The 57,671-nt window shown below is 54.4% G+C and carries 47 protein-coding genes, 1 tRNA gene and 4 pseudogenes (1 of these 52 running past the window's edge); 24 read left to right on the plus strand and 28 right to left on the minus strand.

What is annotated here, in order from left to right; translation table 11 throughout:
- The first annotated feature begins 104 nt into the window (after positions 1 to 104).
- The 8 genes from PH7735_RS03790 to PH7735_RS03825 all read left to right on the plus strand — a co-directional run bounded on the left by PH7735_RS03790 (position 105) and on the right by PH7735_RS03825 (position 8,047).
- Positions 105 to 1,160 (plus strand): Hint domain-containing protein, encoded by a 1,056-nt coding sequence (locus tag PH7735_RS03790; RefSeq protein WP_058309968.1) that lies wholly within the window; start codon positions 105 to 107, stop codon positions 1,158 to 1,160.
- Between the two features lie 240 nt (positions 1,161 to 1,400).
- Positions 1,401 to 3,083, plus strand: coding sequence for a 30S ribosomal protein S1 (gene rpsA, locus PH7735_RS03795; protein WP_058309969.1), 1,683 nt, complete (start codon positions 1,401 to 1,403; stop codon positions 3,081 to 3,083).
- 380 nt (positions 3,084 to 3,463) lie between these two features.
- The gene (ihfB, locus tag PH7735_RS03800; protein WP_058309970.1) at positions 3,464 to 3,745 is read left to right on the plus strand and encodes an integration host factor subunit beta; all 282 of its coding nucleotides are present in this window, start codon (positions 3,464 to 3,466) and stop codon (positions 3,743 to 3,745) included.
- A gap of 3 nt (positions 3,746 to 3,748) precedes the next feature.
- The gene (locus PH7735_RS03805; protein ID WP_058309971.1) at positions 3,749 to 4,099 is read left to right on the plus strand and encodes a lipopolysaccharide assembly protein LapA domain-containing protein; all 351 of its coding nucleotides are present in this window, start codon (positions 3,749 to 3,751) and stop codon (positions 4,097 to 4,099) included.
- 84 nt (positions 4,100 to 4,183) lie between these two features.
- Positions 4,184 to 4,852 (plus strand): phosphoribosylanthranilate isomerase, encoded by a 669-nt coding sequence (locus PH7735_RS03810; protein WP_058309972.1) that lies wholly within the window; start codon positions 4,184 to 4,186, stop codon positions 4,850 to 4,852.
- 140 nt (positions 4,853 to 4,992) lie between these two features.
- Positions 4,993 to 6,246 carry a tryptophan synthase subunit beta gene (trpB, locus tag PH7735_RS03815; protein WP_058309973.1) on the plus strand — a complete coding sequence of 418 codons (1,254 nt, stop codon included), beginning with the start codon at positions 4,993 to 4,995 and terminating at the stop codon, positions 6,244 to 6,246.
- Positions 6,247 to 6,305: 59 nt separating this feature from the next.
- Positions 6,306 to 6,605, plus strand: coding sequence for a hypothetical protein (locus PH7735_RS03820; protein ID WP_058309974.1), 300 nt, complete (start codon positions 6,306 to 6,308; stop codon positions 6,603 to 6,605).
- 77 nt (positions 6,606 to 6,682) lie between these two features.
- Positions 6,683 to 8,047, plus strand: coding sequence for an FAD-dependent oxidoreductase (locus tag PH7735_RS03825; RefSeq protein WP_058309975.1), 1,365 nt, complete (start codon positions 6,683 to 6,685; stop codon positions 8,045 to 8,047).
- A gap of 10 nt (positions 8,048 to 8,057) precedes the next feature.
- Here PH7735_RS03825 and PH7735_RS03830 read toward each other — a convergent pair whose 3' ends face one another.
- The 9 genes from PH7735_RS03830 to PH7735_RS03870 all read right to left on the minus strand — a co-directional run bounded on the left by PH7735_RS03830 (position 8,058) and on the right by PH7735_RS03870 (position 15,841).
- Positions 8,058 to 8,426 (minus strand): DUF2237 family protein, encoded by a 369-nt coding sequence (locus PH7735_RS03830; protein ID WP_058311136.1) that lies wholly within the window; start codon positions 8,424 to 8,426, stop codon positions 8,058 to 8,060.
- 64 nt (positions 8,427 to 8,490) lie between these two features.
- Entirely contained in the window at positions 8,491 to 9,657 is a 1,167-nt protein-coding gene (locus tag PH7735_RS03835) for a serine hydrolase domain-containing protein (RefSeq protein WP_058309976.1), read from the minus strand.
- A gap of 59 nt (positions 9,658 to 9,716) precedes the next feature.
- Entirely contained in the window at positions 9,717 to 10,760 is a 1,044-nt protein-coding gene (locus PH7735_RS03840; RefSeq protein ID WP_058309977.1) for a DUF2332 domain-containing protein, read from the minus strand.
- Positions 10,757 to 11,509 (minus strand): aminoacyl-tRNA hydrolase, encoded by a 753-nt coding sequence (gene pth, locus PH7735_RS03845; protein ID WP_058309978.1) that lies wholly within the window; start codon positions 11,507 to 11,509, stop codon positions 10,757 to 10,759. Before pth ends, PH7735_RS03840 begins: the two co-directional genes overlap by 4 nt.
- A gap of 131 nt (positions 11,510 to 11,640) precedes the next feature.
- The gene (locus tag PH7735_RS03850) at positions 11,641 to 12,276 is read right to left on the minus strand and encodes a 50S ribosomal protein L25/general stress protein Ctc (RefSeq protein ID WP_058309979.1); all 636 of its coding nucleotides are present in this window, start codon (positions 12,274 to 12,276) and stop codon (positions 11,641 to 11,643) included.
- A 180-nt stretch (positions 12,277 to 12,456) separates the two neighbouring features.
- Positions 12,457 to 13,623: an alpha-hydroxy acid oxidase gene (locus PH7735_RS03855; protein WP_058309980.1), complete on the minus strand. Its 1,167-nt coding sequence runs from the start codon at positions 13,621 to 13,623 to the stop codon at positions 12,457 to 12,459.
- Positions 13,624 to 13,753: 130 nt separating this feature from the next.
- The gene (locus PH7735_RS03860) at positions 13,754 to 14,455 is read right to left on the minus strand and encodes a hypothetical protein (protein ID WP_058309981.1); all 702 of its coding nucleotides are present in this window, start codon (positions 14,453 to 14,455) and stop codon (positions 13,754 to 13,756) included.
- 7 nt (positions 14,456 to 14,462) lie between these two features.
- The gene (trpA, locus tag PH7735_RS03865) at positions 14,463 to 15,254 is read right to left on the minus strand and encodes a tryptophan synthase subunit alpha (protein WP_058309982.1); all 792 of its coding nucleotides are present in this window, start codon (positions 15,252 to 15,254) and stop codon (positions 14,463 to 14,465) included.
- A gap of 101 nt (positions 15,255 to 15,355) precedes the next feature.
- Positions 15,356 to 15,841 (minus strand): acyloxyacyl hydrolase, encoded by a 486-nt coding sequence (locus tag PH7735_RS03870; RefSeq protein WP_058309983.1) that lies wholly within the window; start codon positions 15,839 to 15,841, stop codon positions 15,356 to 15,358.
- A 158-nt stretch (positions 15,842 to 15,999) separates the two neighbouring features.
- Here PH7735_RS03870 and ychF point away from each other — a divergent pair, with 158 nt between their 5' ends.
- The gene (ychF, locus tag PH7735_RS03875) at positions 16,000 to 17,097 is read left to right on the plus strand and encodes a redox-regulated ATPase YchF (RefSeq protein WP_058309984.1); all 1,098 of its coding nucleotides are present in this window, start codon (positions 16,000 to 16,002) and stop codon (positions 17,095 to 17,097) included.
- A gap of 34 nt (positions 17,098 to 17,131) precedes the next feature.
- Here ychF and PH7735_RS03880 read toward each other — a convergent pair whose 3' ends face one another.
- From PH7735_RS03880 to PH7735_RS03895, 4 genes are all read right to left on the minus strand, one after another.
- Positions 17,132 to 17,806, minus strand: a complete 675-nt coding sequence (locus PH7735_RS03880; RefSeq protein WP_058309985.1) for a TetR/AcrR family transcriptional regulator — start codon at positions 17,804 to 17,806, stop codon at positions 17,132 to 17,134.
- 1 nt (position 17,807) lies between these two features.
- Complete coding sequence (locus PH7735_RS03885) at positions 17,808 to 19,367, minus strand: trimethylamine methyltransferase family protein (protein ID WP_058309986.1); 1,560 nt, start codon at positions 19,365 to 19,367, stop codon at positions 17,808 to 17,810.
- Positions 19,367 to 21,778 (minus strand): GcvT family protein, encoded by a 2,412-nt coding sequence (locus PH7735_RS03890; RefSeq protein ID WP_058309987.1) that lies wholly within the window; start codon positions 21,776 to 21,778, stop codon positions 19,367 to 19,369. Before PH7735_RS03890 ends, PH7735_RS03885 begins: the two co-directional genes overlap by 1 nt.
- A gap of 270 nt (positions 21,779 to 22,048) precedes the next feature.
- Positions 22,049 to 23,308 (minus strand): aminotransferase class V-fold PLP-dependent enzyme, encoded by a 1,260-nt coding sequence (locus PH7735_RS03895; RefSeq protein WP_058309988.1) that lies wholly within the window; start codon positions 23,306 to 23,308, stop codon positions 22,049 to 22,051.
- 374 nt (positions 23,309 to 23,682) lie between these two features.
- Here PH7735_RS03895 and PH7735_RS03900 point away from each other — a divergent pair.
- Positions 23,683 to 23,772: transfer RNA gene (locus PH7735_RS03900), tRNA-Ser, on the plus strand.
- A 384-nt stretch (positions 23,773 to 24,156) separates the two neighbouring features.
- Positions 24,157 to 24,591, plus strand: coding sequence for a hypothetical protein (locus PH7735_RS03905; RefSeq protein ID WP_145865253.1), 435 nt, complete (start codon positions 24,157 to 24,159; stop codon positions 24,589 to 24,591).
- A 236-nt stretch (positions 24,592 to 24,827) separates the two neighbouring features.
- Here the strand turns inward: PH7735_RS03905 and PH7735_RS03910 are convergent, their stop codons facing one another.
- Together PH7735_RS03910 and PH7735_RS03915 are read right to left on the minus strand one after the other, a co-directional pair.
- Complete coding sequence (locus PH7735_RS03910; protein ID WP_058309990.1) at positions 24,828 to 25,889, minus strand: lysozyme inhibitor LprI family protein; 1,062 nt, start codon at positions 25,887 to 25,889, stop codon at positions 24,828 to 24,830.
- A 58-nt stretch (positions 25,890 to 25,947) separates the two neighbouring features.
- Positions 25,948 to 27,210 carry a hypothetical protein gene (locus PH7735_RS03915; protein ID WP_145865254.1) on the minus strand — a complete coding sequence of 421 codons (1,263 nt, stop codon included), beginning with the start codon at positions 27,208 to 27,210 and terminating at the stop codon, positions 25,948 to 25,950.
- 673 nt (positions 27,211 to 27,883) lie between these two features.
- On the opposite strand from PH7735_RS03915, the gene PH7735_RS03925 reads away from it, so the two are divergent.
- Positions 27,884 to 31,285 carry a calcium-binding protein gene (locus tag PH7735_RS03925; protein WP_058309993.1) on the plus strand — a complete coding sequence of 1,134 codons (3,402 nt, stop codon included), beginning with the start codon at positions 27,884 to 27,886 and terminating at the stop codon, positions 31,283 to 31,285.
- A gap of 358 nt (positions 31,286 to 31,643) precedes the next feature.
- Here PH7735_RS03925 and PH7735_RS03930 read toward each other — a convergent pair whose 3' ends face one another.
- Positions 31,644 to 32,132 carry a hypothetical protein gene (locus PH7735_RS03930; RefSeq protein ID WP_058309994.1) on the minus strand — a complete coding sequence of 163 codons (489 nt, stop codon included), beginning with the start codon at positions 32,130 to 32,132 and terminating at the stop codon, positions 31,644 to 31,646.
- Between the two features lie 287 nt (positions 32,133 to 32,419).
- On the opposite strand from PH7735_RS03930, the gene PH7735_RS03935 reads away from it, so the two are divergent.
- Positions 32,420 to 32,986: a hypothetical protein gene (locus PH7735_RS03935; protein WP_058309995.1), complete on the plus strand. Its 567-nt coding sequence runs from the start codon at positions 32,420 to 32,422 to the stop codon at positions 32,984 to 32,986.
- Between the two features lie 262 nt (positions 32,987 to 33,248).
- Here PH7735_RS03935 and PH7735_RS03940 read toward each other — a convergent pair whose 3' ends face one another.
- The 6 genes from PH7735_RS03940 to PH7735_RS03965 all read right to left on the minus strand — a co-directional run bounded on the left by PH7735_RS03940 (position 33,249) and on the right by PH7735_RS03965 (position 37,404).
- The gene (locus tag PH7735_RS03940) at positions 33,249 to 34,862 is read right to left on the minus strand and encodes a DUF5906 domain-containing protein (protein ID WP_058309996.1); all 1,614 of its coding nucleotides are present in this window, start codon (positions 34,860 to 34,862) and stop codon (positions 33,249 to 33,251) included.
- Complete coding sequence (locus PH7735_RS03945) at positions 34,862 to 35,140, minus strand: hypothetical protein (protein ID WP_058309997.1); 279 nt, start codon at positions 35,138 to 35,140, stop codon at positions 34,862 to 34,864. The genes PH7735_RS03940 and PH7735_RS03945 overlap by 1 nt, the downstream gene beginning before the upstream one ends.
- Positions 35,141 to 35,266: 126 nt before the next feature.
- On the minus strand, positions 35,267 to 35,470 hold the full coding sequence (locus PH7735_RS03950; protein ID WP_058309998.1) for a hypothetical protein: 204 nt from the start codon (positions 35,468 to 35,470) through the stop codon (positions 35,267 to 35,269).
- Positions 35,467 to 35,712: a hypothetical protein gene (locus tag PH7735_RS03955; RefSeq protein WP_058309999.1), complete on the minus strand. Its 246-nt coding sequence runs from the start codon at positions 35,710 to 35,712 to the stop codon at positions 35,467 to 35,469. Before PH7735_RS03955 ends, PH7735_RS03950 begins: the two co-directional genes overlap by 4 nt.
- A 79-nt stretch (positions 35,713 to 35,791) precedes the next feature.
- On the minus strand, positions 35,792 to 36,334 hold the full coding sequence (locus PH7735_RS03960; RefSeq protein WP_058310000.1) for a hypothetical protein: 543 nt from the start codon (positions 36,332 to 36,334) through the stop codon (positions 35,792 to 35,794).
- Complete coding sequence (locus PH7735_RS03965; protein WP_058310001.1) at positions 36,331 to 37,404, minus strand: site-specific integrase; 1,074 nt, start codon at positions 37,402 to 37,404, stop codon at positions 36,331 to 36,333. Before PH7735_RS03965 ends, PH7735_RS03960 begins: the two co-directional genes overlap by 4 nt.
- Before the next feature lie 656 nt (positions 37,405 to 38,060).
- On the opposite strand from PH7735_RS03965, the gene PH7735_RS03970 reads away from it, so the two are divergent.
- Both PH7735_RS03970 and PH7735_RS03975 read left to right on the plus strand, forming a co-directional pair.
- Positions 38,061 to 38,723 (plus strand): GntR family transcriptional regulator, encoded by a 663-nt coding sequence (locus PH7735_RS03970; RefSeq protein WP_058310002.1) that lies wholly within the window; start codon positions 38,061 to 38,063, stop codon positions 38,721 to 38,723.
- A 184-nt stretch (positions 38,724 to 38,907) separates the two neighbouring features.
- Complete coding sequence (locus PH7735_RS03975; protein ID WP_082645122.1) at positions 38,908 to 40,065, plus strand: aromatic ring-hydroxylating oxygenase subunit alpha; 1,158 nt, start codon at positions 38,908 to 38,910, stop codon at positions 40,063 to 40,065.
- Positions 40,066 to 40,249: 184 nt separating this feature from the next.
- Here the strand turns inward: PH7735_RS03975 and PH7735_RS03980 are convergent.
- Positions 40,250 to 41,362, minus strand: a pseudogene (locus PH7735_RS03980) (S-(hydroxymethyl)glutathione dehydrogenase/class III alcohol dehydrogenase).
- 114 nt (positions 41,363 to 41,476) lie between these two features.
- Here PH7735_RS03980 and PH7735_RS03985 point away from each other — a divergent pair.
- The gene (locus tag PH7735_RS03985) at positions 41,477 to 42,064 is read left to right on the plus strand and encodes a HutD/Ves family protein (protein ID WP_058310004.1); all 588 of its coding nucleotides are present in this window, start codon (positions 41,477 to 41,479) and stop codon (positions 42,062 to 42,064) included.
- Here PH7735_RS03985 and PH7735_RS03990 read toward each other — a convergent pair.
- Entirely contained in the window at positions 42,025 to 43,383 is a 1,359-nt protein-coding gene (locus tag PH7735_RS03990; RefSeq protein ID WP_199534966.1) for a formimidoylglutamate deiminase, read from the minus strand. The genes PH7735_RS03985 and PH7735_RS03990 overlap by 40 nt on opposite strands.
- An 85-nt stretch (positions 43,384 to 43,468) precedes the next feature.
- On the opposite strand from PH7735_RS03990, the gene hutI reads away from it, so the two are divergent.
- The 4 genes from hutI to hutU are packed head-to-tail and all read left to right on the plus strand — an operon-like array spanning position 43,469 to position 48,676.
- The gene (hutI, locus tag PH7735_RS03995) at positions 43,469 to 44,680 is read left to right on the plus strand and encodes an imidazolonepropionase (RefSeq protein WP_058310006.1); all 1,212 of its coding nucleotides are present in this window, start codon (positions 43,469 to 43,471) and stop codon (positions 44,678 to 44,680) included.
- The gene (gene hutH / locus PH7735_RS04000) at positions 44,677 to 46,215 is read left to right on the plus strand and encodes a histidine ammonia-lyase (protein ID WP_058310007.1); all 1,539 of its coding nucleotides are present in this window, start codon (positions 44,677 to 44,679) and stop codon (positions 46,213 to 46,215) included. Before hutI ends, hutH begins: the two co-directional genes overlap by 4 nt.
- Positions 46,212 to 47,012, plus strand: coding sequence for an N-formylglutamate deformylase (gene hutG / locus PH7735_RS04005; protein WP_058310008.1), 801 nt, complete (start codon positions 46,212 to 46,214; stop codon positions 47,010 to 47,012). Before hutH ends, hutG begins: the two co-directional genes overlap by 4 nt.
- Positions 47,009 to 48,676 (plus strand): urocanate hydratase, encoded by a 1,668-nt coding sequence (gene hutU, locus PH7735_RS04010; RefSeq protein WP_058310009.1) that lies wholly within the window; start codon positions 47,009 to 47,011, stop codon positions 48,674 to 48,676. Before hutG ends, hutU begins: the two co-directional genes overlap by 4 nt.
- A 45-nt stretch (positions 48,677 to 48,721) precedes the next feature.
- On the opposite strand, the gene hutC is transcribed toward hutU, so the two are convergent.
- Positions 48,722 to 49,411, minus strand: coding sequence for a histidine utilization transcriptional repressor HutC (gene hutC, locus PH7735_RS04015; RefSeq protein ID WP_058311137.1), 690 nt, complete (start codon positions 49,409 to 49,411; stop codon positions 48,722 to 48,724).
- Positions 49,412 to 49,618: 207 nt separating this feature from the next.
- On the opposite strand from hutC, the pseudogene PH7735_RS04020 reads away from it, so the two are divergent.
- The 3 genes and pseudogenes from PH7735_RS04020 to PH7735_RS04030 all read left to right on the plus strand — a co-directional run bounded on the left by PH7735_RS04020 (position 49,619) and on the right by PH7735_RS04030 (position 53,080).
- Positions 49,619 to 50,575: pseudogene (locus PH7735_RS04020) on the plus strand (ABC transporter permease).
- Between the two features lie 3 nt (positions 50,576 to 50,578).
- Entirely contained in the window at positions 50,579 to 51,436 is an 858-nt protein-coding gene (locus PH7735_RS04025) for an ABC transporter permease (protein ID WP_058310010.1), read from the plus strand.
- Positions 51,437 to 51,439: 3 nt separating this feature from the next.
- Positions 51,440 to 53,080: pseudogene (locus PH7735_RS04030) on the plus strand (ABC transporter ATP-binding protein).
- A gap of 95 nt (positions 53,081 to 53,175) precedes the next feature.
- Here the strand turns inward: PH7735_RS04030 and PH7735_RS04035 are convergent.
- The 3 genes from PH7735_RS04035 to PH7735_RS04045 all read right to left on the minus strand — a co-directional run bounded on the left by PH7735_RS04035 (position 53,176) and on the right by PH7735_RS04045 (position 56,385).
- Positions 53,176 to 54,327 (minus strand): 2Fe-2S iron-sulfur cluster-binding protein, encoded by a 1,152-nt coding sequence (locus PH7735_RS04035; RefSeq protein ID WP_058310011.1) that lies wholly within the window; start codon positions 54,325 to 54,327, stop codon positions 53,176 to 53,178.
- Between the two features lies 1 nt (position 54,328).
- The gene (locus PH7735_RS04040; protein ID WP_058310012.1) at positions 54,329 to 55,369 is read right to left on the minus strand and encodes an aromatic ring-hydroxylating dioxygenase subunit alpha; all 1,041 of its coding nucleotides are present in this window, start codon (positions 55,367 to 55,369) and stop codon (positions 54,329 to 54,331) included.
- A 113-nt stretch (positions 55,370 to 55,482) separates the two neighbouring features.
- A complete protein-coding gene (locus tag PH7735_RS04045; RefSeq protein ID WP_082645123.1) occupies positions 55,483 to 56,385 on the minus strand; it encodes a LysR substrate-binding domain-containing protein in 903 nt (300 codons plus the stop codon).
- 181 nt (positions 56,386 to 56,566) lie between these two features.
- Here PH7735_RS04045 and PH7735_RS04050 point away from each other — a divergent pair.
- Positions 56,567 to 57,671 (plus strand): annotated as a pseudogene (locus PH7735_RS04050) (ABC transporter substrate-binding protein); it runs 394 nt beyond the window's last position.

Consider the following 57,671-nt stretch of genomic DNA (forward strand, 5'->3'; position numbering starts at 1 on the left):
CGCCACATTTTGCGGCAACAATCAGTCAAAAGCTGAGTGACTTGTAACAAAATAGAAACAATCGCTAAAGCGATGATCGCTCAAAAGGGCAAGAGGCAAGCTCGATGGCAACCATATCATTCTTCGCACGTGGCGACAGTAACACTGCAAACAATGCCGCTTTGAATGCACAGAACACAAATACCACGCCGACGACTGAAATCACGTTCTCGAGTGGAGCCAGTGGTAATCTTCTGCTGGAGCCGAATGGCGGCAACACAGATCCGGATACCACCGTGATCGTTAATGGTGTCGAGATGAGCTTTACTGTAAATTTTTCTGGAACACTGCCGTTCACCAACAAATTGAGCAACGTGAATGGTCTGGACTTGCGAGGTGAGCCTATTGTGGTGATCACAACAGTGGCCGGACAGAGATTGTTCTTTTTGACCAATGGCATCACCGAAGTCACAATGGACGACTTTCCCAATGGTGCTCATGATCTTGAAATGGTTACGGACACTGTTGTTGTACCTGTCTGCTTTGTCAAAGGTGCAAGGATTCGGACCCCCTCGGGCGATACGCCTGTTGAAAATCTAAAAGTCGGCGATTTGGTCACGTGTGCGGATGGAGGATCCCAAGAAATTTTATGGATGTCGCAGAGGGAATTCTCCTTTCAGGAATTGTTGATACATCCGGAGTTCCGCCCAATTTGTATAGCTGCGGATTTGTTTGGGGTCGGCGTACCTGCGGCTGATTTGTGGCTATCGCCGCAACACCGCGTGATGTTTAGCGGATGGGAGGCCGAATTGTACTTTCAAAATCCTGAAGTATTCCTGCCTGCGATAAGTCTCTCGGCGAGACGTGAAGCCACCGGGCCTGATATTGCCAATGGTGTTACCTATTTCCACCTGATGTTCGCCCAACATGAGGTGATATTTGCAAATGATCTTCCGTGTGAAAGCCTGTTTCCCGGAGATAGCGCTTTGGCCTCGTTGACGCAGTCTGCTCGAGACTCTCTTGCAGCGCGGTTTGACCAGCATAAAAACAATTGGTCTGACTATGGCTCAACAGCACGGCATGCTTTGTCTCGCCGAGAAGGAGAAATTCTATTGGAATGCGCTGGGATTGGACGCGGGGCGCAGTTTGTACCAGAGCCGCACCAACTGCTTGCCGCCTGAGCGAAACGCTGTTCGTCCCTTGCGTTGTTGGGAAATATTGTCTATACGCGCCTCCGTCGATAAGGCGATTAACGCCATAGAATCACAGCAGACGAGCAGGGTCGGACCTCCGGCCCTCTTTGTTTTGGGTTTTATGTGTGCGTCTGACCAATTTGTTCTGCCACAAGGCAGGCGCTATCCAAGACCGGCGGAGACAACCGCTCGGCCCGAAAAAACGTTAGTAAAGGAAACTGAGACCAAATGGCTCAAAACGTATCTATGGAGGACTTCGAAGCCCTTCTGAATGAAAGCTTCGAAATGGACACCCCAAACGAGGGGACTGTCGTTAAAGGCAAAGTCATCGCAATTGAAGCGGGACAAGCCATCATCGACGTAGGCTACAAAATGGAAGGCCGCGTTGATCTTAAAGAATTCGCAAACCCTGGTGAAGCTCCTGAAATCGCTGTTGGCGACGAAGTAGAAGTCTTCCTGCGCGCGGCTGAAAACGCCCGTGGCGAAGCCGTTATCTCGCGTGAGATGGCCCGTCGCGAAGAAGCATGGGATCGCCTGGAAAAAGCATACGCAGACGATGCACGCGTCGAAGGCGCAATCTTCGGCCGCGTCAAAGGTGGCTTTACTGTCGACCTCGGCGGCGCAGTTGCCTTCTTGCCCGGTTCGCAAGTTGACGTACGTCCCGTACGCGACGCTGGCCCTCTGATGGGTCTGAAGCAGCCATTCCAAATTCTGAAAATGGACCGCCGTCGTGGCAACATCGTTGTTTCGCGTCGCGCAATCCTCGAAGAATCGCGTGCCGAACAGCGCGCAGAAGTCATCGGCAACCTGTCCGAAGGTCAGGCTGTGGAAGGCGTCGTCAAGAACATCACCGAATACGGTGCGTTTGTTGACCTCGGCGGCGTTGACGGCCTGCTGCACGTCACCGACATGGCATGGCGTCGTGTGAACCACCCATCTGAAATCCTGTCGATTGGCGAAACCGTCAACGTTCAGGTTATCAAGATCAACAAAGAAACCCACCGCATCTCGCTGGGCATGAAGCAACTGCAAGACGATCCTTGGGATCTCGTGGCTGCCAAATTCCCACTGGAATCAGTTCACACTGGCCGCGTGACCAACATCACCGACTACGGTGCATTTGTTGAGCTTGAGCCAGGTGTTGAAGGTCTGGTTCACGTTTCGGAAATGTCTTGGACAAAGAAAAACGTTCACCCAGGCAAAATCGTGTCTACTTCGCAAGAAGTCGAAGTCATGGTTCTGGAAATCGACTCGGCCAAACGTCGTGTGTCGCTTGGTCTCAAACAGACTATGCGCAACCCATGGGAAGTCTTTGCTGAGACCCACCCAGAGGGCACAGAAGTCGAAGGCGAAGTCAAAAACATCACCGAATTCGGTCTGTTCATTGGCCTCGACAACGACATCGACGGCATGGTTCACCTGTCGGACATCTCTTGGGACGAGCGTGGCGAAGACGCAATCCAAAGCTACAAAAAGGGCGACGTCGTCCAGGCTGTTGTTTCGGAAGTCGACGTCGACAAAGAGCGTATCTCTCTCTCGATCAAAGCTCTCGGTGGCGACAAGTTCGCAGAAGCTGTTGGCGGCGTGAAGCGCGGTTCGATCATCACTGTTGAAGTGACTGCAATCGAAGACGGCGGCATCGAAGTCGAATACGAAGGCATGAAATCGTTCATCCGTCGTTCAGACCTGTCGCGTGACCGTGCTGAGCAGCGTCCAGAGCGTTTCTCGGTAGGCAACAAAGTAGACGTTCGCGTCACCAACGTTGACTCCAAGACACGTCGTCTGGGTCTGTCGATCAAAGCTCGCGAGATCGCAGAAGAGAAAGAAGCCGTAGAACAGTACGGTTCGTCTGACTCGGGTGCATCGCTGGGTGATATCCTCGGCGCCGCTCTGAAAACTGGCGACGAATAAGAATAAACCGACCTCGTCGGTTGTAGAAACGGCCTCGCAAATTGCGAGGCCGTTTTTCGTTTTAGAGGTCGGAATCCGGGTCAAAATGACCTTTGAAGATGTGGGTTTTCCTGAGTGAAGGTGCGTTCTGAACAGCGTCGGTGCACAAGGGGCATCGCTTTTTCATTCCGAATCAATAGCTTCGCTGCAGCGCAAAAGTTGCGCGATTGGGCATGTGGATGCCGTGTGGAAAGGCGGGGTTTCGCCGATACGCCTAAAATCTGGCATCGAAAAGCGGAATTTCGGCTTTTGCCTTCCGCAATTTGTTTCCGTTTTGGAGGTTTGTTCCTATAGTTGCCTTGATGCACGCGAAGACATGCACGCCCAGGGAGATAACAAACATGATCCGTTCGGAACTGATTCAGAAAATTGCAGATGAAAACCCGCACCTTTACCAGCGGGATGTGGAACGGATCGTTAACACGATCTTTGACGAAATCACCAACGCGATGTCCCGTGGAGATCGGGTCGAGCTGCGTGGCTTTGGGGCCTTCTCGGTCAAAAAGCGTGACGCTCGGGTCGGACGCAATCCGCGCACCGGGGAATCGGTTGAGGTCGAGGAAAAACATGTCCCGTTTTTCAAGACCGGCAAGTTGTTGCGTGATCGTCTCAACGGAAAGTAACCCATGCGGTATATTCGGTACGCGTTTCTCGGAGCGATCGGAATCATTCTGATCTCTGTGGCCATCGCTAATCTTGCGGCAGTTCAGCTTGTTTTGCTGCCTGACGCGCTTGCTGACCTGTTCGGCTTCAATTTCACAATCACTTTGCCGCTGTTCGTGGTGATCCTTGGCAGTATCGCCGTGGGTCTGTTGATTGGCTTCGTTTGGGAGTGGCTGCGTGAACACAAGCATCGCTCTGAAAAGTCGAAAACACAAAAAGAGCTTAAGCAGACACAGCGCGAAGTGCGTCGTCTGAAAGGCAAACAAAACGAGAAGAAGGATGAAGTCCTTGTTCTGCTGGAAGAAGCAAGCTGACGCTGGTTTTGACCTCAAGAGTTTTTTGAAAGTAGAAGGGGCGGGCTGTTTACAACCCGCCTTTTTGCTGTGAGACCAAGACCCATGGATATTCGTGTCAAGATTTGCGGGTTGAAACGCCCGGAGCATGTAGAAGCCGTTGCTGAAGCAGGGGCGGCCTATGCCGGATTTGTGTTTTTCGAAAAATCACCGCGCAATGTGTCGCTGGGGCTGGCGCGCGAGCTGGCGCTGGCGGCGCCAGTGGGTCTGGCCAAGGTGGCGTTGGTTGTGAATGCAGAAGACGCCTTTCTCGATAATCTTCTCGCGACCGTGCCGCTCGATATTTTGCAGCTGCACGGTAAAGAAAGCCCTGAACGCGTTGCTGAAATTCGGGCACGCTATGGGCTGCCGGTGATGAAGGCCGTCGGAATTGCGGAAGAAGCCGATCTGGTGCAGTTGCAGTCCTATGGGGCCGTTGCGGATCAATTGCTTGTCGATGCCAAGCCGCCAAAGGGCGCGGCCTTGCCGGGTGGAAACGGGTTGTCGTTTGATTGGCGTCTGGTGAACCGCAAATACTGGCCGTGCCCGTGGATGCTTGCGGGTGGATTGACCCCTGACAATGTGGCGACAGCGGTACAGATGACCGGTGCGCGACAGGTGGATGTGTCTTCTGGTGTCGAAAGCGCGCCGGGCGAAAAGGACATCGCGTTGATCCGGGCCTTTGTGGCCGCCGCCAAAGGCGAGGCCAAGGATGCGGTGCCGGTGCTGCGGTAATCCTTGTGCCGCTTATGGACAATGCACCAAGGCACGCAATCTCTTTCATAGGACGCAGTTGGGTATTTTCAGCACGCTTTGCGCTTGCCCCGACGCCCCCTGCGCTCTAGGTAAAGTGGACGCAAAAGAAGGGCGAGAGTATGGCCGAAGATCTTTTCAATAGCTTCATGAATGGACCCGACGAAAAGGGTCGTTTCGGAAAATTCGGGGGACGCTTTGTGTCCGAAACCCTGATGCCTCTGATCCTTGATCTGGAAGCCGAATACGAGAAGGCCAAAACCGACGACACCTTCTGGGCCGAGATGCAGGACCTTTGGACCCACTATGTTGGTCGTCCAAGCCCACTGTATTTCGCAGAGCGCATGACCGAAACACTGGGTGGCGCTAAGATCTATCTCAAGCGAGACGAGCTTAACCACACGGGTGCGCATAAAATCAACAACGTGCTGGGCCAGATAATTCTGGCACGCCGCATGGGCAAGACCCGTATTATTGCCGAAACAGGCGCGGGCCAGCACGGCGTGGCAACTGCAACCGTCTGTGCCAAGTTTGGCCTCAAATGTGTTGTCTATATGGGCGCTCATGACGTTCAGCGTCAGGCCCCCAACGTATTCCGTATGCGCCTTTTGGGCGCCGAGGTCGTTCCGGTGACCAGCGGCCGTGGTACGCTCAAGGATGCAATGAACGATGCGCTGCGCGATTGGGTGACCAATGTACGCGACACGTTTTATTGCATCGGAACCGTGGCCGGACCCCATCCCTATCCGGCAATGGTGCGCGACTTCCAATCCATCATTGGCAAAGAAGTCAGAGAGCAGCTTCCCGAGTTTGAAGGCGAAGGGGCTTTGCCTGATACGATCATTGCCTCGATTGGCGGTGGATCGAATGCCATGGGCCTGTTCTATCCGTTCCTTGACGATGACTCGGTCAATATCATCGGTGTCGAAGCCGGCGGCAAAGGCGTCGATGAAAACATGGAACACTGTGCGTCCCTGACCGGTGGACGCCCCGGCGTTCTGCACGGGAACCGCACCTATCTGCTTCAGGACGATGACGGCCAAATTCTGGAAGGCTATTCGATTTCTGCGGGGCTGGATTATCCGGGCATCGGCCCAGAACACAGCTGGCTGCACGACACAGGGCGCGCAAAATATGTGTCCATCACAGACAAAGAGGCTTTGGAAGCCTTCCAGTTCTCGTGTGCACAAGAAGGGATTATTCCTGCGCTCGAGCCCTGCCACGCATTGGCACATGTGATGAAGATCGCCCCGACTTTGCCCAAGGACCATGTGCTTGTGATGAACATGTGTGGACGCGGTGACAAAGACGTTCAAACGGTGGCCCGTTATCTGGGCTTTGACATGAGCGACACAGAAGGTCGCGCAGCCGAATAAGGTTTAAAGGGCGGCCCAGAGGCCGCCTTTTTTGTTTTGGGAGAGGCATCAGAACGGTCATGGTCCGAAGCTTGATCCAGATACTGGTTGTCATCACCTTCGTCGGAACAGCCTCACCCGCCTTGGCCCAAGGGTCTGCAAAAGACCGGATCTTCGGTGAAATGCAAGCGGCGGGGTACAGCGAGATCAAAGTGGATCGTACGCTGTTTGGCCGCACCCGTATTATCGGTCGGACATCCAATCGGGCACGAGTTGTAATCCTGAACCCCAAGACAGGCAAAATTTTCGAAGACAACACGGGACCAATAGGGCCGCCGCCGACCGAGAATACACCGGATGGCACAGGTCTGGCCTACTGACCTTGGACATCCTGAATTCTTGAACGGCGGTATGATTTTATTTGACGCAGGCGCAGGCCGTGCGGCACCGTCGCAGAATGCGAACGATACTCGAACCAGCCCGCCAAATAGACGTCATTCATGAAACCGATGTGCTTGTTGTGGGCTCGGGTCCCGGAGGGCTGTCTGCGGCTCTGGCGGCGGCGCGTGCTGGCGTCGAGGTCTGCCTTGTCGAGCGCTATGGGTGCTTTGGCGGCAACATCACGGCGGTCGGCGTCGAGGGTATGCACTGGTATCGCCACGAGGCAACGGTAGAGTCCGATGGTATTGCGCGCGAATTTGAAAACGCTGCCAAGGATGCGGGTTTCGCGGTGCCCGAGTCTCAATCCCTCAGCTATGAAATTGACAGCGAAGGGTTCAAGCTGGTTGCGGACCGCATGGTCGAAGAGGCTGGCATCCACGCCATGCTGCATCGCTCTTTTGTTGCGCCGATTATGGAGGGCAACCGGATCACGGGCATTATCACCGAATCCAAGGCAGGCCGCGAAGCGATCCTGGCCAAGGTTGTTGTGGATGCGACAGGAGACGCGGATGTTGCGCATCGTGCGGGGGCCCCGACAAGCAAAGCGCCACGCGAAGATCTGATGGCGGCGTCGGTTATGTTCCATGTGGCAGGGCTGGATAAGGCCCGTTTTGTGGAAGGGATCAAGCAAGACCCACAGACCTATGCCGATTGGGGTGGCGGTGGAGAGTGGAACATTGAAACCACAGGTAAAGAGGACAGCATGTTCTCGCCGTTTTTGCACAAACCCTTTGCACAGGCGATCAAGGCCGGAATGATCCCTGCGCATCTGAATACCATCGCGGGCACATGGGGCGCGGCGCATGACACGGGCGAATTGACTTATATGAACCTGATCCACCTTGCCAATTGCGATGGCACAGATCCCGATGACCTCACCGCAAATGAAATTGAAGGGCGGCGTCAGGCCATGTTGGCCATTGAGGCACTGCGCGCCTATACGCCGGGCTGCGAGAATATTCGTTTGCGCAATTTTGGCATGACGCTGGGCATTCGCGACACCCGCAAGGTCGATACCAATTACATCATGACCGAAACGGATGTGCGCGAACAGGCGCGGTTTGACGACAGCATTGGTATCTTTCCTGAGTTTATTGACGGGTATGGGGTTCTGATCTTGCCAACGACGGGGCGGTATTTCGAAATCCCGTACAGAAACCTGTTGCCCAAAAAGATCAAAGGGTTGCTGGTTTCGGGGCGGGCCACGGGCGGTGAAAAAATTGCCCATGCAGCCACACGCAATATGGCGTGCTGTGCGGTGATCGGGCAGGGGGCGGGGATCGCCGCAGCCTTGGCGACAAAATCAAATGCCGAATTGGACGCGGTCGATATCACAGCAATTCAGCAAGAATTGAAAAGGCAGGGAGCACGCGCGCACTAGACCGCTCCGCTTACAAAGCGTGAAGGTTCAGAACTTCCATCGGAACAATATCGAGTGTTTTTTCATGTGTCGCCTCAAGGTGCACCTTGGGCGCGCAGCCTTCGTCATGGGCCTGAAGGAACCGGCTTGCGCACAGGCACCATTGATCCCCCGGCTTCAACCCGGGAAAGCCGAACTGCGGATGCGGGGTGGAGAGATCGTTGCCCACATATTTTGAGAATGCCAGAAACTCGGCAGTCATCACGGCGCAGACCGTATGCACGCCTTGATCTTCGTAACAGGTGTTGCAGTGACCGTCTCGAAAGAACCCCGTCAGCGGCGTGGACGAGCATTTCTCAAGCACAGTGCCCAGTACATTTACCGAAGGTTCCATCTGCATGACCTGAAATGTCCTCATTGTGGTTTGCCCGACATCTTAGGGCAAACCACGTTCTGCACCAAGGCTACTGCAAGCTTTCGCTGATTTGGCGGAACATTGCGATATTTGAATCGCTGACGCCGTCTTGTTTGAACTGTCGATCAGCCGAGTTCACGGCGATCACAATGCCCAAGGGTCGGTTGATATAAACGTACTGGCCGTAGACACCGATTCCAAAAAACTCGCCGTCGCGAACGTCTTTGGGCATCCACCACTGGTACCCATAGTGCAGCTTGCCTTCCGCAGTCTTGGCGCTTGGAACCGTGCTGGCCGCGACCCAGTCGGCGGGAACAATCTGTTGGCCGCCATACATGCCGTTTTGCAGGAACATCTGCCCAAAGCGGGCATAGTCACGGGTTCGGATATTAAGCCCACCCAATACAAAGGCCACACCCACACCGTCGGTGATGTAGTAGGGGGAGGCTTCGTAACCCAGTGGCTGAATGATTTTCTCGGACAGCAGGCTGGCGATATCGCGGCCGGTTGCACCGCGGATCACCATCCCCAAAATATGGGTATCGATGGACACGTATTTCCACTGAGCGCCCGGCACGATGAAGGTTTCGCTCAATCCTTCTGCAAAGGAATCCATCGTCCCGCCCAAGGCAATTACACGGCCCATCCGGTTTATGTCGGAATTGAAGTCCAGATAATCCTCGTCAAAGGTGACACCGCTCGACATTTGCAAAACATTGCGAATGGTGGCCGCGTCATAGGCCGTGCCTGCGAGGGACGGGGCGTATTTTGTGACCGGATCATCTAGACTTTCGATGTGACCTTCTGCGAGGACCACCCCGAACAACGCGGACAAATAGGATTTGGCCACGGACCAAGAGATGCGCTGGTCTTCTGGTGATGTGCCTTGATAATAGGTTTCATGCACCATCTGGCCGTCTTTCAAAACGACCACACCGGTGACAGAGCGTTGTTCGACCCAGTCGGCAAACCTCGATGGCATGTCTGCGTTTGGTCCCTGTGGCAAGGCGGAAACCGGCCCGTCACCCCGTGCGACGTCGCGGGTCAAGAAGGCTTGGTTCATGTTTGAAAAGTTGTGGACGATCTTGTCTTCGCTGAACAACGAGTTCACCGCCATCAGGCGATGAATTTCTTCGCGTTTCCAGACATACATGACAGCTGCTGCCAGAATGAGCATCAATAAGATGCGACCCAGCCATTTTCCGATGGTGCGCATGGTTCCCCTCCGTTTGCGCCTATACGACACGGCCAAGAGGGACTTTGGCAAGAGTTACGTTAGGAGAGCCGTTCAGGCCCCTGCCAATCCACCCAGCGACCATGAAAGTCGATCCGTCCGAGATCAATAAGCTGATCGCCTGGCCAAAGCCGCATGGTCAGGCTCGCGCCAGGAGAGTTTCCATCGGCTTCCATACGCAACCACGCAAGCGGGCGTTCTGGCGTTGCTTTGGCGCCTGCGTCCTCGATGATCTGCTGCCCGCGCGCCTGCACATCTGTCGGGAAATACTGCCACGCAACAGTGTGATAAATCAGGTGAAGGCCGCCAAAGGGCTGTTCGATGCGGTCCCCAAGCCAGTCAATGGCATCCGCACGATCAACCTCGGCGGTTTGCAATGTGATTGCGGCGCGGGTGCGGTCCATACGATCGCTCTGGTCAGGCCACAGATACGCCAGCAAGCGCAGCGCGCCTTCTTCACTGGCGGCCTCAAGCGGGTTGAGATCAACGCCGCGACGGTCACGGATATCAGGTGTCGAGACTGGGGGAAGGACCCCGGTCCATGTCGGGTTGAGCGCGACCGTTGCCCCGCTGGCACCGTACGTCTGATCCTGCAGCTGCAACGAAAACTGGTCAAACATGAGGTTCAACCCACCGCTTGCACCAAGTTCCGACAGGCGCATGGGAAGGCCAAACCGGTCATTCAAGAGGTTCGAGGCTGCAATGAGAGCCGCAGACCGGCGTACCTCATTGGTTTGTGGGGCGTTGTCGACCCAGCCGCAAAGCCAGTCGTCATGCGTGCGCAGGGCCGCTTCGACCGCCGCCCAAAGCGCGTCGTCTGTTGCCGCATTGGGCGGGTAAACAGAAGCCAGATCTCCATCCATCCCTTTCAGAACAAGGGCGTGCAAACCACCTGTGGTGCGCAAGGGCAGGCTGGCCGCCATTGGACGAATGTCGCCGGACCAATTGTCCAACTTCTCTGCAAGCGCTGTGTCTTGGGGCCACTTGTCGGCCAAAAGGCGCAGCAAACGTCCCATGAACGGGCTGCCCAATCCTTCGCAATGCTCGGCCTGTTCACGAAACGCTTCTCTCAAAGGTGAAGTCATTTAAATTTGTCCATCAATTTTTGCATCGCGCTGCGGGTGTCTTCTGCAGCAGCTTCCTTTGGCGCCGGTTCCGCGTTGGGTGTGGCGGGTTTTGGCGTCGCCTTCTGCGGCTTGGTTGCTTTTTGTGATGTGGGGCGGGTGCCCTCTGGTTTGGGCTTGGGCTGGGTCGTGGACGATCGCGGCGGGTTCACACGCAATGCAACGGCATTCATGAATTTCCCGCTGTCACCTGCGGCCAGATGGGATGCCCCGTCCGAGATGCCGCGCAAGACGTCATCCAGCCAGTCTTGGTCCGCTTTTGCAAAATCGCGCAACACATAGCCGGAAACGGCGTTTTTGTTGCCGGGATGGCCGATGCCCATGCGAATCCGGTCGTAGTGAGGCCCGATGTGCTGATGAATAGAGCGCAGCCCGTTGTGGCCTGCATGTCCGCCGCCAGCCTTGGCGCGGCATTTGCCCGGAGCAAGGTCCAGCTCGTCATGGAAAACGGTGATATCCGTGCTGTCGAGCTTGTAAAACCGCATGGCTTCGCCAACGGATTTGCCAGACAAATTCATAAAGGTTTCAGGCTTGAGCAGAATGACCTTCTCACTGCCGAACTTGCCTTCGCTTACCTGTGCCTGAAACTTTGTGCGCCACGGCGAAAATCCGTGATCCTCGGCAATCCGATCAAGGGCCATAAAGCCAATATTGTGGCGATTGCCCGCATATTTTGTTCCCGGATTTCCCAGACCAACAAACAGTTTCATGTCATGCAGTTCCCGTCTCTTGCGCACCCTGATCTATAGGCGGGTGTGAAGGCGGAATCAATTCCGGGACCACCAAAGAAAAACGCGGCCCCGAGGGACCGCGTTTCAATACATTAGAAGGGATCAGAAGATTACTCTTCAGCAGCTGCTTCTACTTCGCCTTCTTCACCTTCTTCTTCGTTATCCGACGAACGCAGACCCGACGGAGCCGAGATGTTCGCAATAACAAAGTCGCGGTCAACAGTGGTTTTCGCACCGCTTGGCAGGGTCACGTCCGAGATGTGGACGATGTCGCCAATTTCCATACCAGCCAGATCAACTGTGATGCTTTCTGGGATTTCGCCCGCAGTCACGTTTAGCTCGACTTCTGGACGGACAACGGTCAGAACGCCGCCCTTTTTGATGCCGGGTGCTTCTTCTTCGTTGATGAAATCAACGTGAATGAAGAGTTTGATCTTCGATGTGCGGCGCAGACGCAGCAGGTCGATGTGCGTTGGAAGGTCTTTTACAACGTCGCGCTGTACGCCGCGGCAGATAACGCGCACGTCTTCCTGGCCTTCAACCTTGAGGTTGAAAAGGGTCGACAAGAAGCGGCCTTCTTTCAATTTCTTGAACAGAACATTGAAAGGCATCTGGATTGCCAGCGGCTCTGCATCGCCACCATAGACGACACCTGGAACCATGTTGTTACGACGTGCTGCGCGAGCGGCGCCCTTGCCTGTCCCCGCGCGGACCTCGGCGTGAAGATCTGGGATCTGTCCAGCCATTTGAATTCTCCAATATGTTAGGGCAGGGTGCCTCCAAGGCTGTCACCCCGCGTGAAGCCGCGCCTATACCGCAGTATTTCGCTTTTGAAAAGAGGATTCGCCGTGGTTTCCGGCATCTCTCTTCAATAAGAACAGGCGTACCAATGGCACGCCTGCTTTCGTCTCATGTGGTGGGGCGGTTTACGCCTGCCAGCGACCTTCGAAGTTCTCTGGGACCAACAGAATATCGCGGTCCAGTTCCGCGATGGTGCGACGTCCACACAGGGCCATCGATACATCCATTTCCTTGTGGATGATCTCAAGCGCTTTGGTTACGCCCGCCTGACCCATCGCGCCCAGACCGTAGACAAAGGAACGTCCGATATAGGTGCCTTTTGCCCCCATCGCGACGGCCTTCAGCACATCCTGACCAGAGCGGATACCACTGTCGAGGTGGACTTCAACCTGATCCCCAACGGCATCCAGAATGGAAGGCAGAGCACGGATAGAGGACATCGCCCCGTCGAGTTGTCGGCCGCCGTGATTGGAAACGATAATCGCATCGGCCCCGACCTGAAGCGCCATTTTTGCGTCTTCCGCATCCAGAATACCTTTGAGGATAACAGGGCCGCCCCAATCTTCTTTGATCTTGGCGACTTTGTTCCAATCCAATGTCGGATCGAAGGACTCGGCGGTCCATGCCCCGAGATCGGCAGAATCTGAAATGCCATCCACATGGCCAACGATGTTGCCAAAGTTGCGGCGTTTCGCGCCCAGCATACCAATGCCCCAGCGCCATTTGGTCATCAGGTTTGCAATGGTCGATGGCGTCAGCTTGGGCGGGGCGGAGAGGCCGTTTTTCAGGTCCTTGTGGCGCTGGCCCAGAATTTGAAGGTCCAGTGTAATCACCAGCGCCGAACACTTCGCATCCTTTGCGCGCTGGATCAGGCGGCTGACATAATCCGTGTCCCGCATCGTATAAAGCTGGAACCAGAAAGGTTTTGATGTGGCTTCGGCGACTTCTTCGATCGAGTTGATCGACATGGTGGACAGTGTGAAGGGGACCCCGAAGGCCTCGGCCGCGCGGGCGGCTTTGATTTCACCGTCTGCGTGCTGCATTCCCGTCAGCCCAACAGGGGCCAAAGCTACGGGCATCGAAACGTCCTGGCCGATCATCTTGGTCGCGGTTGAGCGGCCTGACATGTCGACCGCAACACGCTGGCGCAAATAGATGTCGTCGAAATCTGAGGTGTTTTCTCGGAATGTCTGTTCGGTCCAGCTGCCACTTTCGGCATAGTCATAGAACATGCGCGGCACGCGGCGCTGATAAATGCGTTTTAGGTCTTCAATATTGGTGATGACGGGCATGTCGGACTCACTTTTGGCGATATTGGTAAATGTTCTTTACCAATATGAAAGGTTTTGCGCAAGTGTGCTGTGCCAGGACACCCAAAATGCCTGTCAAAAACCTGGGATGGCCAAGGAAACGAAGGATGTATTAGCGTGATTCAGCGTCGAGATACGCGATGCTGAGCGCGGTGGCTGCCAAGGTCGCGGGCACAATTGTCAGAATCGATACAAAGATCTGATAGGCAGCCCGCAGGATCCAACCGCTTGTCTCGTCTACATGCCATCCGGTGTACCCAAGGACGATCATCCCTGTGATCGCCAAGGCAACAGGGCCGATTACAAGGTTCACAAGGGTTTTCCAAAAGGTCTTGAACCCTCGGCCTGCAGCAGAGATCAGCGATGTGTCGCCACGTTCGGCACAGGCTGGCAACACAGTGCCCACCACGGCCATCAGGCCGCAAAAGGCCGGGACGGCGATCAAAACACCCCAGATTGCAAAGGCCAGATCCACAGTCTCCGCGTTCGGGTCAAGAACGCCAAACCGGTCCAGCGTGATAAAACCTGCCGTGATCATCAGCGTCAGGATGATAAACAGTGCCAGAAACCGCAGCGAATATCCTATGATGGGCACTTTCGAGCCGTCTTTGCCCGTCGTGCTCAGAGGATCGGCCCAGCCGTAGACTTCATCAAGCTGGATCATGCGGTGGGTGTAAAGCATCGTCAGGCCGGCAAACACCAGCGTGACAATCCCCACGGCTTGCATCATCAGCTCGAACATCACAACAACCACGATGACAATCGTGTAAAGAGCGATGTTGGTCTTGAAAAGCGAAAGGGCGCGTCCGTACATCTGTGTATCAGGCGCGGTGCGCGCCGTCAGACAGCGATTTCACAAACGCCAGAACCTCTGCAACGGGTTTGCCTGCGCCGATCTGGCTCACGATGGCCGACCCGACAACAGCACCGTCTGCAACCGAGGCAATCGCCTCGGATTTTTCGGGGGTGTTGATACCAAACCCAACGATGACCGGCAGGTCTGTTGAGGCTTTGATACGGGCCACTTCCGGGCCGACGTTGGTGGCTTCGGCTTCGGCTGCGCCTGTAATGCCGGTGATGGACACGTAGTACACAAACCCCGAGGTGTTTTGCAAAACCTTGGGCAGGCGTTTGTCATCTGTCGTTGGTGTGGCGAGGCGGATAAAGTTCATGCCTGCGGCCTGCGCCGGGATGCACAGTTCTTCGTCTTCTTCGGGGGGAAGGTCGACCACAATCAGACCGTCGATGCCGGCAGCCATTGCATCCTTCAGGAAGGTGTCAACGCCCCGGTTATAGATCGGGTTGTAATACCCCATCATGACGATTGGCGTTGTGTTGTCTTCTTTGCGAAACTCGGTGGCAAGGTCCAGCGTACGTTGCAGGGTCATGCCTGCGTCCAGAGCGCGTTGACCCGCGAGCTGGATTGTCGGGCCATCCGCCATTGGATCGGTGAACGGCAGACCAAGTTCGATCACATCGACACCGGCCCCCGGAAGACCTTTGACGATCTCGAGCGACTCGTCATAGTTGGGATCTCCTGCCATCACATAGGCCACAAAGGCCTTTTTGCCTGCGGCGTTCAATTCTGCGAATTTGGCGTCTATGCGAGTCATCGGCTGGTCCCTGTCAAAATTCTGAGTTCCGATGTGCCGTAACCTGCGGGGGAAATCAATCCCGCCAAGGCGTTGACTTGTCTCTCTTGTGCGGAAAACCCTTAGAAACGCTTGTGATAGCGCAGAAGAATTGTGTTCACGCCGGGATTGACGTCGCCAAGGCTGGCATTGGATTTGTGCACGATGGCCAAAGAAACGGCACTTCCGTTTCGAAAGGCATAGCCGACGCCCAGCAAACTGCGGAATTCCAGCGCATCCCCGAGATCGGTGAGAATGCTGCCTTCGGAATACAGACCCGGCATAACGCTGACTTCGGCAAACCACGGGCTGTCGAAATCATATGTCCCGACAAGACCGACCCCCAAGAAATAATCTTCGTCGGCCGTTCCCGAGACGACGCCACCCCAGCTCACATCCCAGTGGCGCGTATCGTGAAAGGGTTTGTGGTGATATTCGAGTTCGATCACAGGAGCGTCGGAAGCGGAGATATTCCCGTATTTGGTATAGCCTGCGCCAAACACAATCTCTTGTGCCGTGACAGGCGCGGCTAAAAAGGCAACCAGGGCCGACATAACAACGTATTTCATGGTGGTTTCGCTAAACAGATACAATTCAGGCTTTGGAATTTAATAAGTGTCTTGGAAAAGTTCAATTGGCGTGTCGTGCCACTCACTCAAATGTGCGCCGCTTGCGTATGGGGCAATTGTTCCATATTAGCAGCCCAACATGGATCAGGAGGCCGGGCATGGGCTTTAAAATGGGTATTGTGGGGCTGCCGAACGTCGGTAAATCCACGCTGTTCAACGCATTGACAAAAACTGCAGCAGCTCAGGCGGCGAACTTTCCGTTCTGCACGATTGAGCCGAACGTGGGTGATGTGGGTGTTCCCGATGCGCGTCTGGACAAGCTGGCCGCAATCGCCGGATCCAAACAGATCATTCCAACACGGATGACGTTTGTCGATATTGCCGGCCTTGTGAAAGGCGCATCCAAGGGGGAGGGGCTGGGCAACCAGTTTCTGGCAAACATCCGTGAAGTCGACGCGATTGCCCATGTGCTGCGGTGTTTTGAAGATGGTGACGTGACCCATGTCGAAGGTCGCGTTGATCCAGTTGCCGATGCCGAGACCATCGAAACCGAATTGATGCTTGCGGATATCGAAAGCATTGAAAAACGGATGCAAGGGCTCGTGCGCAAGGTGCGGGGCGGCGACAAGGAAGCGGTGCAGCAGGAACGCTTGTTGAAAGACGCTTTGGCCGTTCTGGAAGACGGACAGCCCGCCCGCGTTGTCGAAGTGGCCGAGGACGACCTCAAAGCGTGGAAAATGCTTCAGCTTTTGACCACGAAACCGGTTTTGTATGTCTGCAACGTAGGTGAGTCCGAGTCCGTTGATGGCAATGAGCATTCTGCCAAAGTGGCGGAAATGGCTGCGTCTCAGGGCAACTCTCACGTTATTATTTCCGCGCAGATCGAAGAAGAGATCAGCCAGCTGGAAGATGACGAGGCCGTTATGTTCCTCGAGGAAATGGGGCTGGAAGAGGCTGGACTGGATCGTCTGATCCGTGCCGGTTACGAGTTGCTGCACTTGGAAACCTACTTCACGGTTGGCCCGAAAGAAGCGCGAGCCTGGACAATCAAGCAGGGCACAATGGCACCTCAGGCTGCGGGCGTGATCCACGGTGATTTCGAAAAGGGATTCATCCGTGCCGAAACCATCGCCTATGACGATTACATCGCCTGCAACGGCGAACAAGGATCAAAAGAAGCGGGCAAGATGCGCGCGGAAGGCAAAGGCTATCTTGTGAAAGATGGCGACGTGATGCACTTCCTGTTCAATACCTAAGGTTTTGTCGGGCGAGAGAGATCTCGCCCGACCCCTATCGGTCTGCCACTTTTGACAGGCTGAAATTTCGGTAAGATTCGATATCTTCGGGCGCGTGTTTGACGCCTGTGAAGCATTCCAGATACCAGTCCAGCCGCTCAAGGCGCTCTTGCATCGGCTCGCGCACCTCAAGCGCGTGATACCCAAGCTGCATATAATACAGAATTCTGGCCCGGACCTCGGCTTCGTTCGGGTCGAAGTCGTGACGTTCAAACATGTTGGTCAGGGCCCCAACGCGCGCCTTGTCTGCGGCGTCAATGCGTTGGCGCACCGCACCATCCCGACGTGACCATTCCCGCACCGCGAAATCCAGCCCTTGGTCAAACAAATCGGGATCGATGAAGCATCGGAAAAATTCACATGTCGCTTGGGTGATGTTGTCGGTTTGCTTTTCACAGGCCAGGATAATGGTCTGCGTATTACGCTCTTCCCAATCATCCAAAAGCGCCTCGAGCAGATGTTTGCGGCTTTTGAAATACCAGTAAAAACTTGATCGTGACACTTGCAGACGCTCGCCCAGAGCCAGCACTTTGACTTCGGCAACGCCACCGCTCACCAAGACGTCGCGCGCCACGTTCAACCAGTCTTCACGCGTGACTTTTACATGTCCGACAAGCGGGGCTTTGTCTGGGTCGTCACGATGCAACACTGGGGATGCGCGTTTGGGCATGTCAGCTCTCCGGCGGGGCACCACCTTCGGCGGTACGTTTTGCGATATGCGCCTTTAATTGGGCAAGCCTGTCGCCGTCAATGGCGGGGCGGGCATCTTCGGCCAGAATAGCCTTCCACACGTCTGTTGCACGGGTATTGGCGTCTTTGGCGCCACGTTCGGTCCATGTACCAAAATTAGCATAGTCGTGCACAACCGGCTCGTAAAATGCAGTGTTATAGCGTTCCATCGTTTGAGAGGTCGCAAAGAAGTGGCCGCTGGGATCAACTTCGCTTATGGCGTTTCCAAACCCGATTTCATCGGGCCCCGCCCTGTTTCCGGCACAAAGTTCGGCAACCATGTTCAAGACTTCGGCGTCAGTGACGAGCTTTTCATAAGACACGCTAAGCCCCCCTTCGAGCCAACCTGCCGCGTGGATGATCACAGTTGCCCCCGACATAAGGCACCCCCACAGTCCGAACTGGTTCTCGTTTGCGGCCTGCACATCATTGGTGTTCGCGGCAGAGCCCGCAGCAGATCGCCAGGGCAATCCGATATGTCGGGCCAGCTGTCCTGCTGCAAGAGATGCCTGAAAATGGGATGGGGTGCCGAAAGCGGGCGCTCCGGATTTCATGTCCACATTCGATGTGAATGTACCGTAACAAATCGGTGCACCAGGGTTGACCAGCTGTGTCAGTGTGATCGCCGAAAGCGCTTCGGCGTGGCTAAGGGTGATGGCCCCGGCGACGGTGATCGGGGCCATGGCGCCCATCAGCGTAAAGGGCGTGACAATAGACATTTGCCCATGCCGCGCGAAATCAATCAGACCCTGCGCCATGGGAATATCCAGCGTGCGCGGGCTGTTGGTATTTATGATCGTATAACAGTGGGGGGATGCCTGAAACTCTGCGTCGCTTAGCCCGCGAAAGTCGCGGGTCATCTCAAAACAATCCATCACCTGCGGTGTTCCGCGTGCAAAGACAAAGGGAAATTTGTCGCTGTGGGTGAACTGGGCTTCGGTCGTGAAATAGTGGCGCAGATGCGTCTCAATATCCTGTGGTTCTACCTGCGGCGAGATCATCTGAAAAACATCAAAATGATGTGTCAGCTTCAAATACTCGACATAGTCCCGCGCCGATCCGGGCCGCCTGCCGCGCTCGCGATCGGTTGCGTTCGGGGCGCCTGCGCCGGCCTGAAACACCAAGCTGCCGAGTTCGAGCGTAAAGTCCCTGTCGCGTGCACCTGCGCGGCATTTGATCGATTTAGGCGCGGTCCCTATCGCCGCTTCAACCATGTCGCGCCCGATATACACCATTTCCGTGGATTCATCGACGCGCGCGCCGCCCGCTGCAAACACGCGGCGGGCTTCGGGCAAAAGAACCTTGATGCCAAGCTCTTCAAGCGTGCGCAGCGCCGTGTCATGCATGTTGGCGATTTCATCCGCCGAGAAGACATCCATTGTCGGAAACGGATTTTTCAACTGACGGTAATTTACCGCCCGCTGGGGTTTGGGTTGCGATGCGTCGCCTTCGCGTTGGCGGCGGCGTCCGCCTCTTGTGCGACGCTGGGTTTCCTTGTCCATCACCGGCCCCTCATCGCTTGGCCGGTCGGGTCATAAGGCGACGACGCGATGACCTTTGCTGGCCGCTCCATGCCCACGATGTGCACACTCAAAGCGGTGCCTTCGGAGGCAGCATTGCGATCCACCATCGCCAGTGCCAGCGATTTTCCAACCGTGTGCCCGTACCCACCGGATGTCACAAAGCCAACGCGTTTGTCGCCGTTCCATACGGGTTCGTATCCACTTGCGTCTGCATCCAATGCATCCACTTCGAGAGTGACAACAACCTGTCCGGGGCCACCAGAGTTGTGTTCATTTTGCGCGGCGTCCCGCCCTATGAAATCCCCCTTGTCCCAGTCAATCCAGCGATCCATTCCGGTTTGGGCGGCACTATAGCCTTGGGTGAATTCAGTGCTCCAAATCCCGAAGCTTTTTTCCAGTCGCAGGCTGAGCAGGGCGCTAAACCCGACCTCTCGCATGTCGCAATCTGCACCCGCAGCCAGCAAGGTGTCGCGCAGGGTGATATGCTCGGTCGCGGCGCAATGAATTTCATAGCCAAGTTCACCCGAAACCGAGAGACGGCCCACTTTGACGCGCAACATGCCAATGTCGAACACGCCACATCCCATAAAGGGCAGGTCGGCGATTGCGCCATCGGTCAGTTTTTCGAGGACCCGAAGGCTGTTGGGGCCTGAAAGACTAAAGCCGACAGTGGCGTCAGAGAGGTCCGTGACAGCCACGTCAGCCCCCGAATGATCTTCGAACCAACGTTTGTGCCATTCGCGCAGGTAATAGCTGCCCATGATCCACCAAGTGCCGTCGCCCCAGTTAAAAACGGTCAAATCCCCCTTGAGGCGCCCCTGTTCAGATAACATCGGGGCAAGGCGCGCACGCCCCGGTTTGGGCAGCGTCGACGCCATAATGGTGTTCAGCCATGCCTCGGCACCGTCGCCGGATACTTCGAACCTTGAAAATCCCGAGATGTCGAGGAGACCAACCGCCGTGCGCACCGCTTTGCATTCTGCGGCAACGATGTCGAATGCGTTCGAGCGTTTCAAAGTGGGGGTCTCAACAAACGCGGCGCTTGGCGCAAAATACAGTGGTATCTCAAGACCATAACTCACGCCCCAGCGACAACCGGCAGCGGTCATGTCCGAGTAGGCGGGCGCTTTTTTCAACGGGCGCCCTGCGGGCAATTGCTCGTTGGGATAGGTCATCACAAAGCGGCGCGTATAGAATTGGCCCGTGGTTTCCCTGATATATTGTTTGTTCTCGGCATAGGGGCCGAAGCGGGCCACATCCATCCCGAACACATCCGCCTCTGGTTCGCCATGTATCATCCATTCGGCAAGCGATTTGCCGACGCCGCCACCTTGCAGAAAGCCCGCCATCACACCGCAAGCACACCAGTAGCCGGGCTTGCCACGCACCGGACCCACCAAAGGGTTGCCGTCGGGCGCAAAGGTAAAGGCGCCGTTGACCCATGTCTTGACACCGACCTCTTGCAGGGCGGGATAGCGTTCGAACCCGAGGGTTAGTTCGCGTTCGATACGGTCGGTGTCTTCTTGCTGCAGTTCAAACCCGTATTCCCAAGGCGCCCCATCCATCATCCAGTGTTCGTGGTCGATCTCGTAAATGCCAAGCAACAGGCCCTTTTGGTCCTGACGCATATAGGTGAACCCTTCGAGATCCACAGTCATGGGAACTTCAAAGTCGAGCTGTTCCAGTTCCGGAATGGTGTCAGAGATCAAATAATGATGGTTTAACGGAGACACAGGCAATTCCACGCCCGCCATCCGGCCAACCTGTTTGGCCCACAGGCCCGCAGCATTGACCACATGTTCCGTGTGGATCGTGCCTTTCTCGGTTACCACATCCCACCCGTCTTTGGTTTGCACCAATTCGAGAACCCGATTGTGTTCGATAACCTCGGCGCCGCGTTTTTTGGCAGCCCCGGCATAGGCATGCACCGTGCCGGTTGTGTCGACATAGCCTTCGCGATCGGCCCACATGCCACCTAGGATGCCATCTGTCGACATGATCGGACACAGATCACCCGCTTCTTCAGGGGTGATCAACCGGCAGTCATCAATGCCGATGGATTGAAAGGTGCGATAGGCGGATTGCAACCATTCCCACCGATCCGGCGTGCCGGCAAGGGTCATGCCGCCTGTCATATGCATCCCGACAGATTGCCCTGACTCTTGTTCGATTTCGGACAATAGGTCGATTGTGTAGGCCTGAAGCGAGGCAATATTGGGATCCGCATTCAAGGCATGGAACCCTCCGGCGGCGTGCCAGCTTGATCCGGCGGTCAGAACCGAACGCTCGATCAGGCAAACATCCGTCCATCCGAATTTGGCCAGATGATACAAAACAGACGTGCCGACAACTCCGCCTCCAATAACGATTGCGCGATAGTGTGATTTCATGGCGGTCTCCTCTGGGTCTGAAAGTTCGGTATCCCGTCGCCTCGAATCCAGTAATGGACATCATTGTCTAATGCATAGATTGCATTGGACACTTTTGTCTATACTTGTCTGAAATGAATTGGGAGAGAGTTCAGTTCCCGCGAAAACACTCAAAGATTGGTGTTCGGGTAAAGCGGTGCGGCGCGAAAAAGGCGCACGCAGTCACCCCAGCCCGCAGGGCTTTGGTTCATACACCGCGGTGCGTTTTGCAATAATTGGATTCTGCGGCGGTTAAGGCGTTTCAGGCAATTCTTTAATCGCCCCAAGCAGTTGCGCGACTTCCTGTTCCGTATTGTAGTGGCACAGTGAAATGCGAATACAATCAGACAACCCGAGAGGGTCCAGAACATTGCTGCTATAATGATCTGCTTTTCGGGTGTGGGTGCGAATGCCTTGTGCATTCAAATAGGTGACCACATCCGGCGAAGGCATCCCTTTGATCACAATCGACACGAGACCTTCGCGTGCTGGATTGTCTGCCCCACCAAGGATCATCACATGGGGCATGTCCCGCAGACCGGGCAGATTACCCGTGCCATTGATCATCGCGTTGGTCAGATGGGTTTCATAAGCGTGAATAGCAGCGCCAGCCGCTTCGATACGTTCTCGACGTCCGGTTTCCGACGACACTTCCCCGCCCAGCCATTCGAAATAGGCCACGACATCGGAAACCGTGGCATAGGACCCTGTGTCCCGTGTGCCGAATTCCCATCCGGTTTCTGGGGCGTCGATCAGCATGTCATGGGGCAGGGCGGTCATGCGGTCCGAAATCCAGGCGATCCCGTATCCATGACGCGAAAAGACTTTGTAAGGTGAAATGACATAAGCATCGATGTCGTAGGACGCGATATCAAGCTGTCCATGGGCGGCGTGTTGTATCCCGTCAACAATGATAAAACAGTCCGGCGACACGTCGCGGATTGCCTTTGCGATCGCCGCCACATCCATGCCGATACCGGACACGGGGGAAGCATGCAGGATGGTCGCAACCGAGACGTCAGGTGTCATGACCGCAGCATAGTCAGACGCCGTTACCAATCCAGAAGCGGCATCATGCGGGACATTAAGGTAATCGAGCGCGGCCTTTTCGGTAGACCGGCAGGCGGCGCTTCGGCTTGCGGGATGTTCAATGGATGACCCGATCACTTTGCTGCCTTTTGGCGCGTTTTCACAGGCTGTTCGGATCATACGAAACAAAAGCTCTGTCCCGCTTTCCCCTGCAAAAAACTGTCCGCTGGGGGCGTTCATAAACACGGCAAGGTCGGCTTTTGCCGTGTTTATGGTCTGGACCAAGGCGTGCGACGCCGGATTGTCCCGTCCTTGGTTGTCGGGAATGGCTGCGTATTTGGCCGAAGTTTCAACGACGGATTTGAGCGTAAGCGCCCCGCCTGCATTTTCAAAGAAGACGCGCGGTCCTTGAAAAGGACAGGTGTCAACATGGGCAAACCGATCGCGTATTGCCGAAATCAAAGCAGGTGAATCCTGAATCATTTTTCTTCCCGTTTCTGAGGTCATGAGCGCGGGCCTTTAAGCTCGTTAATGAGCGGACCTGCAACCTGACCACTCTCTTGTGCGTATGAAGGAGATCAGAGCGTTTATTGAGAGAGTGTCAAGCCAAGAAGCCCAGTATAAAGCCCCGGTCCGCCACGCCAACACTTTGGCGCTCAAAGAAGATGCTCTTCGCCCGCAACCTCATTCGGTACACAACAGGTCGCAGAGATCAGGGATCTGACCTCTGCCCAAGCCATGCCTCGCGATGGGTCCCGTCTTCCTATGTGCCTGAAGATTTTGGATATTCAAAAAAAAATCATTCCCGTGTTTTTTGCCCTTGTTCTCAAGGTGGCAAGCCCTGTATAGCGGTCGACGGAGACGTGGCCGAGTGGTCGAAGGCGCTCCCCTGCTAAGGGAGTAAACGGGGAACCGTTTCGAGGGTTCGAATCCCTTCGTCTCCGCCATAAAATCAATAACTTACATGATTTACTGGCGTTCCACCCTTCGGGGCCTAGGGACTGAGTTTAGGGACATGTGTACCTAAGTTGTGAAATCCGTGTCCCTAAGTAGCCAAAGCGGTTCGATTCGGTTCATGAGCAAGTTTGCTGGTGACGATGTGGCGGGTCGGATCTATCTCGCCCTAGCACGTGCAGTCGCGGCAACGTTGATGCATTCCGGACCATAACACCTAAGACGCCCCACGCTTGTCCGCTGTGGGACGTTTTTGATTCAGTTGTTTTCGGCGCAGTACCAGGATCGCCGTAACTTCCCAAGTTTTTGACCTATCTGCGAAAGTTTCGAATGTTTCTCGGTCTTATGTAACGCCTGAAGAACATAAGGGATTGAAAATGAAAATTGTAAAGCTGTTGTCTACTGTAATCCTATCCGTGGGAGTCGCTGGTTCTGCGTTAGCAGCCAATGAAACGATGTTGATGAAATGCGGTGCTTCAAGCGGAAAGGCATATTTCTTTAATGGGGAAGGATGGATCAATGACACCATCAAAGATGGTCAGATCATTCTGATTGGGAATGCAGGTGGAGTAGAAGGCGAATATGACATCCGCTTCACCGATGCGTTCGGGGCAAAAGGTTATGTCTCCGATGGTGCGGCGGTGTTCCTCGCTGGAAGTGATCGCGGGAAATTCTCGTTCATTGCGGCCCACAGCAATTACACAGCCCAATACACCTTTGACGTAACGCGGAACGAAGTACTGTGGACGAGTCACAAAACTGGCACCATCGTTCAAAAGGTGGGGCTGTATTACGCAGAGTGTGAAGGTTAACCACCTTGAACCATACCGTCAGGGCAGCACTCGCTACACCGCAACCTGTCAAAACCTGGAGGCGACTGGTCTTCAAAGTGTAGCGGACGGCCCTGAACCGACCTCCGTTTGGGTGTAGAGATGCTGCGACGAAGCCCGTTGAACCTGCTGTTAGCTGCGAGTGCAAAATCGAGTCACGGGCGAACTGGTACAATTTGGGGCGGAGCGGACCCATCTTTGCGTAGTTCACCTTTGAATTAAAAAGGGTTGCCTATCAGCTCGTAAATTCTGTTTTCGTTGTACCGATACAAGCATAATGCTGCATCTCGCGTGCTCATGAAGTCCATACTTGAGGAAAACAATTGTTCGCAATTTGCACCTCGGGCTGCAATCCACTGGCGCTGGTTCGAACGAAGCGCGGCCCTTTCGCTAGTATTCTTTTCGGCCATCGCCGCATCATAGACAAGCCCCAGAATGCTATCGCTTTGCATGAGGTCTTTGTCCATGCAGAAGAGCCGCTCTACTTTCGTTTCTGCATTCGCACAGTTGAAACTTGGGCCAAGAGGCCGCGGTCGAACGTCTGATCCCATCGTGGCGATAACACCATCAACACATGCTTTACGTCCACCTTGTATCGGCTTAGGGTCGTCGAAGCCACGGTAGAAGCCAAAACAACGAGCCGAGATAGCGGTCATCCATTTTATTTCTCCTGGCCCGTAGAGATCGGAAAACAGCTCGAGCGTACCATAGGGAAAGCCGTTTAAAACTGCAAATTTGGCGATAGTTTCATTACATAATTCGTGACGAACACCGGATGCAGAGCAAGAATGAATCCCCAACATGGAACCCTGCGTCAAAATCGAATATTCCCCAGCAGGGAAAAGGATCATTGCACATGATGACGCGCATTCCTGATGCGCGATGATGCTAAATGACTTTTCCTTTATTCCTGTTGCCAACTCCATGGCAGCAGGGACACTACCCCCCGGGCTAGTGACCCTAAGTATACGGAAATCTGGCGGAACTGCACTGATTGCGGCTTCAAAACGAGCTGCATCGCCAGTTTCGATAGCACCTCGACCGACAACCACAGTGCTTCCGCCATCTACTAGCGAGGGCTCAACTGTGAATGTCATGGACAATGCCGGGATAGCGAAGAGGCTCAAACAAAAAGTGAAAAGCGCCAAATGGCGAAAAATCGTTTGCAATAGATTGGGAAAGGAAAACATGAAATTCAACTTCACCTTTTTCTGAGGTCCTTCGCCGCGCTGGCGATCGCCAAACTTGCCCCAAAGGTCTGCTATGCGGGGCGATTTCATCGGATCGACGTAACTGCTATTCGTTTATGGCGAATGGCAGAACCTTCTGATTTCATTACTACAGCTTGCTGCTTGTACAATCGAAGTATAGCCGTGCATTCCAGATCACTTCATCCAAAGCACAAAGATTTTCGATGTCAGTGTCAGTTATCTCTATGTCGTTAAAAACTGATTTCGCCGGATGAGCGAGAATGTTGCGTGCGCCGTTATTTACTTTGTCGACAAGTTTTCCGAACTCTTTTCTTGAAAGGAGTGTGCCATCTTGGTTGCACATCATACCAGTCTTGAAGCATGGCCATCTCTTTCCTGATCGTATTGCTTCCAGCATGTCTAGCAAACTCAACCGTCCAAGATCACCATTCAGGTCTTTGCAGTCCCTAAGTCGACCTTGCACCTTGCTCGTAAGGTTTTCTTCAATCTCCCCTTTGAAGACTCGATTAAGTAGCAGCCCAACGCCTCTCTCGCATCTAACAAAGTAACGGTAGGCACGATGTGCTCGGTTTTCGAAGGTCGGAGCAGCTGAACCGACCTCTTCGAGAACCCTTTTAATGAATGCAGAGTTTTGGTCCGCGCCTGGAAACTTGATCCCGGTGTCATCCGGGGTGCTGTCGGTAAATAGGCCACCTGTGCAGATAATCTGATAATTTCCTTTTACCTTCCGGTACAAGACGATCGAGGGTTTGATGCCGGGTACGGCGAGCGTTTTCTCGTCTCCAGAGTTAATCAGTTCGACATTCTCCTGCGCAGTTACAAGTGGGTACGAATGTCCGTCATAGTTCAAAAGGTGGGCTTGATTGACAATCAGTTGACCTTGATCACCAAGATAGTCTGGTTGCAGGAGGTCATCAGATCCTACTTCGTGGATGTAGTCGTTTCGACTAAATGATTTGACGCGGTTACTGACCCGTATGTCGAGTGGCCGCGCTTCTAGGCTACTAAATAGGTTTTTCAAGTTTTCTTGCACAGCTGGGGAGTGCCGCTGGGGGTTTGGAAGATCCCCCCACCCAAACTGGATAATTGCAGGCACACCACCTTCAAACCGTTCAAGAACGCGCTTGATCACCTCAGATCCGTGTGTATCCAAAGAAATCAGCGTTTGCGATGGAGACATCATCACCAGCGCATCAGCACTTAAGACCTCCTCGTGAACCAACTCTAGCCATTTGTTAGCGCCGTACTCGCTTATGTTCGCCGGGAGCCTAACAACTTCAGACCTAAGTGTGTCCTTCAGGAGCTTCTCGAAAGTGCTGAATCGATCTTCTTCGTATCGTGAAACGAGTGGAGAGAAAAAGAGCACTTTCATTGTGTCAAACCATTTCAAACAAAGCGTTCTACGCCTCTATCCGGACGAACAATGCAGTATCTGTACATTCAGAACAATGGCACAATTGTTTTCGGCATGTGCGGCAACCACTTTAGGCTCCGAGCCGACTTGAGGTGGTGCAGAGACTTCTGCTGGCTTCGGTTCAATCTGAATGTCCGGTCTTTCGGAACCACATCGAACCCTACGCACCTGCGGAGAATGACCTCTTACCGCCAAAAGTGTACTAAATCCACCGTGTCAGTTTCGAAATTTGCTACACCATATCTGATGATGGTGGCTGGGATGTTACCAAACACGATCAGGGTGTCCGACACAAAAGGCGACGCAGATAGCATGGATGTGCGGTCAATTTTTGCCCGTCGTTCGCGCCAAGCCGAACACCAGCAGATACGCACCATGGAGTACAATCGGCTTGAAGATCAACGGACTAAAATTGTGGCGTATATCAATAGCCTCATTTGGAGGGAGGCTCAATAAAACACTCAGTCTATTGTAGCAGTGCACCACGTTGGGGATCAGCAGTTTTCTATCCTAATCTTGGGTGATCGTTGAATTTTATGAAGTAGTGACTTCTTTTACCGTTTGGGGGCTTGGGCTATAAATAAATTCATAAATCCGCTGGTTCATCAAAAGACAGATTGGAGCAACAAGCTCTCAATAGGAGACTCTCATGATTATCTCACCATCAATTGTTGCAACTAATGAAGTTCAGATCGCCAACACAAATGCCCCCTCTTCGGGCGTTCATGGTCGTTCCAGCCCGAATGTGACTGCCTTGGAAGATGGTGGATTTGTCATCACATGGGTGTCGGAAGGAAATGGTACAGAAAGTCAGGACGGAAGTGGCAGTGGTATATTTGGCCAACGATTTGACGTTGTGGGCAATAGAGTTGGTGAAGAATTCCAGATCAACACAACAACCCAATATGATCAGAGATCTCCTGAGGTAGCTGCACTTCCAGATGGCGGTTTTTACGTCGTTTGGAGTTCTGAAGGATGGACTGATTTTGCGGGTGGTATTTTTGGTCAGCGGTTCGACCAAGAAGGCGTACCTGTCGGTGGGGAAGAACAGATAAGCGCCCCTGGGAATATAGTTCAATGGGATCCGGAAATTGTTTCCTATCCAGATGGATCTCTTTTCGTCGGGTGGATTGCTTCAGATAATGATAGCCAGCTTAGGGGTATTTTTGGTCGTGGTTACACTCCAGAAATGACCGCGATATCCGATGAGTTCGTGCTTGACCAGTCAACGGCTTCCTATTCAAACCTGAGCCTTGCTGCGGTTGGACAAGAGGGATTTGTTGCTGCTTGGGGAATCAGGGATTTTCGCTATCAGATTACCTCAGTTTTCTTCTCGGATATGGAAGGACAAACGTCGGACCGCCTGTTTATTACGGATCAATCTCGAGTAAGTGCTTTTCAAATCAATGGCGTTCAAAATGTACTTTACGGAACGGATCAGGTCTTTCTCGCCTGGAGTGACTATAGAACTTATGGAGAAGGGACGGACCTTCTCACTAACTTTCAGGTTATTTTTGATTTGGACGGTTCCACATCCGATGAGGCTGAACCCTTGGAAGTAGATGGGAACTTGGGAGATGTCATTGTACTAGGCGATCAAGGGATGCAATTTGTTGTTGGCGATGAAATCTATCTTGACGGAGGAGGATACACGCCGACAGTCTTCTTGGGTTATAGGGGGTATCTCGACACAATTGAAAATGTGAACAGTGAGACGAACCTACCAATTACGAGTAGTTACCGTTTACTTCCTGCCGCTACGCAACTGAACAATGGATCAATAGTTTATGCATGGGATGCAGGTTATGAAATTGCGTTCCAACAATATCGCAGCAACAGTTTTGCGACCGGCAGTCTGGACATTATTGGCTCACCATTCGCTGGCGAACTTCTTACGGCTTTGCCGATCGGAATTGATGACCCTGATGGCGTAGGAGATTTCTCTTATCAGTGGTTGCGTGGTGGAGAAAACATTGAAGGGGCCAATTCGTCAATCTACACACTTTCCGAGGAAGATGTTGGTCTTGGCATGTCGGTTCGTGTTCAATTCACAGATGGTCTGGGCACTTTAGAAACCATTTTAAGTGGTACAGTCCAGCAGATAGGCGTTTCGCTAGTTGGAACGGACGCAAATGATAGTTTAACGGGTTCTTACGGAAATGATCAAATTCGAGGGGTGGGCGGCAACGACACGATCCATGGGGGACAGGGCGTCGATGTTTTGTCGGGCGACGATGGCGATGACCAGATCACGGGGCGCGGTACGATTGTTGGGGGCGGTGGCGCTGATCTAATTTTTCTGCTCCCTGATACGTACTCGAGATACAATGATTATACAAACTTGGTTGAGGCCGGAGAAGGAAATGACTCCGTTTCAGGATCTGGCACAATTTTTGCCGGGCCGGGAGACGACGTCATTGTCGTAGAAGGAGACGTAAGGCTTGCGGACACCAATAGTTTGTATGGTGAAAGCGGCGATGACACAATTTACGCTGACGGACGGGACGACTTCATTTCAGGCGGTAGCGGGCAAGACGTTCTCTCTGCGGGTGATGGAAACGATTTCGTCAATCCTGGTTCCGGGGTTGACATCATTACAATGGGCAATGGAACCGACACGGTTTACGGCTCATCGGATGAGTTGAACGGAGATACAATTCATGGCGTGTTTGAAAACGACCTTGTTTCGATCAATTCAACCACATTTTTTGGATCGCCAGTTATCATCCAAAACGATGACCTGACAACACTGTCATTAGACTTGACTGGTGACTCTCAACTCGACTTCCATCTCCATTTCAGCGATCCGACCATTCTTTATCAACAAAACATCTTCCAAACGGATGAGGGGGTATTGATCTACAGAGTCAGGTATATTGGAACCGAAAATGACGATTGGATTAACGGCACGGACACAGACAACACAATTGAAGGGCTTGCCGGAAGCGACACACTTAAAGGGTATGCCGGTAACGACCTTTTGGAAGGTGGGGCTGGCGGAAGCAGTCGCGGCGATAGTTTGTACGGTGGTATAGGCAATGATACACTTTTTGGCGCATCCTCTTCTAATCTCGAAGGTGACGATACCTTGAGAGATAGATTAGAGGGCGGTGAAGGCAATGACCTTCTGGTTGGAGGGGCCGCTAATGATTCATTGTTTGGAAACGAAGATAGAGACACATTGATTGGCGGGTCTGGCAACGACTTTTTGAATGGGGCGCACGGTTCGGACCGACTTGAGGGTGGCTCTGGATCTGACCGCCTTGATGGAGGAACAGGCAATGACCTTCTTTTCGGAGGGGCTGACGATGATTCCCTATCTGGCTCCATTGGCAATGACACACTCTTTGGAGAGGATGGGCGAGATATTTTAGCAGGGGAGAGCGGAAACGACTCTCTTGACGGTGGTAACAGCGATGATGTTCTCAACGGTGGCGACGGCAACGACACGCTGATAGGTGGGGAAGGAAACGATACCCTCATAGGAGGCGAAAGTGAAGACGACCTGCGTGATGTGATCTACGGTGGTGTCGGCGATGATACGATCGACGGCGGTTACGGTAACGACGAACTGCGTGGTGACGCAGGCAATGATACGATTGCGGGAGGTTTCGGAGCGGATACTGTCATAGGTGGGGTAGGCCATGACACACTGACAGGTTCGGCCTTCGCGGACCAAATTTTCAGCGGCGATGGCGACGATTTTGTCAACGGCGGCTGGGGGCATGACCTTGTCAACGGCGGTGCGGGTGCCGACCGGTTCTTCCATATCGGGATCGTTGATCACGGTTCGGACTGGATTCAAGATTACAATTCTGCCGAAAGGGATGTTCTTCAGTTCGGTATCACCTCCGCCACGGTCAGACAGTTCCAGGTGAACTTTACCCACACCGAAAGTGCGACGGGCGAACGTTCTGGCGACGACAACGTGGAAGAAGCGTTTGTGATCTATCGTCCTACTGGCCAGATAGTTTGGGCACTGGTGGATGGCGAAGGGCAGTCGTCGATCACCATACAGATCGGATCCGATGTGTTCGACTTGCTGGCATAACGTCTAATTCCAGGACCTTGAAAAGTCGGCTTCGGCGGGCCTTTTCTATGCTCGGGCAACCTGAAGGCGAAGAGTATGCAATCCAAACCCGCAAACTTTCTTTATTGATAGGGGGGGCGGGGACCAAGCCAGATTTTCAAATCGATCATCGGCCATGTCGAATATCCATTTCTGGCCAGCCGTTTGGAAAATCTCCCAACATGATGCAACACCGCGCCCAGTCCCGATCCAGCTTTGCGGCGTTCTTGCGCATGACACGGAAATACTCGTCGCGTGATGGATCGTTTTCAGGGGGGGGGGAACCCGGACATCAAGTTTGCGACGCACCAAGAGGCACTTGGAAACCTTGGCAGACCATTTAGTTCATCAGCAGCGTTGACCAATCTGGATTCCCTTCACTGTCGGTTGGTAGGGTTTGGCCTTGCGCGTGTGTGGTGGTTGGTCGGGATACCCCGGCAGGTGGGGCGTGACCGTCCCTGCTGCGAATTCCCAGATCGCGCAACAAAGTCTGCAATTGGCGACAAAGGTCCATTTGCAAAACGTGGATCGGGTTTTTGGTTATGACTCCGTTCGCAAGCGTAACAACGGCGGGAACCATCGCCGCGACGATACGGTTGGCATACATCTGTTGCTGGACGTGGGCGGCTTCGACCAGCAGCGCCAGATCGCCTTCGGTCCAGCGGCCCGGGTCTTCACGATAAATGGCATTCAGGAAATCCCGTCCCCGCTCATCCAAAAATTCCGCACTAGCGACGAGTGGGGCGGTATCAAGCGAACGGTCGGGCGCGTTTGCGGCTGCAACGCGCTGGCTTATCGTGTCTTTGCGTGGTTTGCGATGTTTGGACATAAATCGGTCCCGAATAGTCAGGGTCTTGGGGTAACATAATACCGTTAAAATATCAGTCCAGTATCGGTTTTGGCCGCCAACGGGGGGCGAAAATGACCACAAGTTAGACTCTCTCTGGGTTCCGTGCGGTGAGGATTCCCAAGCTGAAGTCCCGAACCGCCGCCCCCCTGTAAACTGCGTCGGCCCGTCATCTGGTGGTGCCTGGTCCGGTCCTGTAGTTGTTAGACTGTCATTGGAATCTTCGATAAGAAGAACCATCAGAAATATTATTCCACTGAGTGTCGACCATGAATTACATCACTGCATTATCAACTTCACTTGCCATCTGCATGGCGACGGCAACTTGGGCCAATGAACTGGACAAAAGGGAGAAAGCCCTTTTGTCAAAGTGCGAAAATTACATGGAAAAGAACGACCGAGATTCGGCAAAAGCTGTTCTCGGCGGACTTGCATCAAAACTTAGAAGCCGCGATTTGTCAGAAACAGACGGGGACTTCTTGGATTACGTGAATAAAAGCACTCAAGAATGTGTCGAATTCGCCTTCGGGGTTGGGGCTAGGTACTATGTAGCTGAGGGAAAATTTCTAAATGATGCTGGGCTAAAAGAAGCTGGTGAAAAAAAGATTCAACAAGAGGCGCAAAGGCAATTTGACGAGGAGCTTGAGCAACTAGAGAAGGAAGAGAAACTGCAAACCATAAGGAAGGAAGCTGCTCGGAAACGTAACAAGGAGCGAGTGGCTCAGAAGGTTTTTGAAGCCTGTGTAAAACTCGCATCAGATGACGAAATCGCGGCGTTTACGAACCAACTTTGCGTTAATAGCTTTATGGTAAATGGATTGCCAGATCGGTTCTAAGTAACATCTTGATGCGGCCAGCCCAGTACGTCGCTCTGTCCGATGCTCAAGATATATTCAATCATATATAGCTAACAGACTATAGGTGTGTGGTGATGGACTGGGTATCGATTCGGATATAGGCGTTGTTTCCTATAGCCGTTTAGATAACTACCATTTTGCGCGATTTTTTCACATCCCTTAGTGTATATGAAGGGTATATACTTTGAGCATAATAATAATTTTGTAGACCCCTTTAATACATACCAAACGCGCAAAATAGTCAGTAACCAGTCGTTAGCGTGGGAATTGTGCTTTCCCCACGCTCGTTACGGACAACAGGATGTCCAGCTTCACCCATTGACGCTAGAAACTTGTTCCGCCCCATTGGCTTCCGTCCGACGTTGGAACACCAGAATTTGTAACGGTTAAACGCTTCTTGAGATTTAGCCGCTGGTCGGGCGTCCTCTGGCGTTCTCAGGAACACGCTAGAGTCGTCACTATGAAGCCAAGCACGAACGCTGTTGAACGCGTCCTGCCATTCAGCAAGACAATCATTGTGCGTCTGTGTGACGGTCAACCCTTCGGTCTGTAGGCGTTCCACACCTTCAAACGCCCAGCCGACAATTGCCGACAATTCGGATTCTGCAATGCGGTCCATCAATGACTCGTCGCGTTCGCCTTCACCCTTTCCAGTCCAGAAGCGAATGATAAACCAGCGCCGCCAGAATGCTGCCGTTGTGTCTCGGGTGGTGATGTAGAAATTCCCGTTACACCACGTTGCCGCGTTCGGTGTGAAATTGAACGGGACGCCAAAAGGAACCCGGCCTTTCATCAAGTCGCCACTGATAACGGCTTTGAACGCTGCCGACGGAACAGGCTTTTCCCCGTCTATCTCAGGAACCATATTCACCAGCTTATTAGCCAGCGCTGCAACATTGTATTCCGAGTCCAGTTCAAGCGGGGAAATGCTGCAAACCGCGTTCGGATCTAACAGCTTGCGCAATAGTGCCAGCGTCTTGGATTTGAACGAACCGCCGACGCCATAGAGAAAGACGGCCTTTTCGTGCTTTGGTAGCAGGCCAAACAGGGTTGCACCAAACAGCTTTTGCAGGGCGATAGTTTGTTCCGCCGCCTCTGTCATGTAGTGCATTTGCGCCATTCCCAGATTTGCGAACCGCTTGTTACGCACTTCGTTTTGCATGTGGTGATTAGACGGCAAGAATGCTTGCCAGAGCGTTTGCAGAAACAAGTCAGGCTTTCTTGTGCGGTCAGGTTCAACCGTCAAGGCAAACAGCGCCCTATGGTCAGGTGAAGGTTCCTCACAGACAACCTTGTCATTTTCCAGTCGCCAAAATCCCGCTTCGGTCATGACACCCGACGGTCCGTCATCGAAAAAGGACTCGTCCGATACTTGGTCGTAAAGCGTCTTGGTAATTCCGAGATAATCGCCCCGCTTTCGGCAGTATTGGTAGATGGAATACTTGCCGCCAATGTGTGCCGCCAACTTATCCAGTTCGGTGGCTTTCCACGTCCCGATACCGTGCTGATACTTCCAGAATTTGCCGCCACAAGCCACTAAGCCGGGTGCAGGTATGGTCGCATAATAATGGGCTGCAATTTCCGAATGTGTCGCGCTTTCGTCAAGCGGTGCGGTGCCTGTCTTGTGATAGGTCAGTTGCCTGCCCATTGTCGCCACCATAGGCCGCACCTTGGTCACGCTGGTGCCAACCAGCTTTGCCAGCCGCTTAACCAGTTCGTCTTGAAACGGTCCGTAGGTGTCCGCAATGCAAAGCAGGCATATATCAAACAGTTTGATATTTTTCGGATCTGCTTCCAGCTTTGCAAAATTGGCTTCGAATTGTTCAGCATATTGCCCGGGAACGATTTGAGACATCAAACATCCTCTGGAAAGGTTGCTTCCAGATCCGGACGCAGGTGTACCAAATCGTCACGCAGAACCATCAGCCATGCATCAGACTCGCCTTTGAATGTGACGTTTAAATATCCGACGCAATCGGCCTGCCACGTTGGGCCAATTGACTTGACGTCCTCAAGCACCCGAACACCAGCAAAGCTGCCGTGGTTGGGCCGCATATTGGCTGCAATGGCCATGTCGTCGGACGGATTGCGGGTTTGGGCGCGGTGCCAAACGCGAACGAATGTAGGTTTCATTTCGACTCCTAGTATTTGCGAGAAGTCGTCCAACCTGCTAGAATGTGGTGGTGAACGGATCGGTTCGCTTCTCAGTTACGGATTGCAGGTCGCGCGGGTTAAGCGCGACCTGTTTCTTTTGGGGGGTCATTCCGTTGGCTCTTGTGTGGCGCCGAATTCCGACAGGTTTGCGAGAACCGTGAAAAACCCTTCGTTGAAAAAAGTTCTTTCGGCGCCTTTCAGCATTTCGCGGTCCGGTCCCGGTGGAAGCTGGCGAGCAATGTCGGCCATTTCGTCAGCCGCCGCAAACAGTAGACCCCCGGCCTTTTCCGCTTGTCCTGAAATGTTCACGCCGCACCGCCTTTCAGATCTGCCGACGTCAATTGAAACTGTCCGTCGGCCAGGGCGGCGAACCAGGCCAGCCCGACGGCTTCATCAATGAAACGGCGATTCCCGATTTGGAAAGTTGGCGGGCAATAATCCGTGTTTAAGACCGCAAATGCCGTCGTGCGCTTGATCCCTCTTTCTTCCATAAATGCGAGATACGGGCGAGCGTCACCGCTTGGTTTTGTGCCCTTCAAAATCATTGTCATCGTTTGACCCCCTGTGAATTGTTTCAGGATCAAACAAGCAGGTTTTGGACCGGCCTGAACACTTGGTATAAAATGCCTATTAGATGTCCGCCCAACCCGCCAGCGACCGGCGCATTTGCCTTGCGTTCAGCTTGTAACGATCGGCCAGGTAAACGACGGTCGCACCTTTGTGCCTCATAATGTGCAGTCCAAAATCTCGAATCTCTTCCAAAAGCCCGACGGGTTGTCGGCCAGGTTGCGCCTCATGTGCCTGGGTGCCAGTTAGAACAGCTTGCGCCAATAGGCGCGGCAGTGCCGGACCACCCGCGCCGCACGAAACTAGATCCGCAGCAGGCCGCGCACGGTCCAAGTTGCCGGACCATAGGCCGACAGATCCCAGGCATACGGCGGCGAAAAAAGCGTCAATGTCCTGCAGGTCAGGTAGAGCGGTCAGAACCCGAAACATAGCTTCAGCCGCGTATTTGTCGGGAGGTAATTGTGCATATCGTACCGCCAGCCGGTCAGGATCTTCCCAGGCCGCAGCTAAGCCAGTCAAGAACGGTTCGCGCCAATCCTGCCAGCGACTCTTGCGGTCGGTTTCTCGGTCTAGTCGTGCGAAATGGCCCTCAATAAATGGTGTCATAGCGTCGGTCCAGTGCCCAATTTTTCGGTGCGGTGGAAATAGTGCTTCAAGATAATTTCAACCGACGTGTCAGCCATTTTCGCAATCGTAAGGGCGTCGACTCCCCCGTCCGTCGCGGCCCAGCTAATCGCGCTGTGTCGGATCGTGTAAAGTGTCACATCATCCAGGTTAGCCGTCGCGGATGCCGCCTTTATCCGACCAAACTGGAAGCCTTCAGGCCAGCGTTGATCGTCCGGTCCGATCAATAGTGGTCGATTGCCTGGTCGTCCCGCCGTCAGATCTTTCAGCAGATCTACAGCACCGGCAAAAAGATCTATCTCAATCACGCCACGCTTGGCGGCATTCTTGCCCCGCCTCAATCGCAACTTGGCACGGGTTGGGTCGAAGTCTCGCACATCGGCCATGCGCAACGCTTGCGGCCTTTGCAGCGTCAAAAACATGACTCGTAGGAAATTGGCAAATTCCGGTTCGGCGCCATCAATCAATCGTCGCACTTGGACTAGTGATAGAGCCTTGCCGCCGAGTCCTTCGTCTCCCTGGTCAGCACGTTCAATGGCAATGATTTTCTCGCCCTTTTTCTTTGCCCCTTCCCAGGCTCGTTTGCCGTCGAATTCATATGTGTCGGCGCCGGATGTCAGAATGGCCTTTGCGGTTGCAAGATCCCTGTCACCGGCACTTGCCGACCGATTGCCCCTATCGCGCCATGCCTCGCACTTTGCGACGGTCACGTCATGTAAAGGTGTGTCAGATCCGAACCAATCCGAAACCCGCTTGGCATAGCTGGTCCAGCCGTCGCGCGTTTTCTGTGCCGTTATACCGCCTGCCTCTGCCTCTTTACGTGCAAGCCATGCGGTGCAAGCCATAGCGACAATGACAGGCCCGCCGGTGCCCTCTACCTCTTGCTGTGTTTCAATGCCGTCCGCCCAATCTTGTGCCGCTCTCACGGCCTCTTTGTAGGTCAGGGCTTCAATCGATCCGAGTGTCGTCTTGTGCCACCTCTTGCGGCCTGTGGCGGGGCGTCTGGCCTTCCATGCCTGCCCACGTGCCCCGACATACAGGCCGACCGACAAACCGTCTCCTATCGCTTCCCAATAAGGGTCGGTGCGGGGCGCCAGGTTAGCCCGACCTATGGCGGATCTGATGTTGATTATTGGCATGTAGGACGGCCCCTTGAATAAAACTTAGGGACATAATTAGGGACATGTGTAGCGTATTTCAATGAACTTTTTTGAATGAATTTGAATGTAAAATATTGAAATTAAGGTACAAATATATTCAGGAGAATTCGTGAATTTCCCCTGCTAAGGGAGTAAACGGGGAACCGTTTCGAGGGTTCGAATCCCTTCGTCTCCGCCAGAAGGCCATAGCCTTCTGATGTTATCCGGCATCATGTTTTGTAGCAGCCAAGTTCCCGCCTTTTGATCAATTCTTGGGTTAGGTGAGGCTTGGAGTGGTAAAAAGCTCAGATCTAAAGGCATGAGGGGCAACTATCTGCTTTAAGCGTCGGTTCCTGAGGGGGCAGGTCCTCAGCGTAGCGTTGCAGAGAGGGGTTTCTTTTGATGCGTCTCTACGATCGGTGGCACCATTGAATTTTTTGGTTGGATTTTTGATTAGTTTGAAAGAGCGACACCCGCACCTTAGCGCGCCTTTTGACTTTGTCCCGCCAAGGGTATTTGTGGAACAACTAAATGTAAATTAGGGTCCTCAGTGACTGTAAGGATCTGGCATGAGTACAAAAGCTTCAACGACTTCGGCGGATACAGAAAACCTGAATGCCTCCATTTACGCGGATCTTCGTATTCAGCTGATTACCGGAGTTTTGCAACCTGCCGAAGCCGTGTCGATCCGCAAATTGGCAGAAAGCCGTGAAGTGTCCATGATGCCGGTGCGCGAAGCGTTGCGCCAGCTTGCATCCGAAGGGGCCTTGATTTCTGCCGCCCGCAAAGCGTTCCGCGTGCCGGACCTCACCCCGCAAGAAGCGTCCGACCTGTTTTTTGTGCGGGGCGTACTGGAAGGGGCCGCTGCGGAAATCGCGGCGACACGGATCACGCCGGAAACCCTTGCCACGTTGAACAGGTTGGTTGCGGAAATGCGAACCACATGGGAGGCGCGCGATGCTCCGGCGTTTCTGTTGGCGAATTACCGTTTCCACAGCACGATTTATGAATCCAGCGGCAACAGGGCGCTGGCGCTGAGCATTGATCGGCTCTGTGCTCAGACAGGTCCGTGGCTGTCGCATGGAATTGTCCATCTGGTGAACCCGGACAACTGGATCGGAGAGCATGGGTTGATCATAGAAGCGTTACGGACAGGTGATGCAGCAGCGGCGCGCAAATTGATCGAAGAGGATGTGTTCTGGGGCGTCGAGCTGTATCGCCATTCGACCTGATCGCGAGGCGGACGCCGCGCAAGACGTGCTTCTTCTTTGCCGCGTGCCATGGGATTGGGCACGCATCGGGTGAATTCGCGGGAATCATGCAAACTTGGCTGTGACTCGTAAAAAATCTTTGCGCGGTGGCACATTCGTCGCTATCAAAACTGTGATCACAGATTCGATTTGGACGGAGTAAACAATGCAAAGCCAAGCAACGCGTGACGTGCACGGACTGCGCCAGCATCTGACAGAGCTAACATCCAGAGCAAAGGATGACGCCTACAGTATGCCGTCGGATTTCTATACGTCTGAAGACTTCCTTGAACTCGAGAAAGAACAGATCTTTCGTGCTGAATGGGTGTGCCTTGGGCATGTCGGTGAAGTTGCCGAACCCGGCGACTTTTTCACAACGGAACTGGTCGGAGAGCAGCTTCTGGTGGTCCGCAACGATGATGGGGACATCAACGTGCTTTCAAACGTGTGTCGCCACCGCGGAAACATGGTCGAAAACGAAACAAGCGGCAATCGTCGCAGTTTTGTGTGCCCGTATCATGCCTGGACCTACAAGCGCGACGGAGAACTGAAGACTGCGCCACTTATGAAAAAGGCAAAGGCATTTAACTCTGCAAAGTGCAGCCTGCCAAAGTTCAGCACAGAGATCTGGAACAATTTCATCTTTGTTAATCTGGATGGCGCGGCCAAACCGCTGGCCCCTCAATTGGTGTCGCTTGATGCGATATTGCACAATTACCATCACGAATTGCGCAACCTTCTGTTCAAGGATGAAGCTGTCTGGGGGACCAACTGGAAGAACCTGACCGAGAACTTCATGGAAGGGTATCACCTGTTTGCGACCCACCCCAAGACGTTGCAACCGATGACACCAACGCAACTGTGTCGCAAGGTTCCGGGAGAGGATCGCTGGACGGCGTATCGATCCTATTACGATCCGGAATACCCGCCGCGTGGCCCGTTTCACGATGACATGACTGAAGACGAACAACGTAACAGTGTTCTCTTCAATATCTTCCCGAGCTTTGTCGTTGCGGTTGCTGCGAACTACACGCTGTTTCTTTGTCTGCGGCCCAATGGGGTAGTGCAGGTGTCGATCCGTTGGGGTGTTTGTGGCCTCAAAACGGACCCGAAGGATCCCGAAGTTGTCGCCTATGTCGACCTGTGCAAGGCATTCAATGCGGAAGACAAGGAAAAGCTGGAAACCCTGCAAAAAGCCCAAGAGACTCGTTTCTTTGAGGGCGGGCCTTTGGCGCCGGATGACCTTGAAGGCACGATCTGGGACTTCTTGAAGTATATGGAAGGCATGTTGGGCGACACATCGGTTGCTGCTGCCGCGGAATGATCCGGGCCAAACGCGCCTGCATCGGCGGGCGCGTTTGTTGTTAGCAAAAGGGATTTCAACGCAGGTAGCGTCGGGCAATCATCGCGCCCTTGGGGCAAGAGTGCGAAGTTTGAAGGAAAGGGAGAGGTGTGTGGGCAATACCGAGGCCCTCTACATCACGGCTCCCTTGCCTCATGCCCCGTGATTAAAACTCTACAACCGCACGGATGGATTTGCCTTCGTGCATCAAGTCGAACCCATGGTTGATCTCGTCAAGAGTGAGCTTGTGAGTGATCATCGGATCGATTTCGATTTTCCCGCCCATGTACCAATCAACGATCTGAGGCACATCCGTGCGCCCTTTGGCGCCGCCAAACGCGGTGCCGCGCCAGACCCGACCTGTAACAAGCTGGAAAGGGCGTGTTGAAATTTCCGCGCCTGCCGCAGCAACGCCGATGATAACGCTTTCTCCCCATCCTTTGTGAGCCGCTTCCAGCGCTTGGCGCATCACGGTTGTGTTGCCCGTGGCATCAAATGTGTAGTCTGCACCGCCGCCGGTCAATTCGACCAGATGTTCAACCAGATCGCCGTCTACTTTGGTCGGGTTCACAAAGTCGGTAAGTCCGAAGTACCGGCTCATTTTTTCTTTGTCATCGTTCAGATCTACGCCGACGATCTGATCTGCTCCGGCCATACGCAGGCCTTGGATCACGTTGAGACCAATGCCGCCGAGACCAAAAACCACGCAACGTGCGCCGATCTCGACCTTGGCTGTGTTGATAACCGCGCCAATGCCGGTTGTGACGCCACACCCGATGTAGCAAATCTTGTCGAAAGGGGCGTCTTTGCGCACTTTGGCCAACGCAATCTCGGGCACAACAGTGTGGTTGGCGAATGTCGAGCAGCCCATGTAGTGATAGATTGGCGTGCCATCCAGCATCGAGAAACGCGTTGTGCCATCCGGCATCAGACCCTTGCCCTGTGTGACGCGAATGGCCTGGCACAGGTTGGTTTTGCCGGACAGACAATACTCACATTGGCGACACTCGGGGGTGTAGAGCGGGATAACGTGATCACCAACTTCCAAAGTGGTGACACCTTCGCCCACTTCCAGCACAACGCCCGCACCTTCGTGGCCCAGAATAGACGGGAAGATCCCTTCCGGGTCGTCGCCAGAGCGGGTGAATTCATCAGTATGGCACAGACCCGTGGCTTTGATCTCGACCAGAACTTCACCCGCTTTGGGGCCCTAAAGGTTGACCTCCATAATCTCAAGCGGTTTTCCTGCTTCGATTGCGACGGCGGCACGGGTTCTCATCATGAGACTTCCTTGATTAATATGTATAGATTTATTATTGATATGGGTATCGGTTAAATCACACTCGGGCTTTGCTCAAGCGGTCCGGGGGCAAAACCATTGCGGAGTTGATCCATGCAGATTGTCACACGTGACGCCCTAATCGACGTTCCTTGGAAGAACGGTGGTGGGACAACACGCAAAATCGCCAAAGGCATATCTGCAGATCAGGTTGCCTGGACCATAAGCCGTGCAGATGTGGCGCAGGACGGGCCCTTCTCTGACTTCGAAGGTCTGATGCGCGTTCTGACTGTGGTGTCCGGCGGGGCAATGACGTTGGTTGGGCAAGATATCTCGTTTCATGCGGTTCCTTGGCGTCCGCTGGCATTTGACGGAGGTCTCAAAATTCACGCGCAGTTGCAGGACGGGCCGCTGACGGATCTGAATTTGATGTTTGATCCCGTCCACTGCGAGGGGGAAGTCGTCACCCTGACAGGCCCGCTTTTGCAAGAACGCCAGCGGCCCGATCATGGGATGCTGGCCTATCATGTTCTGGCAGGGCAGCCTTCGATCAATGCGGCCCGCCTTGGCATCGGGGATACCGTGTTTTGCGCAAGTTCAGATGCTGTGCTCAGGCTGGGCAAAGAGGATGCCCTGCTTGAGATCCGCCTTACCTACCGTGATCAAAGCGACGCCATAAGGCTTTGCATTGCAGACTTGTAAGCGGCCACAATCGGCTCTCGATTGATGTGGCGGCCAGACTGCACCACGTGCCGTCCGGCAGACCAGACATCGGTAACAACATCATCTTTTGCGGCAAAGACCAACCCATCCAAAAGCTGATCGGTCTGCAATGCGCACAGCGACGCAGAGGTGCTGTCAATCGCAACCAGATCAGCCAGTTCTCCGACGGCGATCTCTCCGGTCCCCCGCCCAAGAGCCTGCGCGCCGCCCTTGGCCGCGCCTGAATAGAGCGTATCACCGACCGATCCTTCGTCGACAACCATCACGTTGCGGGCAATGTCGCGAAGGCGTTGGGAATATTCCAATGTGCGCAGTTCTTCGGTTAGGGAAATAAGCACGTTTGAGTCAGAGCCGATGCCAAATGCCCCGCCAGCGGACAGATACGCCGGACCATTGAAGGGGCCATCCCCGAGGTTGGCCTCGGTCACCGGACAAAGCCCCGCCACGGCGCCGGATTGGGCCAGATTGACAGTTTCGTCAGTGGTCATATGCGTGGCATGGATCAAGCACCAGTCCGGCGTGATATCTGTATTGGCAAGCAACCACTCGACGGGGCGCGCGCCCAGCCATGCTTGGATGTCCTCGACCTCTTTGGGCTGCTCGGAGATGTGAATATGCACGGGGCCGGTTGGATGCGCGGCCAGCAAGGCCTTGAGGTCCTCGGGTGACGTGGCGCGCAAGGAATGCGGGGCAACACCAACACGACAATCCGAGGGCAGGGTGGCAACAGCCCTGTTCGCGCACGCGACCAAATCAACAAAGCGATCTACCGAATTGCCAAACCGTGCTTGTCCCGCCTGCAGCGGAACCAGTCCCGCCCCGCCATAGGTATACATGACGGGTAAATGGGTGAGGCCAATTCCGGTGGTGCCCGCCGCCGCTGCAATTCGCGCCGACAGTTCGCCAAGATTGTCATAGGGCGCACCACCCGGTTGATGATGCAAATAGTGGAATTCTCCTACACTGGCATACCCCGCTTCCAGCATCTCGAGAAAGACAAAGGCCGCAATTGCCTCGATGTGTTCGGGCGTGAGGTTGGCCGTGAACCGGTACATCAAGTCCCGCCATGTCCAGAAGCTGTCTTTGCCGGCCATGCGGTATTCGGTCATGCCCGCCATGGCCCGTTGAAAGCTGTGGCTGTGCAGGTTCCCAATCGACGGCAGCAGGGTGTCGACAACAGCGTCGGAGGCCTGTGCAACCTGATCTGTTTCGATCCGGGTGATCCGCCCGTCGGTCAGCGTCAAACGGACATTTGCCGCCCATCCCGACGAAAGTTTGGCTTGTTTGGCAAAAATCATTTGGCGCCCTTTCATTTTTATGTATAGACATATTGCATGTTAGTTCGTACTAGAAAAGCGCAATATGGGCCATCGGTGATCGGAAATGACCAAAAACATCAAAATTTTCGTTGATTTGAATGCTGCGACCATGGGCGACTCGGGGGGTGCTTATGGCTTGATTGAAGATGCGGCCATCGTCGTGGATGGCGGAATGATCGGCTGGGTTGGCCCCAAAGCGGACCTGCCCGCGCGTTTTGCCGATGCTCCCCGCACCAGCCTTGGCGGGCGTCTTGTCACGCCGGGTTTGATCGATTGCCATACGCATATTGTGCACGGTGGTGACCGCGCGGTTGAGTTTGAAATGCGTCTTAACGGGGCGAGTTATGAAGAAGTTGCGCGTGCGGGTGGCGGGATCGTGTCGACCGTCAAGGCAACGCGCGGCGCGACCGAGAATGAGTTGCTGGAAGATGCGTTGCGTCGTGTTGACGTGATGATCGCCGAAGGCGTCACCAGCATCGAGGTCAAATCCGGATACGGTCTTGATGAAGAAACAGAGCTGCGCATGTTGCGTGTGGCGCGGTCCATCATGGCCAACAGGCGTATTCGCGTGAAAACCACGTTCCTTGGTGCGCACGCAACACCTGCAGAATTTCACGGGCGTGATGATGCCTATATCGATGATGTATGCATCCCGGCCCTGCGTGCCGCCCACGCCGAAGGTCTGGTGGATGCGGTTGATGGCTTTTGCGAGGGCATCGCGTTTCAACCTGACCAGATCGCACGTGTGTTTGACGTCGCACAAGAGCTTGGCTTGCCGGTCAAGCTGCACGCCGAACAACTCTCAAACCTGGGTGGTGCAAAACTGGCTGCGGCCTATGGCGCACTTTCGGCGGACCACATTGAGTATCTGAACGAAGAGGGCGTCAAGGCAATGGCCAAGGCCGGCACCGTCGCCGTCATCCTGCCCGGCGCGTTTTATACGTTGCGCGAAACCCAATCCCCGCCAATCGACCTGCTTCGCAAACATGGTGTCCCCATGGCCTTGGCAACAGACATCAATCCCGGCTCATCGCCCCTGAATTCCCTTTTGCTGACGCTTAACATGGGCTGCACCCTGTTTCGCATGACGCCGGAAGAGGCGCTGCGTGGGGCCACCTGCAACGCGGCTCGGGCGCTTGGTCTGACTGACACAGGCACACTCGCGGCCGGTCTGCGCGCAGAAATGGCCGTCTGGGACGTCAAACACCCTGCCGAGCTGGCGTATCGCATCGGCTTTAACCCCCTTCATTCCCGCATTTTCGGAGGCACATCGTGACCACTCTTACCTTGATCCCCGGCGCTGTCACGTTGGACAATCTGGCCGACATTTTCTGGAACGAGGCTTCGGTGCGGCTTGATCCTTCAAGCCATCCCGCGATCGAGCTGGCCCATTCGCGCATCGCCAAAGCGGTGGCCGGAACTGACGCCGTTTACGGTGTGAACACCGGCTTTGGTAAACTGGCATCGGTCAAAATCGAATCCAAAGACACGGCCACCCTGCAACGCAATCTGATCCTGTCACATTGCTGTGGCGTTGGCCCCGCCATTCCGCGTTCACATGCACGTCTGTTGATGGCCCTAAAGTTGCTAAGCCTTGGGCGTGGCGCGTCCGGCGTTCGACTCGAAGTTGTCACGCTGATCGAAGAGATGCTGGAAAAGGGCGTGACGCCTGTCATTCCTGCCCAAGGGTCCGTTGGTGCCTCGGGAGATCTGGCGCCATTGGCGCATATGGCTGCCGTGATGATGGGACATGGCGAGGCCGAATTTGACGGTCAGGTTATGACCGGAGCACATGCGTTGAAAGCGGCGGGGCTGACCCCTGTCGAATTGGGCCCCAAAGAAGGGCTCGCCCTGATCAACGGCACCCAGTTTTCAACGGCTTTCGCCCTTGCCGGTCTGTTTGGCGCATGGCGCGCCGCACATTCGTCGTTGGTGACCTCGGCCTTGTCGACGGACGCGATCATGGGGTCAACGGCCCCCTTGCAACCAGAAATCCACGCGCTGCGCGGTCATCGCGGCCAGATCGAGGCGGGCGAAACCATGCGGGCGCTTTTGGCGGGCTCTGACATTCGCGAGAGCCACTTTGCCGATGATGCGCGGGTACAGGACCCGTATTGCATACGCTGTCAGCCACAGGTCACAGGGGCCGCAATTGACGTGCTGCGCATGGCAGCGCGTACGCTGGAAATCGAGGCGAACGCCGCCACCGATAACCCATTGGTTCTGATCGACGCTGATGTGATCGTGTCGGGTGGAAACTTTCATGCGGAACCGGTGGGCTTTGCGGCTGATATGATCGCGCTGGCCATTGCGGAAATCGGCGCCATCGCTCAGCGTCGTGTGGCTCTGATCGTGGATCCGGTGCTCAGCTTCAATCTGCCTCCCTTCCTCACACCCAATCCCGGCCTCAACAGCGGCTATATGATTGCCGAGGTCACAACGGCCGCGTTGATGAGTGAAAACAAGCACTTGGCCAACCCATGCGTGACCGACAGCACACCCACCTCTGCCAATCAGGAAGATCACGTGAGCATGGCAGCGCATGGCGCACGCCGGTTGGGCCAAATGGTGGAAAACCTTGACCGCATCCTGGGCGTTGAACTGTTGTGCGCCGCGCAAGGCATCGATTTCCGCGTGCCATTGGCAACCAGCACTACTTTGCAGCAGGTCGTGGCCCGCGTTCGTGAAGACGTCGAAACACTGGGCGAAGACCGCTATCTTGCTCCGGATCTGGAACGCGCGGCAAAGATCATTTCGTGCGGGGATATTGTCACAGCGGCGAACATCAACATGCCGGAGCTTTCGGCATGACCCCTGTTGAAATTCATCAAGGTGACAGTCCCATCGTTTTGGGTTTGCCCCATACCGGCACTTTTGTGCCCGATGCCATTCTTGCGGATTTGAATGACCGCGGGCGCGGTCTGGACGATACGGATTGGCACATTCATACACTCTATGAGGGTGTGTTTCCGGGCGCCACGACAGTGCGCGCCACGTTCCATCGCTATGTTGTCGATGCCAATCGTGATCCCTCGGGCGTGTCCTTGTACCCCGGCCAAAACACGACGGGGCTTGTGCCGCTTACGGATTTCGACGGTCACGACATCTGGACTGCGCCGCCGACCGAGGCCGACGTCGAGGCAAGCCGAGAGACCTTTCATGCGCCGTATCATGCCGCGCTGCAGGCAGAACTGGACCGCGTGCGCAGCATTCACGGCGTTGCAATTCTGTATGACTGTCATTCGATCCGGTCGGGCATTCCCTTTCTGTTCGAGGGCACCTTGCCTGACTTTAACATCGGCACCAACCTCGGGACCACCTGCGCGCCCGGGATCAAAGCCGCAACACAGGCTATTTGCGATGGGGCTGCGGGGTATTCCTCGGTCACCAACGGGCGCTTCAAAGGGGGGTGGACGACCCGCCACTATGGCCGCCCCGCAGAGGGACTGCACGCCATCCAGATGGAACTGGCCCAAAGCACATACCTGAGCGCCGAGGCCCCCCCTTGGGCCTATGACACGACCAAGGCAGCCCGCCTGCGCCCCTATCTCACACAAATTCTCACACAGTTGGCCGAACTGGCCCCAACCCTGAAAGGTACATCATGAGCGATCCGCGCAAAAACACCCGCGACGTTTTTCCCGCCACCGGCACCGATCTCACAGCCAAAAGCTGGTTGACGGAAGCGCCGTTGCGGATGTTGATGAACAACCTGCACCCCGACGTTGCCGAAAACCCGCATGAATTGGTGGTCTATGGCGGCATTGGGCGCGCCGCACGTACATGGAAGGACTACGATATGATCGTCTCTTCCCTGCGTGATCTGGAAGATGACCAGACCTTGATGGTGCAATCGGGTAAACCCGTCGGTGTGTTTCAAACCCACAAGGATGCGCCACGTGTTCTGATTGCCAACTCGAACCTTGTGCCGCATTGGGCGAACTGGGATCACTTTAACGAGCTCGATAAAAAAGGTCTGGCGATGTATGGCCAGATGACGGCCGGATCGTGGATTTACATCGGATCGCAAGGCATCGTTCAAGGCACCTATGAAACCTTTGTCGAGGCAGGTCGCCAGCACTATGACGGGGACCTCAAAGGCAAGTGGATCCTGACTGGTGGTCTTGGTGGCATGGGCGGGGCCCAGCCCTTGGCGGCAGTGATGGCCGGTGCCTGCTGTTTGGCGGTTGAATGTAATCCCGACAGCATCGATTTCCGCCTGCGCACAAAATACGTCGACGAAAAGGCCGAAACGCTGGATGAAGCGCTTGAGATGATCGAGCGCTGGACCGCAGCGGGCGAGGCAAAATCGGTCGGTTTGTTGGGCAATGCGGCGGATGTGTTCCCCGAATTGGTCAAGCGCGGCATTCATCCCGATATCGTCACCGACCAGACATCCGCCCATGATCCGGTGAATGGTTATCTGCCGCAGGGCTGGACCATGGCGCAATGGAAAGAAAAGCGTGAAACCGCCCCGAAAGAGGTCGAAAAAGCCGCGCGTGCCAGCATGAAGGTGCAGGTCAGGGCGATGTGCGATTTCCACGCCGCGGGCATTCCCACGGTTGATTATGGCAACAACATTCGCCAGATGGCTTTGGAAGAAGGGCTTGAAAACGCGTTTGATTTCCCCGGATTTGTTCCGGCTTACATTCGCCCCCTGTTTTGTCGTGGCATTGGACCTTTCCGGTGGGCGGCTTTGTCGGGCGATTCGGAGGATATCTACAAAACCGATGCCAAGGTGAAAGAAATCCTTTCCGAGGACACGCACCTGCACAACTGGCTTGATATGGCGCGCGAGCGGATTTCGTTCCAGGGTCTGCCCGCGCGCATATGTTGGGTCGGTTTGGGCGTGCGTCACAAACTGGGTCTTGCGTTCAACGAAATGGTGCGCACCGGTGAATTGAGCGCGCCCATTGTGATTGGCCGCGATCATCTGGACTCGGGGTCGGTTGCCTCGCCAAACCGTGAAACCGAAGCGATGAAAGATGGCTCGGACGCGGTGTCGGACTGGCCGTTGCTCAATGCTTTGCTGAACACGGCTTCGGGCGCGACATGGGTGTCTCTGCATCACGGTGGCGGCGTTGGGATGGGCTTTTCCCAGCATTCCGGCATGGTCATTTGTTGTGACGGGTCCGAAGACGCAGATCGCCGAATTGCGCGGGTTCTGTGGAATGACCCTGCCACAGGCGTGATGCGTCATGCCGATGCCGGTTATGACGAGGCGTTGGACTGTGCTCGAGAAAACGGTCTGAACCTGCCCGGTATTCTATAAGACAACGGCACTGTCGCCTCACGAAGGCGGCGGTGCACCGCACAATCAATAGCGTGTTGTCAGCCTGTGACCGGGCCGATAGGCGAACCGCACATAAGTCACGGCTTCGCCTTCCCACCATGTAGACCGTTCAACGGTAAACACCGGATCACCGACGGCGCATGACAAATAGTCGGTCAGCCCCTGATCTGCCAAAGCCGCAGACAGGCTGATCTCGACTTCGGAGAATGGAATTGTCGAGAGCAACCATTCCGTTGGCCCACATTCAGAGAAATCTTCGAACTCGGCTTTTGGCAACGCGGTCAGATTGATCCAGCGGTCTTCATGTTCATAGGGCACGCCGTCCGCATAGTGCATACAGACCAGATGCAATGCCTTGCCCTGTGCCGGCAATTGAAGGCGCGCCCGCAGCCAGGCTGGCGCAACTTCGACCGAACTGCTGACCAGCGAATAGCGATAGGCCGTCCCTTTTTCCTCGATCTCGTCGCGTACAATGGGAATGTCGAAACGTGCCTGACGAATTGGTGTCATACGCACACGTGTGCCTGCCTTGCGGCGACGCTCGATAATGCCATCATCGGCCAGTTCGCGCATCGCACGGTTGACTGTCGCCCGCGCACAGCCATAAGTTGCGGCAAGATCGACTTCGTTCGGCACCAAATCCCCAGGGCCCCAATCGCCCTTTGTGATTTTCGACAGAATATCCGATTTGACGTCTTTGTATGTGGCTTTCATTGCCGACCAATCCTTGGACATTATGACTATTATATTGTCATTAAAACTAGATTTATTTTCACTGCTGTCAACCGCGCGCCAACTCTTCAACAAAAGAGCATTCCTAAAGAGTTTCACAGCAAGACTGCGCTTGACGTTGCGTCTGTGTTCGTTCCATTTTGTTTAAATATAGACATAATGCAATACGCTAAGACAAAAGAAGCAGATATGAATTCAATCCTGTCTATCATCCTCAAGCGTTTGATGATTGGCCTCCTGACACTTTGGGTTGTCACAATCATCATTTTCGCAGCCATCGAATTATTGCCCGGCGATATTGCCACTGAAATACTCGGGCAGGCCGCTACAGAGGAAAGCCTTGCAGCCTTCCGGGAAAAATATGACCTGAACCGACCCGTTTACGAGAGGTACATCTCTTGGCTGTCGGGAGCCATGACCGGCGATTTCGGGGTTTCATTGGCCAACCAGAGGCCGATTTCCGTACTGATCTGACAGCGCACGGCAAACACGTTTTTTCTTGCGGCATATGCGGCGGCGATTGCCGTTCCAATCGCCGTTGTGTCTGGCATGATGGCGGCGCTTTACAATGGCTCGATGTTTGATCGCATACTTTCCAGCTCGACCCTGGCAGCGATTTCATTTCCCGAGTTTTTCGTGGCGTAGATCTTGATCCTTGTCTTTTCCGTGGGGTTGGGATGGTTTCCCAGTCTGGCCAACGTTGACGTTGATATGGGACTGGGCGAGAGACTTTATCTCACCTTCCTGCCTGCAATGACGCTCACGCTGATTGTGCTGGCTTATATGATGCGCATGACGCGGGCGGCCATTCTGAACCTCTTGGCATTGCCCTATATCGAAATGGCCCATCTCAAAGGCATCAAACGCTGTCGCGTTATCGCGGTCCATGCTTTGCCAAATGCGCTGGCCCCGATCATCAATGTGATCGCTCTCAACCTTGCGTATCTGATTGTCGGCGTTGTTCTGGTCGAGGTGGTCTTCGTCTATCCCGGTCTAGGTCAGGTTCTGGTGGATGCCGTTTCGAACCGAGATGTGACAGTCGTACAGGCGGCCTGTCTGATCTTCGCTGCGACCTATATTCTGCTCAATCTGTTGGCAGATATCTTGTCGATTGTCGCAAACCCTCGCCTTTTGCATCCGAGATAAACCATGCACAACTTGTTTCATCACCTTCGTGACGCGCCCACCTCGGCCTGGATCGGCATTGGTATCGTCGTCTTTTATGCCGTGCTTGCCGTGGGCGCACCGGTATTTGCCCCTTTCCCCGAAAGTGCCTCTGTGGGCAAACAGTATCAGCCTTGGGTAGCGCCATATTACCTTGGCACCGACGCCTTGGGGCGTGACCTGCTATCCCGCCTTATTTACGGCGCACGCAATACCGTTGGCATCGCGCTTGCGACGACGGCGCTGGCCTTTACGCTTGGCGCAACTTTTGGACTTTTGGCTACCACGCTTGGCGGGTGGTTCGACGCAATAAGCTCCCGTGTTGTTGATGTCTTGATGGCCATTCCGCCGCTGATTTTCGCTCTGCTTATCCTCACCATCACCGGCACATCTGTCATGGCATTGATCCTCGTGATTGCGGTGCTCGACAGCACGCGTGTGTTCCGGCTCTCTCGCGCGGTTGCGCAAGGCATCCTGACAATGGATTATATTGAGGTCGCACGCATGCGCGGAGAAGGATTGTTCTGGCTGATCCGCAAAGAAGTCTTGCCAAACGCGGCTTCACCGCTGGTTGCGGAATTTGGATTGCGGTTTTGCTTTGTGTTCCTGTTCATCTCGGCTTTGTCTTTTCTGGGGCTCGGCATTCAGCCCCCCACGGCGGATTGGGGCGGTATGGTGCGTGAAAGCGCAAAACTGATCTCTTTTGCGAATTTCTCGACGTGGCAGACCGCGACATTCGGGCTTGCGCCTTTGTTGCCGGCGGGTGCCATCGCGTTGCTGACAATTGGCGTTAATCTTGTTGTGGACTGGGTTCTGCACATGTCTTCCGGCCTGAAGGAATAAACCATGACTGCTGATCTTTTGCTGGATATGAAAAACATCGCGATCGAAGGACGGTCCGAGAGACAATGGAAACCCATTATCAAAGGCGTGGACCTTACCCTGAAGCGGGGCGAGATCCTGGGTCTGATCGGAGAAAGCGGCGCGGGCAAGTCAACGCTGGGTCTGGCTGCGATGGGATACACCAAAGGCGGGTGCCGGATCAGCGGGGGCAGCATCCTGTTTGATGGTCAAGAACTTGCTGGTGCCTCACACGAAACCCTGCGCCAATTGCGCGGTAAGCGGATCGCTTATGTGGCCCAATCGGCGGCGGCGGCGTTCAATCCGGCCTTCAAACTGATCAGCCAATATTGCGAAGCCCCCATCCAGCATGGGGTCATGTCGCAGGCCGAGGCGCAATCCGATGCTGTTGATCTTTAACGGAAAATCCGGCTGCCCAATCCGGATACAATCGGGTTTCGGTATCCGCATCAGGTGTCTGGCGGACAGTTGCACAGGGCAATGACCGCAATGGCCATGGCGTGCCGTCCCGATCTTATCATCTTTGACGAGCCGACAACGGCGCTGGACGTCACCACCCAGATCGAGGTTTTGTCTGCAATTCGCGACATCGTTCACGAATACAATACGGCCGCGATCTACATCACGCATGATCTGGCTGTTGTGGCGCAGATGGCGGACCAGATCAAAGTCCTGCTGCGAGGGGAAGAGGTCGAAGAGGCACCGGCCCGCGATATGCTGGCCAACCCTCAAGAGGACTATACCAAGTCGCTCTGGGCCGTACGCGAATTTCGGCGCGCCCCCGTCCCCCCGCGAGAAGGCGGGGACAGCGTTATGCTGGACGTCAAAGGCGTGCACGCCTCTTATGGCACCGTAAAAGTTTTGGAAAACATTGACCTGACGATCAATCGCGGCAGCACGGTTGCGGTCGTCGGGGAAAGTGGATCAGGGAAGTCGACCCTTGCACGGGTGATTATGGGCCTTCTGCCGCCCACCGACGGGACAATCGAATACGACGGCAAAGAGCTGCCCAAAGCGGGCAAGAACCGCTCTCGCGACCTGCAGCGTCATATTCAGATGATCCACCAGATGGCGGATACAGCCTTGAATCCAAAGCAACGCATCAAAGATATTATTGGCCGTCCTCTGGAGTTTTTCCTTGGTCTCAAGGGGGCAAAGAAAGAGGCCCGTATCAGAGAGTTGTTGACCCTGATCGAGCTGGACGCAGATGAGTTTATGAACCGTTTGCCGTCTGAATTGTCAGGAGGTCAAAAGCAACGTGTGTGTATTGCACGCGCTTTGGCGGCCGAACCAGATTTCATCATCTGTGACGAGGTGACATCTGCGTTGGACCAATTGGTCGCCGAAGGCATTCTGCGCCTTTTGGACCGGCTGCAACGGGAGCTGGATCTGACATACATGTTCATCACACATGACATTGCGACGGTGCGGTCCATCGCAGACGATGTGGTGGTCATGCAAAACGGTGTCATCGTAGAGCAGGGGGCCAAGGATGCGATTTTCACACCGCCCCATGCGCCCTACACTGAATTGTTGCTTTCTTCTGTGCCGGAAATGGATCCGGATTGGCTCACTCAGCTTTTGGCGGAACGAGAAGCCGAGACCGCACTGGAAGAGCCGGCCTGACGTCTTTCAGCTTTAGCAAAACGAAAGCCGCGCCCCCATGGAATTCACTCCTTGGGGGCGCAGTTCAGTTAAAGGGGCGCGTTTTGCGTCCAAGTTCAAAGATCAAGAACAACCGGTCCTTTGGGGCGTGCACAGCAGATCAAAACCTGCCCTGCCTCCGGTGCGTGAAGCGGTTCTTCAAAGTATTCTACGTCACCTGACACCAACCCACATTTGCAAGAGTTGCAGATGCCTGCGCGGCAAATGAACTCTGGGTCTAAGCCGGCATCTTCCGCCAGTTCAAGCAATGACTCTGACGAGCCATCCCAATGCGCCGAGACATTTGAACGTTGAAACGACACATCGCCTTCGGACTGGCTTGCGGAAGCAACAGGTTGATCCGCATCTTCATCTGCGGCAGCCCAAGCATCCGGGTTCGTCAGAAAAGTGAGCGACTGGATGGTCGGGGTAGCCAAAGATGCAGCCTTCGATGGTGCCGTTCCTTTCGCCAGTGCCTCTAACGAGCCCGCCTTGCCAAAGAACTCATAGGAAATCCGTCCTTTGGGCACGCCCAATTCCTGTAACAATTGGTACATTGCCACCATGAAAGGCGTCGGGCCGCACATATACACGTCATAGTCACCGATAGGGATGTGTTGGCGCAAAAATGCGGCATCGATGACACCCTCTGCATCAAACAGCTTTGCCGCGCGATCGGCATCAGACGGGCGGCGATAGACAAAGCGCGCCGTGATCCGGTCGTTTTGAAGCGCCAGCACCTCGTCACGCAATGCATGCACCTTGCCGTTTTCACAGGCATGAAGGAAATGCACTTCGCGATCTGTCTGGGACAGCCGGTGCAGCATCGACACCATGGGCGTCAAACCCACTCCGCCCGACAACAGCAGCACAGGGCGGTCGCTGGCTTCATCCAGAAAAAACGTTCCCCGCGGGGCCGCCACGTCCAGCGTTGCATCAACATCGATGTGGTCGTGCAGCCAGCTTGATCCGACACCATCCGGTGCGCCGTTGTGGCCTGTTTCGCGCTTGACCGTAATGCGATGATACTGCGCCTCTGACGGATCACCGGAAACGGAATACGTTTTCAGAACAGGCTGGTCTGATCCGGGCACGCGCAGGGTTAGGTATTGACCCGGTTTTGCGTCCCAGACAGGCGCCCCGTCGGTGGGTTCCAGATAGAACGAGGTGATGATGTCACTTTCAATCACCTTGTGCGCGACGCGGAATTCACGAAAACCATCCGCCATCTTACTGGCTCATCTTTTCGTCAACCAGCGCCTCTTCGGCGATCATGGCTTCCAGCTGGCGACGGAACCGAAGTTGTCCCGCATCGATCCCGAGATCGATATGGGGCGACGTCTTTTCGGTCATTCCGATCTGCACTTCGTCCAGAACCGCGCGATCTTCTTCAAAGGCGCCACGCACGTCTTCGCTCATCATTTTTGACAGCTCTTCATCGTCTGGGCGGATGTTGCGCAGCTGGAACCAGCAATAGCGGGTTTCGGTTTCGGTCGTCGGCGTCATGAAGTTGTAGCTGTCCATGACAAAGGTGTTTTCGTGCAGAGTGCCGTCGACACCACCTGTGCCCGCGGGGGTGAAAATCGCCCGGATCAACGCATGTCCGGGATACCGCACTTCATAGTGTTGCAGACGGTCGCAATTGCCCTCGAATTCAATCACTTTCTTGTAGAAGGGGGCGGGTTCGTGATCCATCATCCAACGGTGAACGATGACGCCGGTATCTGTTTTAGTGACACGCAATGGTGTGTCCTTGGTTGCGTCGGCCGCAAACGAGGATTCGTGGACCCATGCGACATGGGTGGGATCAAGAAGGTTGTCGCACATGAAGAGATAGTTGCACTTCAGCTCCATCGCGGCACCACGGTTGATGCCCCATTCGGGACTGTCAAAGTTCGGGATATCGATGATGTCTTCAATATCGGCGATGGCCGCGTTGCCCATCCAGATCCAAACCAGACCATATTTTTCATGCACAGGATAGGGCCGGACCCGCGCAGCGGACGGGATGCGACCGCCCCCCGGAGCCCAGACACACTGGCCGGCACAGTCAAAAGTCAGGCCGTGATATCCACACTCGACGTTGTTGTCCTTGATCCGCCCCTTTGACAACGGAAGCTTGCGATGCGGGCAGGCATCCTCCATCGCGATGACTTCACCTTCGTCATTACGGAACATGCAAATCTTCTCGCCAAGTACAATGACTTGTTGCAAATCGTTGACGATCTCGCTGCTCCAGGCGGCGACATACCATGCGTTTTTCAGAAACATTCGACTTCCTAGCTGATGTGGGTTCATTGGCTTATTTGTCTAGATGATACGCCGGCGCGTACGTCAAAAAAAACCAACTCAATGCGCTCGCATTGTTTAGGAAATCTAATCTTTTAGTTCGACGACTCGGATAGAATCCAATTCAGGAAATTGCGGTTCATTTTGCTTTCCAGCGTCAACGGCCCCCAGTAAATGTAATAGGGTTCCGGCATTTTCAAAGAGTGCTGTGAAATTCGGATCAATCGGCCTTGGCCAAGGTCCGCAGATGCAAAAGACAGCTGTGCCAATGCGATACCCTGACCATTGGCAACCGCTTCGAGGGCTGAGCTGGATAAAGAGTGAACGGATGTCGGTTTTGAGAACGGTTCGGGTAGCCCTAAAGATGTGAGCCAAGAGCCAAGCCTTGGAACCGTCGCATATTCTGGACCCCAGTCGATATCGACCCATGGCAACTCGGGCAGATATTCTTGATCCAGCGCTTGAGGGTTTTCTTTTAGAAACTCTGGAGAACAAACAGGAAAGCAGGCGTCATGAAACAGAACGCGGGAATGAGGAAACGTATCAGAAACAGATCCATACGTTAGTCTGAACATATGATCCAGAAACGCGGGGTCAGGTTCGCCGTGTGTTGCCTCAAGACGAATTGAGGCTTCGCCATATTGTGATTCAAAGCTGTGAAGTCGCGGTTGCAACCACTTGAGCAACAGCGTTGGCAGGCCTGATACATGTATGTCCAGCTCGGACGCTTGGTGTGCCAGCAAGACATGTGCCTGTTTCAGTTTTTCAAAACCGGTAGAGAGGATTGCGTGATATGTCACCGCTTTGGGCGCAAGGGCAGCGCGGCGGCCGTCTTTCATAATGAGTGGCATCTGCAGGTGTTCTTCAAGAAGCTTGATTTGCTGACTGATTGCACCGGGGGTTACGCCAAGCTCTCTTGCGGCGGCATTCACAGAGCCAAGTCTGCCGAAGCTCTCGAAGGCTTGCATGGCACGTAAGGGTGGCAGGATGGATTGCATAGTGTGCCTAAAGTTAAAGCGCTTAGATCTAACGTCAAGAATACTGAACGGTACCGCTACAAAATTGGTTTGTCACGAGTAATGTAGCCTTTTAGCATATTAAATATAGACATAATATGAGGCCGCGTTTTCTATTTGTTTGTTTCCCGAAAAGAGGAGGCAAACCTACCAGGAGAAGCCAATGACAATTACCACAAACCGTCGTGTCCTTTTGCTTGGGGCGAGCGCCCTTGGAGCAACGGCCCTTCTTGGTCTTTCGGGTCAACCCCTTCGGGCCGCGACACCATCAATAGGTGGGACGCTTCGGCTCGGGATTGGCAGCGTTGATTCAGGTGAAACGCTTGATCCACAAGCAACCGAGACGAAGTTCACGCAGAACCTGCAATGGCAGCTTCGCAATAACCTGATCGAAGTTGGCGCAGGCGGTGTTCTTATTCCCGAACTCGCGACCAGCTGGGACGCGAACGAAGATTTGACGGTCTGGACATTCAAACTGCGTCAGGGTGTTGAATTCCACAATGGCAGGATCATGGATGCTGATGACGTTGTTTTCTCGATCAAGCTGCATTTGGGCGAAGACAGCTATTCTCAGGTTAAATCCCTCGTATCCGTCATCAGCGATGTTCAAGCGACAGCGTCTGACGAGGTCACGATTACCCTGAATGCGCCAAACGCGGGCTTCCCGCCGGTTTTGGCCCTGACATGCCTTTATATTGTACCAGCAGACGACATGAACTTTGACGCTGGCATCGGCACCGGTCCGTATATTCTTGAAATCTACGAACCCGGTGTAAAATCCATCGTGCGCAAGAACCCCAACTACTGGAAGGCTGACCGCGCGCATTTCGACTCGGTTGAGATGCTGGCGATCCGTGACGTAAATGCGCGTACAACCGCCCTGCAAACCGGTCAGATCGACGCGATGAATTCGGTCGATCCCACCACGGCAAACCTGTTGGCTGCGATGCCCGGTGTCGATCTTTTGCAGACACAGGGCAAAGTGCATTATTGCTTTAGCATGATCACAACCGATCCCTTGTTTGCGGATGCCCGCGTGCGCAAGGCGATGAAGCTTTCGATCAACCGATTTCAACGGCTTGCGAATACCACAATGCGGACATTTCCCAGCACGAGTACGATCCAGAGCAGGCGAAATCGCTTTTGAATGTGGCGGGCGCAGAAGGACTGGCGACGACTTTGCACGCGTCTAACACCCCCTTCACCGGAGCCGTGGACGTCGCGCAGTTGTTCAGCGAACATGCCGCCGCCGCAGGTATCAACATCAC

This window comes from Shimia thalassica (assembly GCF_001458215.1).
GTDB lineage: Bacteria > Pseudomonadota > Alphaproteobacteria > Rhodobacterales > Rhodobacteraceae > Shimia > Shimia thalassica.

Excerpts from the sequence above, each read along its gene's own strand:
- PH7735_RS03790 (WP_058309968.1), top strand. The coding sequence starts at position 105 with ATGGCAACCATATCATTCTTCGCACGTGGCGACAGTAACACTGCAAAC.
- rpsA (WP_058309969.1), top strand. The coding sequence starts at position 1,401 with ATGGCTCAAAACGTATCTATGGAGGACTTCGAAGCCCTTCTGAATGAA.
- ihfB (WP_058309970.1), top strand. The coding sequence starts at position 3,464 with ATGATCCGTTCGGAACTGATTCAGAAAATTGCAGATGAAAACCCGCAC.
- PH7735_RS03805 (WP_058309971.1), top strand. The coding sequence starts at position 3,749 with ATGCGGTATATTCGGTACGCGTTTCTCGGAGCGATCGGAATCATTCTG.
- PH7735_RS03810 (WP_058309972.1), top strand. The coding sequence starts at position 4,184 with ATGGATATTCGTGTCAAGATTTGCGGGTTGAAACGCCCGGAGCATGTA.
- trpB (WP_058309973.1), top strand. The coding sequence starts at position 4,993 with ATGGCCGAAGATCTTTTCAATAGCTTCATGAATGGACCCGACGAAAAG.
- PH7735_RS03820 (WP_058309974.1), top strand. The coding sequence starts at position 6,306 with ATGGTCCGAAGCTTGATCCAGATACTGGTTGTCATCACCTTCGTCGGA.
- PH7735_RS03825 (WP_058309975.1), top strand. The coding sequence starts at position 6,683 with ATGCGAACGATACTCGAACCAGCCCGCCAAATAGACGTCATTCATGAA.
- PH7735_RS03830 (WP_058311136.1), bottom strand. The coding sequence starts at position 8,426 with ATGCAGATGGAACCTTCGGTAAATGTACTGGGCACTGTGCTTGAGAAA.
- PH7735_RS03835 (WP_058309976.1), bottom strand. The coding sequence starts at position 9,657 with ATGCGCACCATCGGAAAATGGCTGGGTCGCATCTTATTGATGCTCATT.
- PH7735_RS03840 (WP_058309977.1), bottom strand. The coding sequence starts at position 10,760 with ATGACTTCACCTTTGAGAGAAGCGTTTCGTGAACAGGCCGAGCATTGC.
- pth (WP_058309978.1), bottom strand. The coding sequence starts at position 11,509 with ATGAAACTGTTTGTTGGTCTGGGAAATCCGGGAACAAAATATGCGGGC.
- PH7735_RS03850 (WP_058309979.1), bottom strand. The coding sequence starts at position 12,276 with ATGGCTGGACAGATCCCAGATCTTCACGCCGAGGTCCGCGCGGGGACA.
- PH7735_RS03855 (WP_058309980.1), bottom strand. The coding sequence starts at position 13,623 with ATGCCCGTCATCACCAATATTGAAGACCTAAAACGCATTTATCAGCGC.
- PH7735_RS03860 (WP_058309981.1), bottom strand. The coding sequence starts at position 14,455 with ATGTACGGACGCGCCCTTTCGCTTTTCAAGACCAACATCGCTCTTTAC.
- trpA (WP_058309982.1), bottom strand. The coding sequence starts at position 15,254 with ATGACTCGCATAGACGCCAAATTCGCAGAATTGAACGCCGCAGGCAAA.
- PH7735_RS03870 (WP_058309983.1), bottom strand. The coding sequence starts at position 15,841 with ATGAAATACGTTGTTATGTCGGCCCTGGTTGCCTTTTTAGCCGCGCCT.
- ychF (WP_058309984.1), top strand. The coding sequence starts at position 16,000 with ATGGGCTTTAAAATGGGTATTGTGGGGCTGCCGAACGTCGGTAAATCC.
- PH7735_RS03880 (WP_058309985.1), bottom strand. The coding sequence starts at position 17,806 with ATGCCCAAACGCGCATCCCCAGTGTTGCATCGTGACGACCCAGACAAA.
- PH7735_RS03885 (WP_058309986.1), bottom strand. The coding sequence starts at position 19,367 with ATGGACAAGGAAACCCAGCGTCGCACAAGAGGCGGACGCCGCCGCCAA.
- PH7735_RS03890 (WP_058309987.1), bottom strand. The coding sequence starts at position 21,778 with ATGAAATCACACTATCGCGCAATCGTTATTGGAGGCGGAGTTGTCGGC.
- PH7735_RS03895 (WP_058309988.1), bottom strand. The coding sequence starts at position 23,308 with ATGATTCAGGATTCACCTGCTTTGATTTCGGCAATACGCGATCGGTTT.
- PH7735_RS03905 (WP_145865253.1), top strand. The coding sequence starts at position 24,157 with ATGAAAATTGTAAAGCTGTTGTCTACTGTAATCCTATCCGTGGGAGTC.
- PH7735_RS03910 (WP_058309990.1), bottom strand. The coding sequence starts at position 25,889 with ATGAAATCGCCCCGCATAGCAGACCTTTGGGGCAAGTTTGGCGATCGC.
- PH7735_RS03925 (WP_058309993.1), top strand. The coding sequence starts at position 27,884 with ATGATTATCTCACCATCAATTGTTGCAACTAATGAAGTTCAGATCGCC.
- PH7735_RS03930 (WP_058309994.1), bottom strand. The coding sequence starts at position 32,132 with ATGTCCAAACATCGCAAACCACGCAAAGACACGATAAGCCAGCGCGTT.
- PH7735_RS03935 (WP_058309995.1), top strand. The coding sequence starts at position 32,420 with ATGAATTACATCACTGCATTATCAACTTCACTTGCCATCTGCATGGCG.
- PH7735_RS03940 (WP_058309996.1), bottom strand. The coding sequence starts at position 34,862 with ATGTCTCAAATCGTTCCCGGGCAATATGCTGAACAATTCGAAGCCAAT.
- PH7735_RS03945 (WP_058309997.1), bottom strand. The coding sequence starts at position 35,140 with ATGAAACCTACATTCGTTCGCGTTTGGCACCGCGCCCAAACCCGCAAT.
- PH7735_RS03955 (WP_058309999.1), bottom strand. The coding sequence starts at position 35,712 with ATGACAATGATTTTGAAGGGCACAAAACCAAGCGGTGACGCTCGCCCG.
- PH7735_RS03960 (WP_058310000.1), bottom strand. The coding sequence starts at position 36,334 with ATGACACCATTTATTGAGGGCCATTTCGCACGACTAGACCGAGAAACC.
- PH7735_RS03970 (WP_058310002.1), top strand. The coding sequence starts at position 38,061 with ATGAGTACAAAAGCTTCAACGACTTCGGCGGATACAGAAAACCTGAAT.
- PH7735_RS03975 (WP_082645122.1), top strand. The coding sequence starts at position 38,908 with ATGCAAAGCCAAGCAACGCGTGACGTGCACGGACTGCGCCAGCATCTG.
- PH7735_RS03985 (WP_058310004.1), top strand. The coding sequence starts at position 41,477 with ATGCAGATTGTCACACGTGACGCCCTAATCGACGTTCCTTGGAAGAAC.
- PH7735_RS03990 (WP_199534966.1), bottom strand. The coding sequence starts at position 43,383 with ATGATTTTTGCCAAACAAGCCAAACTTTCGTCGGGATGGGCGGCAAAT.
- hutI (WP_058310006.1), top strand. The coding sequence starts at position 43,469 with ATGACCAAAAACATCAAAATTTTCGTTGATTTGAATGCTGCGACCATG.
- hutG (WP_058310008.1), top strand. The coding sequence starts at position 46,212 with ATGACCCCTGTTGAAATTCATCAAGGTGACAGTCCCATCGTTTTGGGT.
- hutU (WP_058310009.1), top strand. The coding sequence starts at position 47,009 with ATGAGCGATCCGCGCAAAAACACCCGCGACGTTTTTCCCGCCACCGGC.
- hutC (WP_058311137.1), bottom strand. The coding sequence starts at position 49,411 with ATGAAAGCCACATACAAAGACGTCAAATCGGATATTCTGTCGAAAATC.
- PH7735_RS04025 (WP_058310010.1), top strand. The coding sequence starts at position 50,579 with ATGCACAACTTGTTTCATCACCTTCGTGACGCGCCCACCTCGGCCTGG.
- PH7735_RS04035 (WP_058310011.1), bottom strand. The coding sequence starts at position 54,327 with ATGGCGGATGGTTTTCGTGAATTCCGCGTCGCGCACAAGGTGATTGAA.
- PH7735_RS04040 (WP_058310012.1), bottom strand. The coding sequence starts at position 55,369 with ATGTTTCTGAAAAACGCATGGTATGTCGCCGCCTGGAGCAGCGAGATC.
- PH7735_RS04045 (WP_082645123.1), bottom strand. The coding sequence starts at position 56,385 with ATGCAATCCATCCTGCCACCCTTACGTGCCATGCAAGCCTTCGAGAGC.